Source organism: Algoriphagus winogradskyi, assembly GCF_900182815.1.
Taxonomy (GTDB): Bacteria; Bacteroidota; Bacteroidia; order Cytophagales; family Cyclobacteriaceae; genus Algoriphagus; species Algoriphagus winogradskyi.
This window is the reverse complement of sequence record NZ_FXUA01000010.1, coordinates 115,343-163,602: the sequence shown is the minus strand read 5'-3', so window position 1 is coordinate 163,602 and position 48,260 is coordinate 115,343. Positions and strand designations below refer to the sequence as shown.

The window sequence follows — 48,260 nt, the reverse complement described above, 5'->3', positions numbered from 1 at the left end:
CAACCTTATTGAAACCACTTTCAATAAGGTTGTCACAAAAGACAGTAAATCAATAGTTTACACAGCTTTTACCAACTATTTTTGACCATTAAATCTTGGTTTTAATCCCAACTTCTTACTTCTTACTTTTCACTTCTGATTTTTGCACTATATCCTTCACGATCATCCCAGCATGTACCACGCTGTTTTCGATGAAGAACTCACGTGTATTCAATCCGCCACAAACTACTCCCGCTAAGTAAACTCCAGAGATATTTGATTCATGAGTCAATTCATTGTACTCTGGCTGCCTTTTTTCATCCTCGCTCAATTTGACTCCCAATTGATTTAATAAACTGAAATTAGGCTTGTATCCGGTCATTGCCAGTACGAAATCATTCTCAATAGTCACATCTCCTTCAGGAGTAGCAATTACGACCTCATGTTCGCGGATTTCTTTAAGTCTTGATTTGGTGTATGCCTTAATAGATCCTTCTTTGATCCGGTTGACAATGTCAGGACGAACCCAATATTTCACCGCCTGATCAACTTCATCTTCAAGTAAAACCATACTCACTTCAGCGCCTTTTCTCCAGCATTCCAAAGCAGCGTCGACTGCAGAATTAGCTCCGCCGACTACGATGATTTTCTGGTTGATAAATGGCCAAGGTTCTTTATAGTAATGATGAACTTTAGGAAGATCCTCACCTGGAATATTCATCAGATTTGGCAAGTCATAGAAGCCGGTTGCCATTACGATATTCTTGGCGAGATACTCTCCCTTTGAAGTCTTTACTTGGAATAGCTCCTCTTGTTTCTCCAGCGTATTTACAGCTTCATAGAGCTTGACATTAAGATCGAAGTGGGAGAAAATTCTTCGGTAGTATTCCAGGGCTTCCGTACGATTTGGTTTGTTTCCAATGGACATAAAAGGAATTCCTGCCATCTCCAACCTATCTGAGGTGGAGAAAAAAGTCATGTTAATAGGGTAATTATAAATTGAATTTGTGAGTGCGCCTTTTTCGACGATTACATAATCCAACCCAGCTTTCTTTGCCTCCACACCGCAAGCAAGACCTATTGGTCCGCCTCCGACGATGAGCATGTCATATATTTTATCTGTCATTAGGTCTTAGGTTTGATCAAGTTGAAACTGAAAGCCAGTATCTTGATAAAGATCTGGATTCCATTGGAAACTTCGTTGTTTGAGCTTTACAAGCCCGGACTTATGTTGAACCACTGCTGCTGCCGAAACCGTTCCATAATTCCCCGACATTCTTATTAATTGCGCAGAGAGGGAAGTTTCCATTTCAAGTGGCACACCTGTGTTTGGTAATTTTTCTTGTGGAAATGTCTTTTTAGATTTTAGAATATTGAGTACATCAGTTGTGGAAAAAGCAGATTTTGATAGGCGAATCAATTGCTCTTTTGCCAGTTCTACTTTTGGCCATCGTTCATCGAGTAGCGCATTGCTCAAACCATAGATCCCGGGTTTTACTTCTTGGATCTGGGGAGAATAATTACTGAAATAGAATAGCTTTTTCCCATCGCTCACGAGCAGGTTAAATCCATCATATTGGTCCTGATATTTTTGAATTCCTTCCAAATATTCTTCTGGTGCGATTGTACTTTCCAACCAAGCTTGAACTAGCTTGCCCCGACTGATCTTGGCATTTCGTGGGTTATTAAAATCCCGGTAATTCGTAAGTAATGACCAGCGCCCATTTGGGTGATATCCCATCCAGGTGCCACCACTTCTTAAATCTTTTCCAGCGTAAAAGCCAGCTTCCCAGACATGCAAGGCCTCGGAGGGTCGATCAAAGAACTCATCTCGGTTGGCACTAATGATTAATGGATATTCTGGATGGGTTTTCCAGGAAAAAGCTACTAGACACATAGGCTAAAAATAAAGAAAAGGCCGGAATATCCGGCCTTTAGGGTGATTACACAACTTAGGATTCCTTCATCGTAGGGTAATCGGTATAACCTTTTTCACCAGGTGTATAAAATGTATCCTTGTCTGGCTGAGCTAGATCGGCACCTGCCTCAAAGCGGGCCACTAAATCCGGATTTGAAATGTATAATGTCCCGTAAGCAACTGCATCAGCGTCTCCATCTTCGATTACTTTATTTCCCTTTTCTTGGTCAAAGCCAGCATTTATTACAAGCGTACCTTTATATAACGGTCTAAAATGCTTTGCAATATGGCTCACTAGGTATGGAATTTCTGAAACATCAGTGAATGGCTCAGAAAGGTGCAAATAGGCTAAATCGTAATCATTCAATTTCTTCACGATATACTCAAAAGTTGGAATCGTTTCCTCATCAGCTTGCATTCCAAACACACCATTAAGCGACGGGTTTAGTCTCAAACCGATTTTTTGCTCTGGCATTACTTCTTTCAGTGCTTCGATGATCTCGAATAGTATCTTTGCTCGGTTTTCTATTGACCCTCCATATTCATCTCTCCTGGTATTACTGGTAGCATTGAAGAATTGGTGTAGTAGATAGCCATTGGAACTGTGTATCTCAATGCCATCAAAACCCGCCTCCATTGCGTTTTTACCTGCATTTTTGAAATCTTGAACCGTCTGTTTGATTTCTGACCGTGTCATTTCCTTGGGAGTCACTGTTTCTTTAAAACCTTCCGGAGTAAATGATTTTTCGTGCGGATTGATGGCTGAGGGAGCTACAGGCAATTCTCCGTTGTGAAAATCCGGATGGGAGATTCTACCTACATGCCAAAGTTGAATGAAAATTTTCCCACCTTCCTCGTGTACAGCTTTAGTTACTCCTTTCCAGCCTTCTACTTGTACATCAGAATATATTCCTGGGGTATTTATGTAGCCTACGGCTTGTTTGGAAACTTGTGAACCTTCCGTGATGATCAATCCTGCAGAAGCTCGTTGAGCATAATATTTTTCATGGATCTCAAACGGTTTATTTGAAGGATTGTCAGCACGGCTACGGGTCATTGGAGCCATCCAAACTCGGTTTTTTAATTCCAATCCGCCTGCAAGCGTGATAGGTTTGAGTAAAGGTTGATCGGTGTTCATGGTAATTGTTGGTTTGTTTTCAAAAATTCGGGGTCTATACAACTAATGTAGAGGCAATAAAGTTCAGGCTTTTGGGTAATGGTTTCTGTGGATTCCATTTTGTGCTATAACGGACAATAAAACCTTACCAAACTTCAGAAATGGACAATGGTTTGTGATCCTCTGTAATAGGAAAGGGGATGTTCCGCGCTAAAACCTAAGTATTTTCGTATGCTTATAAATAGTACTAGTATTTGAATAACAGATTGTTAACACTTTTTAATACGATTATTTTCGTAGAATTTTGCTCTTACGATTTTCATCGTATATCTTTGGTACGAAAGTTATCGTATAATCAGCCATGAGCAAGCCAACAGAATCAGAATTAGAAATACTTTCCCTGTTATGGGAAATGAAGCAGGCAAGTGTACGCCAAGTCCACGAGCGTTTAGCTGAGACAAAGGATACTGGATACACGACCACCCTGAAGACTATGCAAAATATGCACGCCAAACAGATGGTCAGTCGGAACGAGTCGCAGCGAACACATATATACAGTCCTGCGACTAATCAAAAAGAAACACAAAAATCTCTGCTGAAAAATTTGGTAACCACAGCTTTTGGTGGTTCAGCTCAGAAATTGGTGCTCCAGGCGTTGGGTGAAGAGAACCCGTCAAAGGAGGAGTTAGATGAAATTAGAGCATTTTTAGACCAACTAGAAAATAAGAAATAATGGATCTTTTGAACGACTGGATTCCCCAAAGTTTGCTGTATGCCATGGGTTGGACTCTTGTGCATTCACTTTGGCAACTTGTCCTAATAGGTGCAGGCCTTTGGTTGCTTTTGAAACTGTTTAGAAAGAAAAGCCCTGCTTTCAAATACACTATGGGTTTGGCAGCCCTGGGGTTGACGGTTGTGGCAGCCCTCGGCACGTTTATTTATGAGATTTCCAGCTTTACACCCACCCCTTTATTTGATCGAATGGCACTTATTGCAGGTGCCCCTCAGGCCATGCAATCTTCTTCTACATTTGGAATTGATGCTGTGATTGCGATGTCTGTCAATTGGATAGAACTTCAACTTCCGCTGTTGGTAAATTTCTGGTTTGTTGGTGCATTGCTCTTTCTTTTCCGGTTATTCAGTAGCTTGTCAGAAGTGCGAACATTAAGGAAATCCTCTTCGAAACCTCAGGATTTCCAGTTGGAAAAAATGCTTTATCGCCTAATGGGAAAAATGGATGTCTCGAAAAACGTAGAGATACGCTTGACTTCTTCTGGGGTATCGCCCATTACTTTTGGCTTTCTCAAACCTATTATACTTATTCCTGCAGGATTAATCTTCCAGCTTACCCCAGTGCAATTGGAAGCCATTATAGCACATGAGTTGGCCCATGTGAAGCGTAATGATTACCTCATTAATCTAATTCAATCGGCTCTCGAGGTGATGTTCTTTTACCATCCATGTTATTGGTGGATGAACCAAACGGTAAAAGAGCTGCGAGAAAATGCTGCAGATGATTTGGCTGTAAAGATTGGTGTCACACCCAAAGAGCTAGCTTATAGCCTGGCAGAAGTATTGAATTTTGCTAAACAAAATCCTCCCGAACTTGCCTTGGCAGCGGGGAAAAGAAGGAACCCTACCCTTCAAAGAATCAAAAGAATTCTGGGTCATCCGGCTCAGACATATCCGCAAAACCCTATTATCTCTATCCCTATGTTACTTACACTCTTATTAAGCGCTGGCCTAATGGCGACCGCACAACAGGACGCTTCGGTCTCTGTTGAGAAAATAAACCCTGTTACAGTTGACGTGAATTCGGAAATGCAAGCAATTGCTGAAGTTGAAAAAAACATCAATCTCAACGCCAATGTCAATTCAAACACCAATGTATCTCTGGATACCATAGTAGATAATAAAGTTGAAAAGGTTGTGATCACTGATGGTAAGCCAGCCTATGTAAACTCGAAAAATCAAATCGTAGAATATCAATACGCAAAGCCTGAGTATGTTCTCGTTAAAGGAGATACTATCATTACAAAAGGAGATACTGTTATCATAAAAAATAGCAAAAAAGCCTCTTACGTTTATAAGCAAAATGGTGATGTATTGATTTTAGAGGATTTGGCAGTATTAGACTTAAGTTCAATGCCTGTCTTTCCTGATCAAGCGATGGCTCCTTTGATGGATTTTGACATGGCGCCTATGCCGCCGATGGAGTTTGAAATGGCTCCAGTTCCAGACTTCGATATGAGCGGAATGCCTTCAATGAACTTCGAAATGGGCGATCACCCAATGATTTTTGAATTTGATGGGAAAAATGGTCCTGGTGTTTTCTTTAATGCAGATACCATCAAAAATATGACTCCAGAGCAAAAAGAAAAATGGACGAAAGATATGGAGCGTCGTTCTGCGGAGTGGGCAAAAGCGGCTGAATTAAAGGCTGTGGAATGGGAGGCTCATCAAGAGGAGTTTGAGGCTAAAATGCAAGAATGGCAGAAGGCGATGGAGCCAAAAATGAAGGAATTTGAGAAGAAAATGGCTGAGTGGCAAAAAGCATATGAGCCGAAGATGAAGGAATTCGAGGCAAAAATGGAAGCTTGGCAAAAAGCTAATGAGCCCAAAATGAAGGAGTATGAGGCGAAAATGAAAGCTTGGGAAAAGGAAATGCAACCAAAATTGGAGGAGTACCAACGCAAAATGGAAGTTTGGCAGAAAGAGAATGCAGCCAAAATTGAGGCTTACCAGAAAAAATTAGAAGAGCAGTTAAAGAAAAAAGACGATAACAAATAGAACTAACATTCTTAAGATTTACCTGAAAAGGTAATTGTGTGTTGATGCTTTGAAAAAGACTTGCCCCATGGACAGGTCTTTTTTCTTGTGCTCCTACTTTGAAATGTTCATTCAGGAATCAATGCCTTAAGGTCATCCAGCGTATTGGCATCCTCAATCTTTTTGTCCTGCCTCCAGCGAAGAATTCTGGGAAAGCGAACAGCAACCCCACTTTTATGACGATTGGAAAAAGCAATTCCTTCAAATGCCAATTCAAAAACTAGGGTAGGAGTAACACTTCGTACCGGTCCAAATCGCTCTAAAGTGGTCTTTTTGATGATGCTGTCTACTTTTGCAAACTCCTTGTCCGTCAGGCCTGAGTAGGCCTTTGCGAAAGTTACCAGCTCCAACTCCCCAGCTTCATTTGGCTGCCAAAGGCCAAAAGTGTAATCAGTAAAAAGATTTGTTCTTCTACCATGACCGCGCATTGCATAGGTTAGCACCGCATCAATCGTAAGCGGATCCGTTTTCCACTTCCACCAATCGCCTTTTTTTCTCCCCACTTGATAAGAGGCTGATTTCTTTTTCAACATCAAACCCTCACTTCGCTTATCTCTGGAAAGCTCTCGTTCTGCAGTTACTTCTTCCCAGGAGGAGAATTGCATTTGTTCTGAAATATGTAAAGCTGGGTGATTTGTTTTCTGAACCAAATCTTCCAAGAGAGCTCTTCGCTCCACGTAGCTAAATGCTCTAATATCTTCTCCATTAGACTCCAAGAGGTCATAAGCTTTGAAAATCACCGGGACTTTTTGAAGGATACCCTTGCTTACATTTTTTCTACCTATACGGGTTTGCAAATCATTAAATAGCCCAATTTGTCCGTCGATGAAGGCTAGGATTTCCCCGTCAATTACAATTCCATCAGGAAGAAAATTTACCAATGCTGCGATTTCGGGATATTTGTCAGTGACAAGTTCTTCACCTCTGGACCACACGAATATTTCTCCTTTTCTTGCTATCACCTGCCCACGAATTCCATCCCATTTGTGCTCAGCAACCCATTCGGTAACATCGCCTAGTTCTTCAAGCTCATTTTCTAAGGCATAAGCGAGATAAAATGGATAGGGTTTGGATACATAGGCCTGTTCATTTCTTCCAAAAACCAATTCGTCAAAAGTAGTTGTCCCTGGTTCCCAATCCCCCATTAACCGGTAGGCCAGTTCATCTTGAGGCACGGAAGTAACCTGCGAAAGAGCCTTGGTCATTAGCTTTTGACTTATTCCAATCCGAAAGGATCCGGTCAGAAATTTTGTAAAGACAAATCGGGAATAATAATCCAACTGCATCCACATATCCTGCACATACTTTTTCTTCTCGAGGTCAGTTTTAGGTTTTAATAAAACGAGCTCGTCTAGAATGGTACTCAGGGATTTATCACTCGAATGAATATCATTTGGCACAACCAATGCTATTGACTCAGCAAGATCGCCCACGATGTGATAGCTTTCTTCAAAAAGCCAAAGTGGGATTTCTGCTAATTCGGCAGCATAGCTGCGAAGTAAGGTAGTGTTTACAGGTCGGGGAGGTCTTCTGTGAGAAAGAATGGCCATAGTCCAGAGTTTATCCTCCTCATTCGCTTCCTCAAAGTAAGAAGCCAAAGCGGCCACTTTCTGATTGGTCTTGTTAGTTGAGTCCAGCTTCTCTATCAATTGGGCAAATTGTTTCATGCCGATTGAATGGTTTCAGTGACAGATGTGTCCTCTTTTTCACCCTCATAATCGGTGTTTTCAATACTTGCATCATACCCGATTTCCCGTAGATACTTGCTGAATATATCGGTATATCCATGTGTACAAATAACCCGAGTCGCTTCACTTTCCTTAATGCTTTGCAAAAGTCCCTGCCAATCACAATGGTCCGATAGGACAAAACCTTTATCGGTTGCCCTCCGCGCTCTTGCTCCGCGAAAAGCCATCCATCCACTGCAGGTTCCAGTTTCGAAAGGGACCATTTTTCTCATCCATGGCGTGCCATGAGCACTCGGTGGTGCGATTACCACATTTCCCAAAATTTCTTTAGGAGAAGTTTCTCTAGTAATTAGATGTGTTTCGGGCATGTTCAATTGGGGACGGAGAATTTCCGTCATATTCTCAACCGCTCCATGGGTGAAGATTTTTCCTATTGATGGATCAAGATGCATAAGGATCCTTTGTGCTTTACCCAGTGTGTATCCGAATAATACAGAAGTTTTACCTTCATCTTTGTTGCTTTGCCACCATTCATTGATCTCTTCGAATACGTCAGCCTGAGGTTTCCATTTGAAAGCAGGTAGTCCAAATGTACACTCAGTAATCATCGTGTTGCATTTGATGGGTTCATAAGGAGTGCAAACTCCATCATCTTCGGTTTTGTAGTCTCCTGTAAAGACCCAAACTTCACCTTTGTGCTCTACTCTTACTTGTGATGATCCTATAATATGTCCGGCAGGGTGAAGGCTAAAGGTGACACCATTTATGTGAAATGGTTCATTCCATTCAATTCCCCGAACATTGATTTCTCCTAGTCTATGGCGAATAATGGGGATGTTACTGTGATGAGTCAAGTAATTCTTATGTCCAAATCGCGCATGATCAGAGTGGCCATGGGTGATAATGGCATTTTTCACTGGTCTCCATGGGTCAATGTAAATCTGTGCTTTTGGACAGTAAATTCCTTTTGAATTAAAAATTAAAAGGTCTGAGTGCTTCATTTGCAAGGGTTAAACTAAGTTAGCATAGAATAATTTCAATCATCATTCCATAGACACCAATACAATGATGGGTTATTAGGGAATTGGCCTCTTAACTTATTTGGAGAGAAAAAGTACACGGAATCTAGGAACTTACTGAATTCAATTGAAAGAAATGATTTTTTAAGCTTCAGCTTCTACTAATTATATCCTCATTTTCTGAATCTGATTCCCCAATTTGAAGAACAAAGTCTTAGCCGGAAAGCTGGTTTTAAACGATAAGGCCGTTTATTGCTGTTTAAAGCTAAACTAGTTAAGTGGCATTAAATATGGTTTATACACAATACAATTAATGAAAACTATAACCACTAAACTCAATAATTATGAGCGCATTTGAAGATAAAGTAAAAGGAAACTGGAACGAGATCAAAGGTAAGTTGAAGCAAGAATACGGTGATTTGACTGACGATGATCTTATGTATGATGAAGGTAAATCTGATGAACTTCTTGGTAAGATTCAGAAGAAAACCGGTAAGTCTAAAGAAGAAGTTAAATCATTTATCGATAGTATTTAATCTCGAAAATGTAAATATTCTTTTAGAAGCGCTCTCAATGCGAGAGCGCTTTTTTTATGTCTGGACGTTTTGAGTTCTTTGAATTCATGCGTTTTAATACCTAGTAGAGATTTTGATTCATGAGTTGCTAGATCCTGAAGTGGGTAGGTGAAGGGTTTAAATAGTAAGGTTGGAATTTCTCATCAGTGGGTTTTTTCCCCACTTTGTTCCTTATTATTGAAAAATCCCGGGAAATTCCCCCACTTTTCTTTTTATATCAGCTGAGCTCCAGCCATCATAGACTTTTTAGCTTAAGAAAAACCTCCAATCCGCTTTGTTTTGCCTCATTTTGGGGAATCTCTAACGGCTTTCTAATCAATACAATACCTCCAAAAAAATCCTTGAATTTTTCAATTAATAATTGGGATGGAATAAAGAAATCCCTACTTTTAAGTCAAAGTGGGAATTTGTGGAGTAAAGTGGTAGAAAGTGGAGAGCATTTTGTTACTTTTGTCTTTACTACATACTCATCATTCTAAAGAGTTCAAAAAATTATGTTCAACAGTCAATACGATTGCAAGCTAGATCCCAAAGGGCGTCTGGTTTTGCCGGCCAAGATCAAGGCGGCAATTCCGGAGGCAAATGGGAGTGCGCTTATGCTTCGAATGGCTGAAGATAGGTGTTTGGCGCTCTACACTATGGTGGAATATAAAAAATTAGAGAATCAAATAAAGTCTCTGAATATCAATAATCCTGAACAGCGCTTGCTGCAGAGGTCTTTTTTCAATTCAGTCACTGACGTAGAATTGGATAGCGCGGGCAGGTTGTTGATTCCAAAGCATTTTCAGCTTTATGCTGGACTGGAAAAAGAAGTAATGGTGGCAGGGAACGGTACTAGAATAGAAATCTGGAATTCTGAAAACTACCTAAATAATATTATCAAAGATCCGGCGGACTTGTCTAGCCTGATGGAAAAGCATCTCTCTTAATCTCATGACGGAGTCTATTTACCATATCCCAGTGATGCTAGCCGAATGCACTGAAGGCTTGTCTATTGATCCCAATGGGATTTATGTAGACGTGACTTTTGGTGGAGGTGGGCATTCACGTGAGATTTTGAAGCATCTGGACAAGGGGCATCTCTATGCCTTCGATCAAGACGTGGATGCTGAGGCAAATATTCCTGCGTCTGACAACTTCACCTTTATCGCTGCGAATTTCCGGGATTTAAAAAAATACCTGAGACTTCATGGCGTGAAGAAGGTCGATGGAGTATTGGCGGACCTTGGCATTTCATCCCATCAGATCGATGAGCCTAGCAGAGGTTTTTCTACCAGATTCAGCGGAACTCTGGATATGCGCATGAATCAGTCGGCTGATGTCTCAGCCAAAGAAGTTTTGAATACCTACGACGAGGGAAAGCTTCATAAGATTCTTGGAATGTATGGAGAGGTGAAAAACGCAAAGACCTTGGCGCAAGCAATTGTCTCCGAAAGAGCTTCTCAGCCATTCGAAACGACAGAGGGGTTTACGGCCTTTTTGAAACGATATGCCCCAAAGGGAAAAGACTTTAAATACTATGCTCAGGTCTTTCAGGCTTTGAGAATAGAAGTTAATGACGAAATGGGTGCTTTGGAAGATATGCTGCTCGAGGCGGTAGAAGTGCTTAAGCCGCAAGGGAGATTGGTAGTGATGAGCTATCACAGTCTGGAAGATCGTCTGGTGAAAAATCTGATGATCAAAGGCAAATTTCAAGGTGAGGTGGAGAAGGATTTCTATGGGAATCTAATTCGGCCTCTGGAGCCAGTGAGCAGAGGGGCTGTAGTGGCGAATGCTGAAGAAATCGCGTCCAACCCAAGAGCAAGAAGTGCAAAACTCAGAATAGCGAAGAAGACGGAGGTATGAGCAATAATACATTCAGAAAGAAATTGAAGTCAGGCAACAAACCAAAAGGTGGTCCTCGCAAATCCATTTTCACATGGATAGAGGAGAAGCTGGATGTCACTGGTGTGTTGGGAGAAGGAGTGCCTGTCCAATTGGTTCCGCCGGTTGGATTTGTGGCTTTATTGGCTTTGATCTACATCTGGAGTAATCACCGCGCTGAGAACATGGTGCGGAAAATAGAAAAAGCGCAGCAGGAAGTAGAAGATCTTCGTGCGGATGTGACTACGCTCGAAGCAGAATACATGCTGAGTAGCATGCAGTCCGAAGTAGCGAAGCGAGTAGCTGAGCAAGGCATATTTGAATTGAATCAACCACCGATAAAAATCGAGGTAGAGAAGTGAATTTCAAAAAATCCATATTGATCCGAGTGCGGGTGGTGTTTATCCTGATAGCGTTATGCTCAGCGGCCATCCCGTACAAAGTCGCCAAACTTCAAATGGCGGAGGGAGACGTATGGCGTGAAAAAGCTGAAACGATCAATTTCCAATACCGGGAAGTGCCCGCAACTCGCGGTAATATCTATGCTGCTGACGGAAGTTTGCTTGCAACTAGCCTTCCTTTTTATAGAGTGGCTCTAGATCCGACTATTGCTAAGTCTGATCGATACAAAGCTGGTATTGATTCCTTGGCTAAAATGCTTTCCGGCTTTTACAAGGATAAATCAGCATCCTCCTACAAAAGAATGATCAATGATGCCAGATTGGACAACAAGCGCTATTTGGTTTTGAACAGAAAGCAGATCGGGTATCAAGGCATGCAGGAAATGTCTAACTGGCCAATTTTCAGAGAAGGAAGACTGGGAGGTGGAGTTATTTTCGAGAAAGTAGAAAAAAGATATCGACCGTTTAATTCCCTTGCCAGCCGAACAGTTGGCTTTTTGAATGAAGACGAATATGGTGCTGGAATCGAATACAGCTTCAATAATTACCTGCAAGGTCAGGATGGAAAAGCGCTTTTCCAGCGCTTAGCCGGAGGAAGTTGGAAGCCGGTTTTTGATGCGGAAGATGTGAAGCCTGAGAATGGCTACGATGTCACTACTACGCTTGATGTGAATATTCAAGATGTAGCAGAAACTGCCTTGAGACGTCAGTTGACAGATCGGGATGCGGAATTTGGGTCTGTGATCGTGATGGAAGTAAAGACTGGAAAGATCAAGGCAATAACCAATTTGCAGCGTAATACAAGCGGAAATGGTTATGGTGAAAACTACAATTACGCCATTGGAGATCAGGGGAATACTGAGCCAGGGTCTACGTTCAAGTTGCTTTCCATGTTGGCGCTTTTGGAAGAAAATAAAATCACACTGGAAGAAACGATAGAAACTGGCAACGGTGCTCATAAATTTTACAATCGTACGATGCGTGATGCCAAGAATGGTGGTTATGGTACGTTGACCATACGTGAGGCTTTTGAGAAATCTTCCAACGTCGCAGTGTCCAAATTGGTTGATGAGCATTTTGGCGCCAGCCCATCCAAGTTTATGGCTTATGTAGATAAAGTTGGACTTCGCGAGCCTTTTGGCTTTCAGTTAATAGGCGAAGGCAAACCTTATTTTAATAAACCTGGCGAGAAAGGCTGGTCAGGTGTATCGCTTCCTTGGATTTCTATCGGATATGAAGTGAAGCTGAATCCTCTACATACGCTTGCATTATATAATGCTGTAGCTAACGGAGGCAAAATGATGAAGCCATATATCGTTCAGTCGGTTTCCAAAGGAAATATCATCGAAGAGCAATATCAACCTGAAGTCATCAGGAAGCAGATCGCTTCTGAGAAAAACATCAAACTTCTTCAAGGACTTTTGGAAGGAGTTGTAGAGAATGGAACAGCGAAAAATATCGCCAACGCCGATTACAAAATCGCAGGTAAAACAGGTACTGCTCAAAAGCTGATCAACGGACAGTATTCCAGAATTTACTATACGAGTTTCGCAGGCTATTTCCCTGCTGACAATCCAAAATATTCAATGATTGTGGTGATCGATAGTCCAAAAGGCTTTGCTGCATACGGGGGAGATGTGTCTGCGCCGGTTTTTAAAGAAATCGCAGACAAAATCTATGCACTTGACATTGAATTAAACCCAGACAATCAGCAAGAAATATTCAGGGCTGAGGCAGATGGAACGCAATTGCCATACGTGAAAGCAGGCAAAGCGGAAGAGCTTCAAGGCATTTTCCAGCAACTTGGATTGAAGGCATCTGCTGCTAACCCTGAGGAATGGGTGAAGACAGTCGCTCAGGATGCAAGTGTTCAGATGAGCGTCAATGATACGGACAAGTCGACTGTACCTGATGTGTCAGGACTTCCGCTTCGAGATGCGCTTTTCATTCTTGAGAATAAAGGATTGAAAGTCAATTACACTGGGAAAGGCAGAGTAAAAGCGCAGTCTATTTCCGCTGGGACCGAATTAAGACCGAACGCAACCATAAATCTGGTATTAGGATAAATGAAAGTACTAAAAGACATATTATATAAAGTATCGCTTACCTCTACTACCGGAGACATGGAGTTGGGAGTGAAGGATATTGTCTTTGATAGCCGTCAGGTCACGGAGGGAAGTGCTTTCGTAGCGATCAAAGGTACACAGGTAGACGGCCATGAGTTTATTGAAAAAGCAATTGGTTTAGGTGCTCAGAGCATCGTTTGTGAGCAATTGCCAGAGAAACTAGTAGAAGGAATAAGCTACGTGGAAGTGGTGAATTCTGCCCGCGCGCTTGGTGTCATGGCAAGTAACTATTTTGACAATCCTTCTGAGAGTATCAAGGTAGTGGCGATCACAGGTACTAATGGAAAGACCACCACAGCCACTCTTTTGCATCAACTTTTCATGCGAATGGGCTACAGCACAGGCTTGCTTTCTACTGTAGAAAATAAAATTAATGAAACTGTTATCCACGCTACTCATACTACGCCAGACGCGGTGAGTGTGCAGGCTTTGCTTCGCAAAATGGTGAAGGAAGGCTGTACGCATTGCTTTATGGAAGCGAGTTCGCATGCCATTGTGCAAGAGCGAATAGCGGGTTTGAAATTAGCCGGAGCAGTTTTCACAAATATCAGCCATGACCATTTGGATTATCATGGCACGTTTGACGAGTACATCAAGGCAAAAAAGAAGTTGTTTGATGAGCTTCCAAAAGAGGCTTTTGCACTGGTAAATGGTGATGATAAACGAGGATCTGTGATGTTGCAGAATTGCAAAGCTTCACATCAGTTTTTTGCACTGAAGTCTCCTGCGGAATTCAAAGCCAAAATCATTTCCAATACACTCGAAGGACTGGAGCTAGACATCAACGGTAAGTTGATCTGGTTCAGGATGATCGGGGCATTCAATGCCTACAATCTTCTGGCGGTTTTGGGAGTCACTGTCCTTCTGGGCGAAGAGGAGGACGAAGTTCTTCGTGAGCTTTCAGGGATCCGCGGAGCTAAAGGGCGTTTCGATAGAATTTCCATTGCTGGAATCACTGCCATCGTAGATTATGCGCATACGCCAGATGCTTTGGATAATGTCCTTAAAACAATCAACGGTGCTAGAACGGGTGGAGAACAACTGATCACAGTAGTGGGCTGTGGAGGAAATCGTGACAAAACCAAGCGTCCCATCATGGCAAAAATTGCTGTTCAGGAAAGTGATAAAGCAATTCTTACTTCTGACAACCCTCGATTTGAAGTGCCGGAAGAAATACTAAAAGATATGCAGGCTGGGGTAGGTCCGTCTGAAATCAGAAAAACATTAAACATTGTGGATCGCAGAGAGGCAATTAAGACGGCTTGTATGCTTTCACAAAAAGGAGATATCATTCTTATCGCCGGCAAAGGCCATGAGGATTATCAGGAAATCAAAGGAGTGAAGCATCACTTTGATGATACCGAAGTAGTAACCGAGTTTTTACAACAATTGACACAGAGCTGAGATGTTATATCCACTTTTTGATTATTTGGACAAAGTGCTTGATATCCCCGGAACAGGGGTGTTTAGATTTATCTCATTCCGAGCTGGAATGGCAGCGCTTTTTTCTTTGATCATCACCATCTCTTTTGGTCACAAAATCATTGCTTGGATCAGAAATAAGCAGATCGGAGAGACAGTAAGAGATTTAGGTTTAGAAGGCGAAAAGCAGAAAAAAGGCACGCCGACGATGGGGGGCTTGATGATCATGGCTGCGATATTGATTCCGACTTTGCTTTTCGCAGATTTGAATAACATCTACATCATTCTTTTGCTGATCACTACGGTTTGGTTGGGAGCAATTGGCTTTGTGGATGATTACATCAAGGTTTTCAAGAAAAACAAAGAAGGTCTCGCCGGTAGATTTAAGATTATTGGTCAGATTGGCATCGGGATTATCGTGGGTTCCACACTTTATTTCAATGAAAGCGTAGTAATCCGTGAGTTTACCAACCCGGTTTCCATAGAAGAAGGTGTAGTAGAAACGCCAACGTACAGAGATGTGAAAGTGGCTAAAACCACCATTCCTTTTACCAAAAACAATGAGCTGAATTACGAGACTTTGCTTGGCTTCATGGGTGAGGCAATGACTCCGATTCTGTACATTTTCGTCGTGACTTTCATCATTACCGCGGTTTCCAACGGTGCTAATATCACAGATGGTATCGATGGATTGGCAGCAGGAACCTCCGCTATTATCGGATTGACGATTGCGATTTTCGCCTACCTAAGTGGTAATGCGATTTTCTCTTCCTACCTCAATATCATGTACATCCCCAATTCAGGTGAGCTGGTGATTTTTGCCTCGGCATTCATCGGAGCTTGTGTGGGTTTCCTATGGTACAATGCTTATCCGGCTCAGGTTTTCATGGGCGACACTGGCAGCTTGATGTTAGGTGGAGTAATTGCTGTTTTGGCGTTGACCCTTCGCAAGGAATTGCTGATTCCAGTGATGTGCGGAGTCTTCGTAATCGAAAATGTAAGTGTGATGCTCCAAGTGGGCTATTTCAAATACACGAAGAAAAAATTTGGGGAAGGGAGAAGAATCTTCTTGATGTCTCCGCTACACCATCATTACCAAAAGAAAAATATCCCGGAGGCCAAAATCGTAACCCGATTCTGGATTGTGGGGATTCTTTTGGCAGTAATCACTTTGGCAACATTGAAACTTAGATAATAGAAATGCAACGATTAGTCATTCTGGGTGCAGGAGAAAGCGGATTGGGAGCAGCAATGTTAGCCAAGCGGGAAGGCTATGTCGTGTTTGTATCTGATGCAGGCAAAATTTCAGAAGCTAGAAAAGCTGAAATGCAGCGTTTAGAAATTCCATTTGAGGAAGGAATGCATACGGAAGAAGAAATTCTATCTGCTGATCTGATTATCAAAAGTCCAGGTATTCCTACAAAAGTTGCAATCGTTCAAAATGCGCTAAAGGCCAAGATTCAGGTAATAGATGAATTGGAGTTTGCCAGCAGATACAGTAAGGGCAAGGTAATCGCGATCACTGGAACGAATGGTAAAACCACTACAACTTTGCTCACCTACCACTTGATGAAAGAAGCAGGTTTGGATGTGGGATTAGCTGGTAATGTAGGGAGAAGCTGGGCATCTCAGTTATTAGAAGGAGACCGTGAATGGTGGGTGATCGAATGCAGTAGCTTCCAGATTGATGGATTTGTAGACTTCAAGCCTTCTGTAGCCATTCTTACCAACATCACTCCAGATCACTTAGATCGATACGAGTATCAGATTGATAAATACATAGATTCCAAATTTGGAATCTTCAAGAATATGAGTGCAAATGATCAGGCAATTCTCTTTGCTGAGGATATCTTGACTATGGAAGGATTGAGAAATAATCCTATTCAGCCGATTCAAAACTGGATTTCACTAGAAAGTGCCCAATCAAGTGGGGGGTATTTCAACGGGTCTTCCCTGGAAATAAATGTAGTTGGACATTCAGCAACAATTCCGCTGAATGTTCTTCCTATACAAGGCAAGCATAACATGCTGAATGCACTTTGTGCTGGTTCGGCAGCCTTGATCGCTGGTCTTGATGAGCAGGCTATTATAGCTGGGATTCAGACTTTCAAAAATGCGCCACACCGAATGGAGCAAATCCGCGAAATAGATGGAGTGAAGTTTATCAACGACAGTAAAGGCACCAACGTGGAAGCTACGGCTTATGCTTTGGCTAGTTACGACAACCCATTGATCTGGATCGCTGGGGGTGTTGACAAAGGGAATAATTACGCAGTCATTTCACCAGTAGTGGCTGAAAAGGTAAAGTCTCTGATTTGCCTTGGAAAGGATAATGAGAAGCTGAAAACAGCTTTTGGCTCGACAGTGCCTGATGTCCGTGAGACCCAGGATATTTCTGAAGCAGTGAAGTGGGGACAGGTGCTTGGTGAGCCGGGAGATATCGTATTGCTTTCACCTGCTTGTGCAAGTTTCGACTTGTTCAAAAATTATGAAGACCGCGGCAATCAATTCCGCGCGGCAGTAGAAAACCTTAAACCAAAAGCCATCGCATGAGTGAGTTTAAAGCATGGATAGATAGAAATTTCAAAGGCGACCCAATTATTTGGGGCATTGTCATTCTATTGTCGCTTTTCAGCATTCTCGTTGTGTATTCTGCTACGGGCTCTTTGGCTTATAAGTATGCTGGTGGAAACACTGAGATCTACTTGATCAGACATTCCATGTTGATTTTTGTGTCACTTGTAGTGATGTGGTTTGCTCATAAAGTTCCTTATAGAAAGTATGCAGTCTATGCTCGATTGGGAGTGATTATCTCCATTCCTCTTTTGTTGGTGACGTACTTGTTTGGATCGAATATCAACGAGGCAAATCGCTGGATAACTATTCCGGTAATCAATCAGGCATTTCAGCCATCGGATTTGGCAAAACTAGCCTTGATAGCTTCCATCGCTGGAATGCTGGCAAGACGTCAAAACAATATCAAAGACTTTAAGAGCACATTTGTTCCTATCATTATTGCGATAGGATTGATCAGTGGATTGATCGCTATGGCAAATTTCTCCACTGCAATTCTACTCTTGATTACCTGTTTGCTAATCATGTTCATTGGAAGAGTTCCTGTGAAATATTTGGCGATGGTTTTAATGGTGGGAGCCTTGGGATTGACAGCTGCTGGCTTCATAGGACAAAGAGGAGCGACGCTTGTTTCCAGAGTTCAGGACTTTATGAACGAGGACGAAATTCCATTCCAGGCTGAGCAATCATATATAGCAATCGCCACTGGAGGGATCGGCGGGAAAGGTCCAGGAAATTCTGAGCAGAGAAACTCACTTCCTCATCCTTATTCGGATTTTATCTACGCCATCATCATTGAGGAGTATGGATTGATCGGAGGATTCTCCGTGCTCTTCCTATACCTCGCGCTGCTTTATAGAGGCATGCGTATCGTGGCAAATTCTAATAAAGCATTTGGTGGATTGCTATCTGCGGGATTGAGTTTCGCATTGGTGATTCAGGCATTGGTAAATATGGCAGTGGCCGTCGGGTTGGGGCCGATTACAGGTTTGCCACTTCCGCTGCTAAGCATGGGAGGAACATCCTTGGTGTTCACTGGTATTTCGCTAGGGATTATCCTTTCGGTAAGCCGTGGTGATCATCAAGACGAATCCCAGACTAGCTCAGCCACTGGAAATAGAACAAGACTTAAAACAGCATAATTATTAACGCACAACGCACATATCGCATTTTGATCAGTGGTGGAGGTACCGGAGGACATATCTATCCGGCGATCGCTATTGCACATGCCTGGATGGAAAAATATCCTGCCAGCGAGATCTTATTTGTGGGTGCATTGGGCAAAATGGAAATGCAGAAAGTCCCTGAGGCTGGATACAAAATCAAAGGACTTCCAGTGGCTGGTTTGCAAAGAAGCTTGTCTCTGGAGAACCTGAAGTTTCCTTTCAAACTATTGAAAAGTCTGACTCAAGCTTCCAAGATCATTGCCGATTTTAATCCTGATGCAGTAGTAGGAGTAGGTGGCTACGCAAGTGGGCCGGTGCTTTATGCTGCGCAAAGAAAGGGTATTCCTACGCTGGTACAGGAGCAAAACTCTTATGCTGGTTTGACTAATAAAATTTTGGCTAAACGAGCCAAAAAGATCTGTGTCGCTTATCCTGAAATGGATCGCTTTTTCCCAGCTGACAGAATTGCCTACACAGGAAACCCTGTTCGCAAGGACATTCTTGATCTATCAGGAAAAAGAGAAAAAGCGCTTGCTCATTTCGGGTTAGACCCTGCCAAGAAAACACTTCTCGTTTTGGGTGGCTCACTTGGAGCTAGAACGCTAAATAATGCAGTGTTAGCAGATATGCAAAAACTGGAAGAAGAAGGCTATCAGGTGCTTTGGCAATGTGGCAAATTCTATTTCCAGGAAATGAAAACGAAGCTGGCCGATTCTGGACTGGCGACTATTCACTTGAATGAATTTATCCGCGAGATGGATTTGGCGTATGCCGCTGCGGATGTGATCGTGTCTAGAGCTGGCGCATTGTCGGTTTCAGAACTTTCCCTAGTAGGCAAACCAGTGATTTTCATCCCGTCTCCAAATGTGGCCGAAGACCATCAGACCAAAAATGCAATGGCTTATGTAAGCCACGATGCAGCCTTGCTTTTGAAGGATTCAGAGGCTGTAGGCGCTTTGGAACAAGAAGTAACCAAACTGATGAAGGACAGCGCGCTGTCTGAAGCATTAGGGAATAATATTAAGAATCTGGCTAAGCCGAATGCGGCAAATGCCATAGTGGAAGAAGTAGAACAATTGATTGCATGAGTTTCGAAGGAATAAATAGCGTCCATTTGATCGGTATAGGTGGCATAGGCATGAGTGCTTTGGCTCGCTGGTTCCGCCATGAAGGATATGCTGTGTCCGGCTATGACCGTACGCCTTCCCCGCTTACGGATGAATTGGTCGTCGAAGGAATGCAAATTTCTTTCGAAGACAAACTAGAGACTATCCCTGGTTCCGTGCTCGGGAATCCTGAGAAATCCCTGATTATTTGGACCCCAGCAATGCCGAAGGAAAGTGTTCAGTTGAATTACTTCAGAGATAATGGCTTCCAATTGAAGAAGAGATCCGAAGTGCTTGGCATGGTGACTAGATCGTATTATGCGATTGCGGTAGCTGGCACACACGGCAAAACAACCACTTCTTCTATGATCGCTCACATGCTGAAATCCGCCAAGAAACCGGTAGTTGCGTTTCTTGGGGGAATCACTCAGAACTATCAAAGCAACCTGATTTTAGGAGGGAAAAAGTCTAAGGAACCAACCTTGGTAGTTGTGGAGGCAGATGAGTTTGATAGATCTTTTCTCAGACTTCATCCGAATGAGATTGTGTTAACGAGTGCTGATTCAGATCATTTGGATATCTATGGAGACGAGCAGCACATCTTGGATGGATTCTTAGAGTTTGTCAATCTGCTAGATAAAAAAGGTAGACTTTACATTCAGCAGCAAGCTGGGCAGAGACTTGGAGAAGGCAAACTTCCTAAAGTTGCTACTCGAGAATATGGGTTGAGATCTTCAGGAATAAGTGCAGAAAATATTCAGGCTAGGCCGGGGTCATTTGTCTTTGACTATGTTGATGGCAAGCAGGAGATAAAAGGCTTGGAGTTATTCATTCCAGGTTTTCACAATGTGGAAAATGCTTTGGCAGCTATTGCAATTGCGCTCGATCATCAAATCTCTGAAGAGCAAATCAGAAAAGGAATCAGCTCCTTCAAAGGAGTAAAACGAAGATTTGAGATTCATGTGAATGAAGGAAATCATGTCTTCATAGATGACTATGCACATCATCCTGAAGAGATCAGGGCATGTCTAAGTTCTGTGAGGGCAATGTTTCCTACTAAGAAGTTGACCGTGGTTTTCCAACCGCATTTGTTCACTAGAACTAGAGATTTTGCTGAAGGCTTTGCAGAAAGTCTATCCTTGGCAGACTCGGTGATTTTGTTGGATATATATCCGGCTAGGGAGCTCCCTATTGAGGGGATTACCTCTGCAATGCTACTGGAAGGCATTAATACAGGTCATAAGGAATTGGTGTCCAAGGAGAATTTAATGAGTCATTTAGATCAAACTTCTCCGGAAGTTTTGGTGACACTTGGGGCTGGCGATATCGATCGTCTAGTGCCAGGAATTGCAGCTTGGATGAAAGAAAGGCTTAATCGATACGCGATATGAAGAGAGCCAACATAAAGAAAATCGTAGCCTTTGTGGTGCTCAGTCTGGTGCTGGTGGGTTTTATAGGGTTTGTGGAAAAGCAGACTCTGTATAAAACTTTCCAAGGTACTGAGATTGATATCAAAGGCGTGAGTGGTGTCTATTTCGTGGAGGATGCTGAAATCACAAAAATCCTTAATGAAGCCTTTCCTCAATTGAAAGCAGGGTTGATGTTGGAAGAAGTACCGATGAAGGCAATTGAAGCGAGGTTGCTAGGGCATCCATTTGTCAAGTCTGCAGAAGCGATGCTGGGTCAGAAGGGAATTTTGAATTTGAAGATCAGCCAGCATCAGCCAATTGCCAGAATTGCGCAGCCAATGGGAGCGGATGGCTACATCACTACTGAGGGCAAAGTGATTCCTACTTCCACTTCATACACCAGTAGAGTGTTGATTTTGGAAGGCGATTATGCAGAAATGCTGATGGATAAGGGAGAAATCACAACGGATATGCCTGAGTTGATGGATTTGATCACATTCATTACGGAAGATGAGTTTTGGAATGCTCAGATCACCGAATTGGAATTGAATTCGAGAGATGATATCCGCCTGTATCAGCAGGTAGGAAGGCAGATCATCGAGTTTGGTGATGCACATGATATAGAGAATAAGTTTGACCGGATATCGGTTTTTTATAAGGAAATATTGCCCCGCAAGGGGTGGAACGCTTACAACCGTGTTAGCGTGAAGTTTAAGGATCAAATAGTCTGTGAATAATAGCTTGGATATGGAAAACAAAGAATTAATAGTAGGACTGGACATTGGGACAACCAAGATCTGTGTCATCGTAGGTCGCAAGAATGAGTATGGCAAACTCGAAGTTTTAGGCATGGGCAAAGCCGTTTCTGACGGAGTTGATCGTGGTGTAGTGACCAATATTGACAAGACTGTCCATGCGATTGAGAAAGCGGTTGAAGAAGCTTCTGAAATGGCGAATGTTGATATCGCGGATGTCATTGTTGGGATTGCAGGTCAACATATTCAAAGCAAGATTCAGAGTGGTAGCATTATGCGTCAGCCGACGGATGATGAGATCACTATAGAGGATGTGCGCAGACTTTCCAGTGAGATGGAAAACATCCTTATTCCTCCTGGAAATACAATTATACACGTGATGCCACAGGATTATACTGTGGATTACGAAGGTGGTATCAAAGATCCTGTAGGAATGTCCGGTACTCGTTTGGAAGCTGATTTCCATATAATCACTGCCCAGACTACCGCGATAAATAACATTAACAGATGTGTACGTAGAGCAGATTTAGTTTCCAAGCAACTAATTCTGGAGCCGTTGGCAAGTTCACTTTCTGTGTTGAGTGATGATGAGAAAGAAGCAGGCGTTTGCCTGGTAGATATAGGAGGCGGAACTACAGACATCGCCATTTTCTACGAAAATATTATCCGTCACACGGCTGTGATTCCTTTGGGTGGAAATATCATTACTAAGGATATCAAAGAAGGCTGCATGGTGATGCAAAATCAGGCTGAGCTGTTGAAAACAAAATTTGGCAAAGCCATCACAGAAGAGGCAAATCCAAACGAAATCGTGTCGATTCCCGGCTTGAGAAATAGAGCTCCAAAAGAGATCTCTATCCGAAATCTAGCTTCCATCATTCAGGCAAGAATGGAGGAAATTATAGAGATCGTGCAGAATGAGATCATGCAAAGTGGGCACTACAAGAAACTGGCTGGAGGAATTGTCCTTACAGGTGGTGGCTCTCAATTACAATTTATCAGTCAGCTATTCGAATACATGACTGGCCTTGATACTAGAATCGGCTATCCAAATGAGCATTTGGGTAAATCAGTAATTGAGGAAGTGAAGAGTCCAATGTATGCTACTTCAGTAGGACTTGTGCTCGCTGGTTTCAAAGCACTGGATGATAGAGATCAAGGCTACACTAACCGCACAGCAAACGGAAAACACATAAAAAGACCAAAAACAATGGACATCAGTCCAAAAGATATTTTCGATAAAATCGCCGGAAGACTGAAAGGAATTCTAAGCGATGATATCGGCGACGATATTAACTACTAGGGCTTATGATTGGGGGAGATTGCTGGTGCTGCCGACAATTTCCCTATTTAAAAAACCACTAATACAACCATAGAAAATTCACCAATAAATATAAATATGTCAGATAACATGAAAGATTACAGATTTGATTTACACAAAAACCCAAAGTCAATTATAAAAGTAATTGGCGTAGGTGGAGGCGGTTCTAATGCCGTAAACCACATGTTTGGCCTAGGGATTAAGGACGTTGAGTTTGTGGTAGTCAATACCGATGCTCAGGCGCTTAAGTCTAGCCCGGTTCCGCTTAGATTGCAATTAGGTGCCAATTTGACCGAAGGTCTAGGTGCGGGTGCAAATCCTGAGCAAGGAAAAAATGCAGCAATAGAATCAGAGGATGAGATCCGTGAGCTATTGGCTGACAATACCAAAATGGTATTTATCACAGCTGGAATGGGTGGAGGCACCGGTACTGGTGCGGCACCTGTAGTAGCTAGAATTGCAAAAGAATTGAATATCCTAACTGTGGGTATTGTTACCGCACCATTCATGTTCGAAGGAAAGAAGAAAATGAATGTAGCTCAGGCAGGTATCGAAGCGCTTCGCGAGAATTGTGATACTGTACTGGTTATTTTGAATGATAAACTGAGAGAGATCTATGGTAATCTTGCCATCAGAACTGCTTTCAGCAAAGCGGATGATATACTTTCTACCGCTGCAAGATCTATCGCTGAGATTATCACTGTTCATCAGGATGTCAACGTGGATTTTGAAGATGTGAAGACAGTAATGAAAGACGCTGGTGCTGCGGTGATGGGATCTTCTACCGAGGAAGGTGAAGGACGTGCAATCCGTGCAGCCGGTGCTGCCATTTCTTCTCCATTGTTGAACAACGTGGACATCAAAGGAGCTGAGAAAATCTTGCTTTCTATCATGTCCGGTGAAGATGAGGAATTGTCAATGGACGAATTGAGCGAAATCACTGAATACATCCAGGAGAAAGCTGGCGACAATGCTGAGGTGATCTTCGGTCAAGGCATTGATCCGGAATTGGGCAAAGCTATCCGTGTGACTGTAATTGCTACAGGTTTCCAAATGGACAGATTGGCTGGTACAAAAAGAGAAGAAACTGCTAAGGCTATTGCTGCACCATCTCCTGCTCCTGCTCCAGTTGCAAAAACTCAGGTAGAAGAAATCGAAGAAGAGAAAACAGTAATCAATTTAGATTCAGGAAAATCTGAGAAAGTTAAGGAAGAGCCAGTTGCTAACGGATCTACTTTTGTGTTCTCTATGCCAAAAACTCCTGCTCCTACACCAACTCCAGCGCCGGAAGTGAAGCCAGTTGCTGAAACTCCAAAGAGAGAAGAGTCAGTTGAAGCGCCTAAGCCAGCTCCAAAGAAAGAAAGCTTATTTTCTTTTATGAAAAAGGAGGAAGTGAAAGCTGAAGCTCCAAAGCCTGCGCAGGAGAAAATCGTCCATGATCTTTTCGAAGAAGAAGAAGACGAGAAAAATACTGTAGAAGAGCCTAAGAAAGAGGAGCCTGCTACTCCAGCTTTTGCAAATGATTACTATGAGCAAATGAAGCAGAAGGCGATTCAGAGAGCTCACGAGCGTTTTGAAAAGCTAAAAGGTAACCGTGCATTCAACCCAACTCCGGAAGAATTGAAGGAGAAAATGGAAGTGCCTGCTTATCAGCGTAAAAATGTAGTATTGAATGAGCCTCAGCATAGCTCAGAGCCAAGCATCAGTAAGTACAACTTGAGCGATGACAATGAGATTCTAGGAAATAATAGATTCCTGCACGATAATGTGGACTAAGTCCTAAAATTCAAGCAGCATGTCTGCCTGGGTTTGCAGCAAGTCCATGTACAACCTGTTGGTGAGCAGGTTATCTGACATATTTTGCTCTATTTTAGCCAGTTTCGGCTTCAGAGCAAGGACATGCATTCCCAGATAATGGAAGATGTCGGTAAGGTGGCTCATTGCGATGCCACCGCCGCCTATTCCAGATGAAATACCCACCAAAGCACACTTTTTATTCCTAAATGTATTAGGATAGGTCATCCCGTCGATAAAGGTTTTTAGGATTCCCGGGAAAGAACCGTTGTATTCAGGAACGATGAACACAAACTTTTTCCCACCCACTAACTGATCGTGGAATTCATTATACAAGTCATGCTTCCCGTTGTTTTCATACAATGCATTCTCAATAAAATCTCCTGGTAAGTTTTCCAGTTCAAGAATTTCCGATTGCTCTCCTCTTTCTTTTAAAATAGCTTGATAAAGCTCAGCGATGGTTTTTGAAACAGAATTCTTGCGGTTGGTTCCTACGATTATCTTGATCATTGCATGTTTTTTATGAAAGCAATACACTCTTGCCCCTGCAAAAGTTCGAAGCTGAGCCGTAATTTCTATATTTAGGGCTGGCAAAATATACCATATGAACTACCTAAATCAAATATCCGAAGCAGCATCTTTTATCCAATCACAGTATTCTCAGGAAGTATCTATTGCGATAATTCTTGGGACAGGACTTGGACATTTGGGTGATCAAATTAACGTGGAAAAAGAAATCGACTATGCAGATATCCCTAATTTCCCGCTGTCTACAGTGGAAAGTCATTCTGGGAAATTGATTTTTGGAGAGCTTTCCGGTAGAAAAGTTATGGCTATGAGAGGGCGATTTCATTATTACGAAGGCTATTCCATGCAGGAGGTTACTTTTCCAGTGAGGGTGATGAAAAAGCTAGGGATAAAAACACTTTTAGTCTCAAATGCCAGTGGAGGCCTTAATCCAGAGCAGGAAGTAGGGGATGTAATGCTGATTCGAGATCACATTGATTTGTTTCCGGAGAGCCCACTTCGTGGAAAGCATTATGATGAATTCGGCCCAAGATTTCCGGATATGAGTGATGCCTATTCACAGAATTTGACTGCTATTGCATTGGGTTTTGCCAAAGCAAATAAATTTCGGGTTCACACGGGTGTGTATGTCGGAGTGCAAGGTCCAAACTTGGAAACTCCTGCAGAATACAAATACCTCAGAGGATTGGGCGCAGATGCGGTGGGAATGAGTACGGTGCCCGAGGTGATCGTAGCTCGACAGGCTGGAATTGAAGTTTTTGGAATTTCTGCGATTACAGATCTAGGAGTAGAGGGAAAAATCAAGAAAATCACACTCGCCGAAGTACTTGCTGCTGCTTCGATTGCAGAGCCCGTGATGGCGGAGATCATCAAGGAAGTGGTGAGGCAGATGGATTGAGGTATCCGTTGTCCTGCTTCTCTAGAAGCTGAACTGTATGGTTGTCAAAGTGCTATTTCGCTCTTTCAGAACTACGGGAAATAGCTGATTTTCAACATGACTCAGCCTTATCAGGATGGGCTAGGTTATTTAGGGCTTTGAGCCCTTTTTTCCTTAGCTAAATAATATGTCCACTGTGCTTTTCTAGGTGGACCAAGGTTAATTTTTCATTTAAAAAAATGTGCCTCTGGGTCTTGTCGGGAGGACTCACAGCAATAAAACCTTCGAGGTTCAAAAAAAAACCTCAAAGGTTTACCACTCTAAGGCCGTGCTGCCTCGAGGGTTAACTACCAGCTAGTCGGCTTATAATCCTTCAAGAACTTCCCGTTCCAATGCTTTCCTGTATTTATTCCATCAAATAATGGGTCCATCACTCGGGCGGCTCCGTCAACTATGTCAAGTGGAGGCTGGAAGTCATGTAAATCTTGCTTTCGCTTCGCCAATTCAGCCGGATCCTCATCTGTCACCCAACCAGTGTCTACGGCGTTGGTGTAGATCCCAAATTTCGGTAGCTCAGCGGCAGAAGTTAGTGTCATCATATTCAAGGCAGCCTTTGCCATATTGGTGTGAGGATGTCGGGCTTCCTTGTGGAATTGGTGGAATTTCCCTTCCATCGCCGATACATTGATGATATGTTTTTTACCCGTATTATCCTTCTTCATGATATTTACCAGGCGATTGCATAGCACAAACGGAGCAACAGAATTTACGAGCTGAACTTCTAGCATTTCGTTCGTGTGGATTTCTCCCAACTTCAATCTCCAGCTGTTTGTCTTTCGCAAGTCTACCTGCTGCAAATCAGCATCGAGTTTTCCAATTGGGAAAATCTCCTCCGAACTCAAGGAATCATCGATGCTATACGGGATTTGCGTGAGCTGGGCAGAGGAAGTTAAGCCAATTCCTAGTTGTTTTCCATGCCAGGAAACTGGAAGGTTTTTGTTTTCTCCATCAGCAAATTCCTGACTGAGCATACGAATCTCCTGCAAGCAGGCATGATGATCGGAAAGTAACTTTTGCGAAGCTGTAGAGAGATCTGTCCAAGCCAAAGACTCGTTCTCCATCAAATGCTGGTAAAAGCCTGATGGTCGGCGCACGGTCTGAGCGGCATTGTTGATCAGCACATCCAAGCGATCATATTTTTGCTCGATGTAATTACAAAAAATCTCCACACTAGGAATATGTCTCAAATCCAAGCCATGAATGTGAAGCCTGTCTCCCCATTCCTTAAAATCAGGTTCTTTGGCAAAACGTAAAGCTGAGTCCACCGGAAATCGAGTTGTGGCAATGACAGTTGCTCCCGCTCTCAGCATCATCAGCGTAATGTGGTAGCCGATTTTCAATCGAGATCCTGTCACTAATGCAACTTGGCCTTTCAGATCTGCCGTTTGAAAACGCTTTGCATAATTGAAATCCCCGCAACTTGGGCACATGGCATCATAGAAATGATGCAATCTGTCAAAGGATTCTTTGCAGACATAGCATTCCCGAGGTGATTCAAGAATAATAGCTTCTTCTGCTTCCTTACCAGTCAAATTCAACATGGTTGGTGCTATAAAAATCGAAGCTTCCCTCGCAGAACGGATACCAGTGGTCTTTCTGGCAGATTTATCTTTGTCCGCAATTTTCTTTCGTTGAATCTTCTTTGCTCCTTTTTTTCGGTCAGCAAGTTCCTCTTTGTTTGGTCTGGAAAATCGTCCTGCAGCCATTAAGAGCGCAAGTCTAGTTTCCGCTGGAATATCAAAAATCTGGTCCGTATCTGCATTCAACCCTTCCAGCACTGCAATGGCTTGTGTGATTTGTTCTGGTGTGATTTTCACTGAGGTTACAGATGCTGGTTCTTTTTCCATGATAGTTAAATACAAGGGCGCAAAAGTAAAGATTTTAAATATGGAAATTGGTGTGGAAAAGGGAGTGGGGTATTTAATGAAATGGAGATGTCCCACTTTCATTTTTGATTTTGTTTTGAAGTCGGACCCTGAATCTAGATGATCGCGCCTCTGTTGCCTCCGCAAGTGAGTTTCATTGAAGGTTGCTAAAAAAGCCCATGTACTTACCAAAGGGTAACATAGGTTAATCCTTTGCCGCTCCGCTGCGAGAGAAAACAGCTATTTCAAGAAAACTCCTGACCTCACTAAGGGTAAATCCCCAAACCCTTGTCATAGAATCAAACTAAACCAATTAGTATGAATTCGTTTACAAAGATTCTTTGGGTATTATTTTTCATGGGAATAAATCCCCTTCAAGCTCAGCAGCTCACTCAAACTATTCGTGGCACGGTGATCGACCAAATCACAAAAGCTCCAATGCCCGGCGCAACGGTGATGATTATGGGTTCGGATCCAGTGATCGGTACTACCACGGATGTGGCTGGTGAATTCAAAATTACTGCTCTACCGCTAGGGAGCTATTCGCTCAAGGTGAGTTTTATGGGGTTTAAAGAAATTATCTTTCCTAATGTCCAACTCAATTCCGGGAAGGAAGTCGTCCTGACAATTCCTTTGGAAGAAGATATCACCCAAATCGATGAATTTGTTATTACCGCAACTGATAAAGACCGAACCATCAATGATATGATTCAGGTAAGTGGACGGACATTTTCTGTGGAAGAGGCCAGGAAGTTTGCTGCTGCGGTAAATGACCCAGGGCGAATGGCTTTATCTTTTTCGGGCGTTACAAGTACGGATGATGGCAATAATAATATTTCTATCCGTGGAAATAGTCCCAACGGATTGCTTTGGAGAATGGAGGGCATAGAAATTCCAAATCCCAATCACTTTGTCAACCCAGGCACTTCGGGTGGAGGGGTATCTATTTTGAGTTCTCAGCTTTTAGCTAATTCAGATTTCCTGACTGGAGCTTTTCCAGCGGAATATGGGAATGCGCTTTCAGGTGTGTTTGATCTGAGCTTGCGCAAAGGGAATAATGAAAATCAGGAATTCACACTACAGGCAGGGTTTCTGGGCTTAGATGTGGCAGCAGAAGGTCCAATAGCCAAAAACTACAAAGGTTCTTATCTGATTAATTATAGATATTCTACGCTTTCTCTGCTTTCAAAGATAGGGCTTCCGCTGGGCGACTTTGTTACCAATTTCCAGGATTTATCTTTCAATGTTTATTTGCCAACTGGACCAAAAAGTACCATCACATTGTTTGGTTTCGGAGGGCTAAGTGATCAGGATGGTGATGCCTTGACTGATTCACTGGAATGGCAATCTGAAGGTGATCGCTATGGTAGTACTTTCTTTTCGAACACAGGAGCAATAGGAATCAAGCATTCCTTTATCTTGAATGAGGCAAATTTCTTACAAACCACGGTTCTCGCTTCAGGAAATGCACTGGGTACAACAGAGCATAGACTGGATGATAATCTGCAGTTTCAGGATCGTTTTTATGAAAACTACAGCAATTCAAAAATCACTTTGAGCTCTGTTTTGAACACCAAATTTTCTGCAAAAGCGAATTTGAGAAGCGGGTTTTATGTGAACCAGCTGTACTACAATCTACGGGAAGATAATTATGAGGAAGAAACACAGAGTTTAGAAACCAATATCAATTCAAAAGGAAATACCCAGAGTGTTCAGGCTTTTTCCCAATTGAATTATCGCGCCAATGAGCGATTGACCATTAATTTAGGTCTTCATTATTTGCAGCTTTTGCTTAATAATTCTAATTCGATTGAGCCAAGACTTAGTGCTTCTTATGCCTTGGACGAAAAGCAGCGATTGAGCTTTGGGTATGGATTGCATTCGCAGGTACAACCACTTGGGACGTACTTTGCAGAGCAAGAGGTAAATGGTCAGATTAACCTTCCAAACAAGGATCTAGGACTGAGCAAATCACATCATTTTGTGCTGGGCTATGATCGCTCCTTGACACCATACTTGCGAATGAAAGTGGAAACTTATTACCAGCATCTTTTCAATATTCCTATCAAAAGCGGAGCTGATGAGACCTATTCCATCATCAATCAGCAATGGACTTTTGCCACAGATCCGCTGGTAAATGAGGGTTTTGGAAGAAACTATGGCCTGGAGCTGACCCTCGAGCAGTTTACCCATAAGGATTTGTATTTTCTTCTTTCTACTTCTGTCTACAGCTCAAAGTATAAAACGAATGAGGATGTCTGGAGAAACACCGCCTACAATGGCAATTTCAATGTGACGTTCACTGCGGGTAAGGAATTTAAACTTAAAAAGGAGCGGGTGCTTGGACTGAATGTCCGCGCGATTTATTCCGGTGGACTGCGCACCACGCCACTCAATTTGGAAGAATCCATTGAAAAAGGCGAGGGGGTTTATGATGATAATTTGGCCTATTCCTCTCAAAACCCATCCTATTTCCGAACAGACTTGAGACTAAGCCTTAAGAAAAACAAAGCTAAGTCCACCCGGACTTGGGCGCTGGATATTCAAAATGCTACTAATCGCCAGAATGTCTATGGTAGCTATTTCGAGCCGATGAGCAACGAGATCGAAATCTCGTATCAAGCTCCGCTGATTCCTATTCTTAGTTATAGAGTAGAATTTTAAATGTTGAAACTGAAGTTTGCAAAAGCTTCGGGTTTTCCGTCAATGCTTACTATTCCTGGGAGCACAGTTAAAAAAAAAATAGCAGTTTTAATTCGCCTAGTTATAAAATTGGTTTAGGATTTGAGAAGGTGTTTTTCCCAACTTAAAAAAAAACACCTATCCTCAATGAAGCTACGTTACTCTTTGTTTATAGCCAGTTTTATACTTCTTAGCCTTACTGCGTGCAGCTCTGATGAAGATCCTCTATTTCAAGATAAGTACACATCTGAAGATTTAATCCAATTGCATGGAGTTGACCAGAAAAATTGGAGAATTGAAGCTTATTATGATAACTACAATCAGAAAGTACTTAGTGCAAAAAACGCATGCTTTGTTGATGATATTTATGTGTTTCAGAAAGGGACGAAAACAGTACAGGTTGTTCCGGGAGAAATCAGCTGTAGTGAAGTGGAGCCTGAGAATGAGATTACTACCGCTTCCTATGAATTTTACGAACAGGAAGGACTCATCTTTATTTCGATCAGCAAAGCTTCTTTAGTTAATGGAGTTATTAAAAACAACTTTTTCAGTTTGCAACTGGTAGAATTGTCAAACTCAAAAATGATTTTTGCTAGCGGTGAAAAAGGAAACTATGAAGTGGCGATAGTTTTTTCAGCCAGCTAATTTATCTGATCATCAAGGTTAGAATAGGGAAATCCAGATTATTCTGTTCTATCTGTATAATTATTTGCATTTTTGACCATAGTAATCATCAACTACTTTTAGGTGAAAAAACAATTACTTTTTATAATACTGCTGTTATGCTGCACCCTAGTGTTGGCACAAAGTTCGCAAAATGGCAAAGTAGAAAAGCAAGACACTACTGTGCAGAAAAAGGTTGATTTCAATGTCATGCCTTACCTCAGTTACAATAGAAACTTGAAGTTTATGATTGGGGCAATTCCCATGGCGATGTATCGATTGAATCAGGCTGATACTATTTCTCCCAAATCACTTTCTGGATTAGCAGCAGTTTATACCACCAATGGATCTTATTTTATCTCGATTTTTAACCGTTGGTATTTGGCTGAGGATACCTGGAGAATAAAAATGTTTGCAGTCACTGGGGATCATAATTCCCAGTTTTACATGGATGATTTGGACGCTCCCGGATTTTATGATTACGGGACCAATACTACGCTTGTGAGCGTTGGAGCTCAGCGAAAGATTGCCCAAAAACTTTTCGTAGGTGTGACATACACCTATGCCAACTACCATACCACGTATGAGGATGGTGTGCAGCCCGAATCGACTACCCAAACGAATGGGCTAGAGCTCAATCTTATGCTTGATACCCGAGATGCTGTCTACTATCCTATGACCGGTGTGAATAGCAAATTGCGGTTTATCGCTTATCCGGAGTGGTTTGGGAATGATGTATCGGCCAATAAAATTCTGACCGAGTACAATCGCTATTTCCCGATGAAAAACGGTAAAGATGTGCTTGCCGCGAGATTTTCAGGCACTTTTGGCTTGGGTGATATTGCCTTCGAGCAGCAGGTAACATTGGGGGGAAAAGATATTAGAGGCTATTCTGAAGGGAAATATAGAGCTGATGGGCAAATGGCGATTCAAGGAGAATACCGCTATAATTTTGGCGAGAAAATGGGCGTAGTTGGGTTCGCTGGACTTGCCACGATTTACGGCTCCGATACGGAGTCTTTCAACTGGAAAATGTACCCAGGACTTGGAGTAGGCTATCGCTATAGAGCTTTCAAAACTGTAAAATTCAACATCGGTCTTGATGCAGCTGTAGGCAAAGATGACTGGGGAATTTATTTCAGAATCGGAGAGGCTTTTTAAGTCAGTTGGCAGGCATTAAGTTTTGGTTATTTACCATCAGCTAGCATCGCTTCTCCTTTGATTAGATTCTTCTTGAAGAGCTCAAAATCACGATGTCTTGGTTCAGCTCCCAGTTCCACAGCTTTTTTAAAGAGAGGTACAGCTTCTTCCACTCTTCCTAAAGCCACAAGGCCTTCCCCCATTGAGTCATAGACATTCGGAGAATCAGGATGGTTTTCAAGATTTTGCTGGAAAAGTGATAAAGCCTGCTTGTATTTGTCGAAGCGCATTAGGCTATATCCTAACATGTTGATATTTTCTTCGGTGAGTAATGAACCAGGCATATAGGAGAAAAGATCGGAAATAAATGTATCAAACTCTTCTGGGCTGAGCTTATGCGCTGCATTCATGATTTTTTTATTTGGATCAGCATAGAGCACTTGGCGGACGGATTGAGCGATTTGTGTAGGTTCTTGAAGAAGAAGTGAATTCATAGATCCTGAAGAGAGAAGCACAGAATATTCAGGGTGGAGAGTTGTGTATTCGTCTAGAAATTTCTTTTTGGACTCAATCAATAAATTGAAAAATTCACCAGAATTCTCTGAAAGCGAACCCATCATTGGGAATGCGTTAAACCTGCTTCCTAGAATCACTAATGAGCTGACCTCTGGAACAGCCTGCGAAGACCAGATTAGCTTATTTTCCTCCAGTATCGTCAAAAACAATTCAGCTTCTTGCGTATTTCCTTTAGAGCGGTTTGTCATGCTCAGGTTTTGAAAATCCATGTATTCTGATACTAACTGCTCACCATCCAAGCCATTCTCGCTTAGGTATGCGCTGAGTTGAGTGGTGTTTTCAATATCTAGGATAGGATCTACATAGATCATTCCTTCTACCTCACTTGGATGGTTTTCGGCAAATTCCCGTATAAGAAGATTTCCCCAGGTGTTCCCTGCCAGAATATAGGGCGGCTGGATTTTCGTTTCTGCCAAAAGTGCTTCGAGAGCTTTGACACGTGTTTCTAGGGTAGGATTTTCTTTAGATGCTGTAGACTTTCCAAGTCCAAGTCGATCGTAAGAAAGAACAGGTGAAAAATCAGCGATTTGATCAAAAACCCTATTCCATATCTCAAGACTTTCGCCACTTCCTGCTTCCAGAATTACGATGGGTTGATGTGCTTTTCGCTGCTCCAAGCCCGAGGTTTTAATCCGTATTTCTTTTCCATCTATGGGGATTATTTCGGTTTTTGATTGGGCAAAAACCTGAGTGGAAAGTAAGAAAACAGGTAGAAACCCGAGTAAATATGCCTTCTTCATTGGATGAGAAATTAGTTAGAACTAAAAGTTAATTAAAAAATACGAATTGGGGGGCTCTGACTGGCAGTTCTTTACAAAAATTAACTGAGGATATTTTTAGAAAGAAATTTTCAATCCCCTCGAGAAGTTTGCACTTCATTATTTTTTATACCCCATCCAATCCACTTCTAGCTCAAAGGGGAATTGAGGCTTCTCTAAAGAATTTGGATGGCCCGCGACAGACCAGTCCTGCGTGTGCCAAAAGTTCATTCTATACTTGGAAGCATGTTGGGGAATTCCAAGTTGCGAACCTTGATAGTCCCAGAGCACAACAGTATCCGCAGTCTCAGGATGGAGCATCCACCAGCGCATTTTATCACTTTCCCAATCAAATCCATAAGTATAGAACTTAGCCGAAGCATCGTAATCTTCAATGGCTTGAATACGTTCGGGACTGTTTTGTAAACCGGTTAGCGGTGTTGGAGTTCCATCATAGTTTACCTTTGAGATCGTCTCGATGATTTTGCCCTCAGCCAGATTGATGATTCTTCCTATGCGCTGAAGCTTACCATGCTCACCGGTCCAAGTCCCAACGTAGATAATTCTCGGATCAGCAATCAGCCATTCAAAGTCAATCTCACTCAGACCTAAATCTTTGTCCTCATGATAGGTGAAATACCCAACTACAGCTCCCACATTAGGTTGCTTATCACGCACATCAGGTACTTTTAAGCGTGCGGAGTATGTTCCAAAATGTGTAAAATTCTTCGATATGATCTCAGGGCCTTTTCCTGGTCCGGCTTTTTCATCTGGGTTTAGTTTTAAAGAAAGAATCGTGGTTTCTGGTTCCGAGGGAGATGAGACTCCCATTTTATATTTGAAATCGGCAGGTGTTCCTGTGGAACCGTAGCGGAAATTTTTTGACTTTGAGGAAGAAAAGTTCTCAACGAAAGATTTTTGCTTTTTATGGGGATCGACTGGAAATAGGCTGAGTGCAACAAGAAACAGGAATATAAGCAGATGCTTCATACGTTGAAGTTAAGGTTGACACAGGTGATTTCCTAAGTCTAGGAATTAGGTGTAGAAGGTGCGAGATTGCTCAAGTAGGTCAGATTTGAGGTTCCCATATCTTACTTCTTAATTCAAATGTCTTGAAACTCTAAAACTCAACATCTACAATCCTTCATCATATTTTTGATTCCTTTACGGGTAGAAATTCGAACTGCTTTAAAAAGTGAAGCGGAATTTAAATCGATTGTTTCTCCATCACCTATAGGAATTGGAAATCCTCCCAGGATGGTTTCAATGGAATTTTCAGAAATAATATTTCCTGTTGCAGTTTCCTTCATTGCAATCCGTAGATTACTTTTTACCTGCGTATCAGTATCCCAATAGCTTGGAGAATTAAAGTCGGAGGGATAGATTTTTTCCCAATTGCCTGTCCAAGCTAATTCGCCCAAACTTATCCCGATGAGATAGGATATTCCCAGCTCTAGATGAAGTTGAGCAAGTTGATCAGGGTCATTAATATCTTTGATGCCTGCATTTAGCAGTTCATATTCCATATTATCATAGATGTCCACCTTGGTAAAACCCTCCTCTTGAAAAATTCTGACAATCATTTCTTCCAGATACCTATGATCGCCAGGAGTAAGCTGACTGAAGCCTTCCTGCCAATTGAGTGGTAAAAGCAAAATTCCATCTTCTTGTGCTAGGCAAATATGACAGCTAATTCGCGGATAAATTTTGGTAGAAGAGCAGGCAGAAAAAACTATAAGGGTAAATAGCAGCAGGCAAATGTTTTTCATCATGCACTTAGTCAATACTTTAAACCTCACTTAGGGTACGATAGGCTGCCCATTTGCTTACCAATCCAATGATTGAAATGAAATGAATAAGCATTGCTGAGCCTAGAATTAAATCAGTATTTGGTTTACCGTTAATTTTAAAATATGCTCCGAAAAGCATCATACTAACACTAATAAGCAACAGCCGAAACATGAGTTTCTGACGTTTGGTGAGGTTGTTTAGGCGAAGGGAAAGTTTGTAGATGAAATTGGTCATGCGGGTAATTTAGTTGAATACTTGAATTAAATGAGGGGCCACCTGAAAAAATGTAGTCTTCATTCCTGCCAAGTTACTTGGTACCTTGAACTTAGTACACAAAACTATTTCCTCGGATGAAAATCTGTCAACACCTGCCTCAGATAATCACGGTCCAAGTGCGTATAAATTTCCGTCGTCGTGATACTTTCATGACCGAGCATCTCCTGTACGGCACGGAGGTCAGCACCGCCTTCTATCAGATGTGTGGCAAAGGAATGTCGGAACGTATGAGGAGAAATATTCTTTTCAATTCCAGCCATTTCAGCTGTCTTTTTGATAATTAGGAAAATCATCACTCGAGAAAGTTTCTTACCCCGCCGGTTAAGGAAGACAAATTCCTCATGTCCTTTGGCGATGATCTGATGCACCCGAACTTCATTTTTATAGATATTCAGATATTTCAAAGCATCTTTTCCGATGGGAACCAAGCGCTCTTTGTTACCTTTTCCCGTCACTCTAAGAAATCCAACATCTTCGAAAACCTGTCCTTTTTTCAGTTCTGTCAATTCAGAAACCCGAAGTCCTGAGCTATAAAGCATCTCAAGCATTGCGCGATTGCGATGGCCCTCCGGTTCACCAAGAGGAATTGCTTCTAAAAGCTGTACAATCTCCTGATAACTCAACGTGTCCGGTAGTTTTCGGCCAAGTTTCGGAGCTTCTAAAAGTTGAGCTGGATCTTTAGTGATTCTATCTTCATACATTAGGTATTTGTAGAAAGCTTTGATCCCCGAAATAATTCTAGCGTGTGTATAATCTGATATTTCCAGTTTGGCTAGGTCATTTACAAACTTCCTTAAGTGCTCCAATTCCAACTCTAATGGGCTTTTTTCAGGGAAAGTCACCTCAGAATATGCCGCCAATTTCTCTACATCTCGGGTATAAGCTTCAATGGAATTTTCGCTTAAAGACCGCTCCAGCTTGAGGTAGTGACGGAATTGCTTGATGTGATTTTGCCAGATTTTTTGCATGCAGGTTGGAAGGTTGTAAGGTGATAAAGTTAGAAGGTTTCGTACTTTCCAACCTTACAACTTTACTACTTTACCACTTTATAACCTGAAAATCCTTTTAACTTTGGCTCATCAACTATCAAACCGAATTTTGTTTTGAAAATAATGATTATTAACGGCCCAAATCTTAACCTCCTGGGTAAAAGAGAGCCGGAAGTCTATGGAAGCACTTCTTTCGAAGAATATTTTGAGGGTTTGAAAAAAGCTTTTCAGGATGTTGAACTGCATTATTATCAAAGTAATGTGGAAGGTGAATTGATCAATAAGATCCACGAAGTTGGGTTTTCCTTTGATGCAATCTTGCTGAATGCAGGAGGCTATACGCATACTTCGGTAGCTATTTCAGATGCCATCGCTGGAGTAACCACGCCAACGCTGGAAATCCACATTTCGAATATTTATAAGCGGGAGGAATTCCGCCACAAAAGCATTATTTCCAAATCCTGTGTCGGTATGATCTCAGGTCTTGGCCTGAAAGGATACGCCCTAGGAATTCTCTATTTTCAATAACCTATTTACCTATGCTTACATTTGCTCCCGGGCCATCTAAAGTTTATGATGCCCTTCCTACTTATCTGCAAGATGCCTACACTGAAGGAATTCTGAGTGCCAATCACCGTAGTAGCGCTTTCATGAACTTGTATCAGGCAACTGAACAATTGATGCGCGAAAAGCTGCACATGCCGGATGATTACAAGTTGCTATTTACCTCCAGCGCTACCGAAAACTGGGAGATAATCACCCAATCCATTGTGCAGCAGGCGAGTTTTCATATTTACTCAGGATCTTTCGGGAAAAAGTGGGTTGGCTTTGCGAAGCATATCAATCCAGCTACAGACGGTTTGAAAATCGAAGCCAATCAAGCTGTGGATGTCGCAAACTTAGAGATCTCGGAGGACTTTGATGTGATCGCGCTTACGCAAAATGAAACTGCCAATGCGACGCAGGTCCCTATGTCAGTAATTGCAGGGATAAAGGAGAAATATCCTGAAAAAATGATCGCTGTGGATACTACTTCTTCCATTGCGGGAATCGAGTTTGATTTCAGTTTGGCGGATATTTGGTATGGTTCAGTGCAAAAGTGTTTTGGACTTCCAGCAGGTTTGGGGATTTTGATCCTTTCTCCAAAAGCCATAGAAAAGTGCGAAAGCAAAGGAGAAAAAGGGCTATACAATTCTTTGAGTTTTATCCTAGAAAATGCAGCTGGCTATCAGACTCACTACACACCAAATGTGTTGGGGATCTACTTGCTCAACCGAGTTTTGAAAGACCTGGAAGAAATCCAGCACATCGATGCAAATCTTCGCGAGCGCATGCAGAAGTTGGAGAATGCCGTGGCTCAATCCAAGTCTCTAAGAATGCTTGTGGACAATGCAGAGACTAGAAGTACTACGGTATTAGCGGTAACTGGTCCTGAGGAATTGATTTCAGCAGTGAAAAAGGATGCAGAAAAAGAAGGAATGCAGCTGGGTTCTGGCTATGGTCCGCATAAGCCAACCAGTTTCCGAATCGCTAATTTCCCTGCGATCACCAATGCTGAGATGGATAAGTTGATTGGGTTTTTGGGGAAATATTAAAGAAATTCAGAAAGCTGAAGTCAGAAATTTGAAAGTAAAATCTATGGTTCAAGTTTAAAAACTTGGACCATTTTTATTTTTACCGCCGAGACGCAAAGTTCGCGAAGAATATCACAAAGAATTTTTCTTCACATTATTTTAACCTAAAAACCTTCGAGGTCTTGTAGACCTCAAAGGTTAAATTCCCTACTTTCGCGGCATGTTTGATTTGAAGGAAATTTTATCGGTGTCTTTGATCCTTTTCTCGGTGATTGATATCCTAGGCTCCATTCCGATTATCGTCAACTTGAGGCAGAAAGTTGGCCATATTCAATCCGAAAAAGCAACGCTTGCTGCAGGGGTTTTGATGATTTTGTTCTTGCTTGCAGGAAAGTCTATTTTGGGACTTTTCGGAATTGGGGTGGAGGATTTTGCGATAGCTGGCGCACTGATCATTTTTGCGATTGGTGCTGAGATGATCTTGGGGATTGAGTTGTTCAAGTCTGATCCTGACGCCAAAGACAGTGCTTCCATCGTACCTATCGCTTTTCCTCTAATTGCTGGAGCAGGTACCTTGACTACTATTTTGACTCTCAAAGCTGAGTTTGCTCAGATAAATATTGGGATAGGAATTCTTCTAAATCTGATCTTGGTTTATATCGTTTTGAAAAGTACAGGCTGGCTGGAGCGGAAAATCGGTAAGACCGGTTTGGATGTCCTGAGAAGGATTTTTGGTATTATTTTGCTTTCTATCGCTGTGAAGATTTTCAAGACGAATGCCTTCCCAATCGGCGTGGATTCTGGGATTTAATCTTTTTCTCTCCTTCATTTTGACTTTCTTTGCGACATGATTACCATTTACACTGATGGCGCTGCCAAAGGCAATCCCGGTCCGGGAGGCTATGGCGCCGTTTTGAAATTCGGAAAACACCGCAAAGAGCTATCTGAAGGCTTTCGATTGACGACCAATAACCGCATGGAGTTGCTGGCTGTTATCCGTGCCTTACAGGCTATCAACACCACTGAATTTCCTGTTCAGATTTATTCAGACAGCAAATATGTAGTGGATGCAATAGAAAAGGGTTGGCTTTGGGGATGGCAGAAAAAAGGCTTCAAGGACAAGAAAAACCCGGATCTTTGGTTACGCTACATTCCGCTTCACCTGAAATACAAACCGAAATTCATCTGGGTAAAAGGTCATGCAGGCAACATCGAGAATGAGCGCTGTGATGTGCTAGCGGTACAGGCCGCAGAAGGATTTGATCTGAAAGCAGATACTGGATACGAAGAAAGCCAGAGGTAAAATCTAAAATCTAAATTCAGAAGTCTGAAAATGTAACACAGACTTCAGATTTCAGATTTTATAATTTCTCCATTGAGATTAAGGGAATATCAGCTCTATTCATTTCTGAAAGAGGTTTGTATGCTGACTCAGGATATTGCCAGCCATTTTCTCCTAATTCATAAAGCAAAGGAGCGAGGTTTTGAACAGCAGCTTTACAGCCTTGGACGATTGCTCCCATATTCCCAGTTTGCTTGGATAGAACGGCTTCATTTTCAATTTCAAAAGGGCCAGAGAACTGACGTTCCTTTAGAATATTTACAAAAGCTCTCCAATCCATAGAATCGCCTAATCCAAAGCCTGGTAGGGTAGCTTCGTAGTGGTGTCTATCCCAAGGATTCGTGCTGGAAGGAATGCCAGCTTTTTCTGCCCATTCTGCTCGAACTTCCTGCATGGGATACATATTCCCCCAGAATGGATCCGGGTTATTTCGGGTGGATTTCACATGAATTCTTTTCAGGCGATTCATGTCAGTGTTTTTGATCACTTCTACAGGATCGGTATGCTGCCAAACGTCGTGAGAAGGATCGTAGATTTCCCCATGATTGGACTCGGGGATTAAATCATACATGATTTTCCTCGCTGCCAAAAGTCCCGTCAGGTTATTGAATGTGCCGAAATGCCCTGAACTTCTCCAGCCTTCCATGGGGCAGTTTTCATAGAGAACTGTTACGCCTAGGCTATTAGCATAGCGGATTATTGGACCAAAAATTCGCTGATATTCCAACAGATTTTTCTCAAACCCACCTTCTTGATTTCCGAGTTCGTGATTGTAACCGACGAATGTTCCCACTTTCACGTCGTTCTCATCCCCGCCAAGCAGGTAAGCCATTCGAATCAATCTCAATAGATGGTTTTGATTCTTAACTCGCTCCGCAGGATCTCCACCGATTAGATTATCAAAAGCGCCAATAGAAAGGCGAAGTTTCGCTCCATTGAATCTTTCAATCAGTTTATTGGCTTCTTCAGGTCCAAAATTCTCATAATCTAAGTGAGTAGCGACGAAATCATCACGTGTTCCATCTTTTCTGAAAACGCATAAGTCAAGGCCTTGTACGCCTATTTCTGTTGCTTTTTCTATCGTCTGATCTAAGTTGAGTTGATCAAAAGCAGAAGTCATTATCCAGATAGGATTTGCCATTTTGGGAGTGTTTTGAGAGGCTTAAAAAAAGGAAATAACCGAAGCTTTGGAAAAGAGCAGGGTTATTTCCTTAAGGTAAGTAATGATTTGATAAGTAGTAGTTTAATGAACAAATGTCACCACCAATTTTTGAGTAATTCCTGAAAGTGAAACATTTTGGGAAACCACAAGCTCATTTGCTGATACGCTTTCTACTATCATATTCCCTTCGGCGCCAGGTACTTCAATGATCTCAGTATCGACAAGTAGAATTTTAGTGGATTCGTTATAATCCCATATAAAATTCACTGTTTGCGGCTCCGTTTGACTGCACTTGGTAGGACCTGCATCTAATACGCCAAGTTTGACGGCGGTTTCATAATTAAAAGTTACCTCGTTGTCTTGCAGGCAGGGGTCTATTTGAGAGATTACATTAAAGCTACCTACTTTGGCAGTGCTCAGTTTCCAGGAAATTCCAGAGCCAATAAGCTCAGCATCGGATTTTGAGGGATTGGGATCATCATCACTGCAAGATATTAGAGTTGCCAAAATGGCTAATGGTAGTAGAAAATTGAATTTGACTAGTGACTTCATAAGGAAAAATTAATAGAAAGAGAAAGTCTAAAAGTAAGAAAAAATACCTTTTATAAGCCTAATCCGTGATTAATAGGCTTATTCGTTCGATGAATATTGTTTTCTTATCACCACTTTTTGCTGTTGTCTCATCCAAAGTGCTTTTGCTAAATCTGTCGCCACTTCATCTGGTTCTGATTCATGAAGAATTCTTTTGAGCTTTTCCTCTCCCAAATCAACTCTGTAACAAATCTGAATTAAACGCTCAAATTCCCGGTCGAGCATGTAGGAAATCACCTTAGATAGTATGCTAATGGCTTTTTCCTCATCTAATGCCTCAGCTTTCTCTGGAAAGTCAAAATCTTTGCGAAGCAATAAAAAGGTTTCTTGGGATAAGGATTCGCTCATGATAGTGCCAAAAAAGCCCCGAGGTGAATCGGGGCTGTAATATTATTCTTTAGATTTTTGGTTAGCCTTAGCCTTAGGTTTTTCCTCTTTAGCTTTTCCCTCCACTTCAGGAGCTTTTTCAACCGTTTCCTCTGCTTTTACCAAAACTTCCGGTGCTTGTGTTCGGAGTAATTTGTACCAAGTGATCAATTTCTTGATATCAGAAGTATATACTCTCGCTTCGTCAACCTCTGGAAGGACATGCTTCATAAATGCTCTTAGCTCAGCATCATCAGGATTTGCATCCAAACCAAGATCGCCTTGGAATTCAGCTTCTATCTTCTGCATCACAGATTCTAGCGGCTCAGCGCCCTCTTCTGTCAAGGTATAAATAGAAATATCGCTTAGAATAGACACACGCTGGGACATGCCGGCAACGAGTTTAGTTTTCTTCGCATCCATGCTTTCCAGGATCACTCCTGTGCGTGAAGGCTTCAAAACTTTGAACAAACCGGGTTTACCGGCTACGGTGGCAAGATCTTTAAAATTCATTTGGTTTATTTTTTCGAGGCTGCAAATATAGGATTATCAATTAAATGATTCACCTAGCTTCATATTCTGTTACTAGTTCTTCCATAAACTTTGTCAGTTCAACTTTGCCGGTGCTAGCTTCTGCACTGGTGACAAAGTAGTCTGGATTCTCACCGAACATCTCTCTGGTTTTCTTCAAAAACTTCTGGATGTTTTGATCAGTTTTTGACTTGGACTGCTTGTCTGCTTTAGTGAAAACCAGGGCAGTTGGCACTTCCTGTGTGCCGCACCAAAGCAAAAACTCCAAATCAATCTGCTGAGGTTCAAGGCGGCTATCTATTAGGACAAAAACGCCACAAAGATTTTCTCTTTTTGTAAGGTAGGTAGTAATCATACTTTCCCATCCCTGCTTCACTTTCAGGTTCACTTTGGCGAAGCCATAGCCTGGAAGATCGACAAGGTACCACTTATCATTGATCATGAAGTGGTTGATGAGCTGGGTTTTACCTGGTTTTTGTGAGGTTTTTGCCAGTCCTTTTTGGTTGACGAGCATATTGATCAGTGAGCTTTTGCCCACATTGGATCTTCCGATAAAAGCAATCTCCGCTCGGTCAGGCTTTGGACAATTACCGGGATTCGAATTACTGATTACAAAGGTGGCTTTCTGGATCATCTGCAAGTATTTGAGTGCAAAAGTACGACAATATCCGAAAAGGGCAGGATGAAAGCGAAGTGGAACAATTTTCCTTTCCTCGTGTTTCTTGCCTATTATTGTCCTTTCAAAGATAGAATTCAGATGGCCGTAGTACCTTATAAAGACAAGCAAGATTCCAAAAAAGATCAGGTAGCTGAGATGTTCAATAACATTTCTGGCAAATATGATTTGCTCAATCACGTGCTCAGCATGGGAATTGATATCACTTGGAGAAAAAAAGCAATTAAATATCTGAAAGATGATCAGCCCAAGTTAATCTTGGATATTGCTACTGGGACTGGAGATTTTGCGATTGAAGCACTCTCTTTGAACCCTGATAAGATCATTGGAGTGGATATTTCCGAAGGTATGCTTGAGGAAGGACGCAAAAAAATGAAGAAAAAAGGGCTAGAGGATAAGATTGAGCTTCAGCTCGGCGATTCCGAAGGGTTACTTTTTGAAGATAATAAGTTTGATGCAGTCATCGTTTCTTTTGGAGTTAGGAACTTTGAGAATCTGGAGAAAGGTCTTGCAGACATGTATCGTGTCCTGAAGCCTGGCGGCAAAGTGGTGATATTGGAATTTAGCAAACCAACAAAAGCGCCAATGAAGCAGGCTTACGCATTTTATTCCAAAGCTATCCTTCCTCAGATTGGCAAGATTGTATCCAAAGACAATTCTGCTTATACTTATCTTCCTGAGTCAGTACAGGCCTTTCCGGACGGGATGGATTTTCTGAGAATTATGAATAATGTCGGATTCACAAGTAACCTATGCAAACCACTCACATTTGGTATAAGCTCAATCTACGTAGGTACAAAATAGTCTTACTGGGTTTAGTGTTTTTCTTGGCGGCGATTCCAACGTTTGGGCAAGGTATGTTTGGCTTGACTTCGGCTTCTGCCTCAGACAACCGGCCACTTTCTTACGGATTCTTTTTGGCAGCTCATAATAGCACGCTTCAAATCAAGTATACAGATGAATTTATGAATGCCTCTTCTACCGATCCTATGTCTGGCGTTAGAAGTATTCAAACTAAATTTTCCCCAGGGTTCTCCCTTGGATTTATAGGGATTTTAAGATTTCATGATCAGGTTTCATTGATGTTTACCCCGAAAGTTGGCTTCTATGAATACAAAACTGCAGTGACCTATTTCAATGACCAGATCGATACTGAATTAATCGGAGGAGATGTGGTAATTAGTGAAGAAAATCTTGGGGAAGTCATAGAATATAGCTCAGAAGCGACAATGGTAGAACTGCCACTTTTGTTTAAATACAGATCGGTTAGATGGAATAATACGAGGATGTATTGGGTAGGTGGAGCGAGCTATCAGTTTCGTACCAAAGGTCAGGATGAAGCCAATGTAGACGATATCGTGATGACTGGCCAGGACTTTTCTATAGAAGCAGGGATGGGGTTTGAGATCTATTTCAAATACTTCAAATTCGCGCCCGAGATTCGCTTTTCACATGGTCTGATGAATGCTTACCAGGCTGAAAATACGCGTCCCGAACTTCGAAACGCAATTGAATCTATCAAAAGAAAGTCAATTACACTTTATTTGAATTTTCAATAAGAGATATTGAAAAATAGGAATATTCAAAAATTGTAAGATTTGGTAATGGCTAGTTTGAGGTGAACCATTTGAAATTGGATATTGATCATTGAGAGTTGTCCATTGATTATTTTTTATCTTGCCTTCATGAAAAACAAAATTGCCTTAGTCACTGGAGCAACTTCTGGAATCGGCAAATCTACTGCCATCACCCTTGCAAAAATTGGTTATGATATCATCGCCACAGGCAGACGTGGAAATCGTCTGGAGGAATTGAAGTCAGATTTGCCAGAAGGAATTGATTTTTTGCCTTTAGTTTTCGATGTACGTGATAGAGAAAAGGTCTTGGAAATACTCACGAATCTGCCCGAAAAATGGAAAGCCATCGATGTCCTGATCAATAACGCAGGGAATGCTCATGGAATCGATCCAGTACAAACTGCCAACCTCGACGATTGGGATGCGATGATGGATATCAATGTGAAAGGACTTTTGTACGTTTCCAGAGCTATTATTCCAGGTATGACATCACGGAAATCAGGAATGATCATCAATATAGGGTCTATCGCTGGAAAGGAAGTTTATCCCAATGGCAGCGTCTATTGCGGCAGCAAACATGCTGTCGATGCGATCACCAAAGGGATGCGAATAGATTTGAATTCCTTCGGGATACGTGTAGTTGCGATTCACCCTGGTTTGGTGGAAACTGAATTCTCCTTGGTGAGATTTAAAGGAAATGAAGACAAGGCAGACGCTGTCTATCAGGGAATAGAGCCACTGGTAGCTCAGGACATTGCAGATATAGTAGAATTTGCGGTAACTAGACCTCCGCATGTTACCATTGCTGATGTAGTAGTGCTCCCAACGGCTCAGGCTTCTGCTACCATTGTCAATAGAAAATAGAAATTTTGAGAAAAATTCACATACCTGTTTTACTGCTAATGCTAAGTTGTGGCACTTCCCAGAAGAGCGATCAGGAGATATTTTCCGAACAGCAACGGGAAGTATTAGATCCCATAAAGGAAGTAGATCTTGTAGAGGAAATGCCAGAGTTAGAAAAAACTCTTCGTGCACAAGGATTGGTTGAGTTGGAGGGATTTATTCCAGAGATTAAAGTAGAACTGAAATATTCCACGACCGACAATTTCTTCAAACAGGATGTCTATGGAGATTTAACCAAGGCCTTTCTTCAACCAGAAGTCGCTGAGCAATTGAAAAAAGCTCAGGAAATGCTCAAAGCTGAATATCCAGACTATACCTTGCTTGTATATGATGGCGTGCGTCCATCTTCGGTGCAGCAGATCCTGTGGGACAATCTGGATAAACCTGACAGCCTGAAGCCTTTGTATGTAGCCGATCCCAAAAAAGGTAGTTTACACAACTTTGGAGTTGCAGTGGATTTGACGATTTTCGACACGAAAGCAGACTCAACCTTGGATATGGGCACTGGCTATGATTACTTTGGCTATCCAGCATATCCTGATCGTGAAGATCAAATGCTAGCGGAAGGAAAAATAACCAAAGAACAAATCGCAAACCGGGAAATTCTCCGTAAAGTGATGACTTCAAACGGTTTTACAGGAGTCGGCTCTGAATGGTGGCATTTCAATGCTTTCTCTAGAAAAGAAGCTGGAGAAAAGTTTGAAATTATCAAGTGACAATGCCCAAATTTCAATGCTTAATTATCAAGTATCAATATTCAACAAAGCTATAACTTAACCCTATGACCTTAAAAAACACACTTTTAACCCTTACGCTGATTTTCAGTATTGCACTAGTATCTCATGCTCAGCAATTCAGAGCCTTAGTTTTTAGTAAGACTGCAGGATTCCGCCACCAGTCTATACCTGAAGCTGTAGCGGCTATTAAACAACTTGGGAAAACTCAAGGTTTCGCTGTTTATACTACAGAAGATGCAGGTGCTTTCAATGATGATAACCTTGCGAAATACGATGTCGTAATTTTTGCATCGACTACTGGTACGATCTTTAATGACGAACAAAAAGCAGCTTTCCAGAAGTTTGTTCAAAGTGGAAAGGGCGTGGTAGGAATTCACTCTGCAACTGATACAGAATATGAGTGGCCTTGGTACAATAAGATGATAGGAGCATATTTCCTTACGCACCCAGCGCAACAGACACTACGATTAGAAGTGGTAGATCAGAACCACCCCGCGACTTGGCATTTACCAAAAAACTGGATGTGGTTTGACGAGCTATATGAATTTAGAGATATCAATCCTGATATCAAGGTCTTGATAAAAGCAGACGAAAGCACCTATAAGGTAGGAAAGGGTAACGGAGATAATCACCCTATGTCTTGGTATCATGAGTTTGATGGTGGGAGAGTGTTCTATACAGCTCTAGGGCATGTGGAATCTGCATGGGTAGAACCTGATTTCTTAAAGCATGTTTCTGGCGGCATATGGTATGCAGCCACTGGTCATCCGTTCAAATAGGTTGCACTAACGCGCCTACCGGTATTCTCTTTGAAGAAATTATGCGGTAAATTCTAAAGCCTGAAAATTTAAAGAGCAGGAAAAACTGTTTTTCTGGAACTTAATGCCAGCAAATCGGTTTGCTAAATAAAAATAAAGATCACCATGCTACAAGCACAAGCAAGACCTGTACACCTCTACATGGAGGCCAATCCAAACCCGAATTCCCTGAAATTTGTAGCCAACTTTATGTTGGTAGACGAGGGAGTAAGTTTTGATTTTCCTGATGCTGAAAGTGCCAAAATCAGTCCTTTAGCCCAAGAGCTTTTTAATTTTGCCGCAGTAGAGCGTGTTTTTATCGCTTCTAATTTTGTGACTGTCACTAAGTCTGAGTCAGTTGAATGGGCAGAGATCCAAGGAATCGTTCGTGATCATATCAAGCAATACCTAGAAGCAGGCAAAGCGCCAGTTCCAGTTGCTTTTGAAAAAGATCCGTTGTTCGATGAAAATGATTCTGAAGTGGTGAAAAAAATCAAAGGAATTCTGGATGAGTACATCCGTCCGGCAGTAGAGCAAGATGGTGGTGCGATTGTTTTCCATTCTTTCCATGAAGGTGTGGTGAAAGTGCAGTTGCAAGGCTCATGCTCAGGATGTCCTTCAAGTACAGTGACCTTGAAAGCAGGAATTCAAAACCTTCTTACCAGAATGCTTCCAGAAGTGAAGGAAGTGGTAGCAGAAGGAGTTTAAGTTGGTTATTTATGGGAAAAAGAGATTGG

At 42.0% G+C, this 48,260-nt stretch carries 48 protein-coding genes (1 of these 48 cut by a window edge); 31 read left to right on the top strand and 17 right to left on the bottom strand.

Annotated elements, in window-relative coordinates:
• Positions 1 to 115: 115 nt before the first annotated feature.
• Genes QOL76_RS20160 through QOL76_RS20150 form a run of 3 tightly spaced genes read right to left on the bottom strand, consistent with a single transcriptional unit; the run spans position 116 to position 3,035 of the window.
• Positions 116 to 1,105 carry a YpdA family putative bacillithiol disulfide reductase gene (locus tag QOL76_RS20160; protein ID WP_283414766.1) on the bottom strand — a complete coding sequence of 330 codons (990 nt, stop codon included), beginning with the start codon at positions 1,103 to 1,105 and terminating at the stop codon, positions 116 to 118.
• Between the two features lie 6 nt (positions 1,106 to 1,111).
• Positions 1,112 to 1,876 carry an NRDE family protein gene (locus QOL76_RS20155; RefSeq protein WP_283414765.1) on the bottom strand — a complete coding sequence of 255 codons (765 nt, stop codon included), beginning with the start codon at positions 1,874 to 1,876 and terminating at the stop codon, positions 1,112 to 1,114.
• Between the two features lie 55 nt (positions 1,877 to 1,931).
• A complete protein-coding gene (locus tag QOL76_RS20150; protein ID WP_283414764.1) occupies positions 1,932 to 3,035 on the bottom strand; it encodes an alkene reductase in 1,104 nt (367 codons plus the stop codon).
• A 340-nt stretch (positions 3,036 to 3,375) separates the two neighbouring features.
• Here QOL76_RS20150 and QOL76_RS20145 point away from each other — a divergent pair, with 340 nt between their 5' ends.
• Positions 3,376 to 3,747, top strand: a complete 372-nt coding sequence (locus QOL76_RS20145) for a BlaI/MecI/CopY family transcriptional regulator (protein WP_283414763.1) — start codon at positions 3,376 to 3,378, stop codon at positions 3,745 to 3,747.
• The gene (locus tag QOL76_RS20140; RefSeq protein ID WP_283414762.1) at positions 3,747 to 5,804 is read left to right on the top strand and encodes a M56 family metallopeptidase; all 2,058 of its coding nucleotides are present in this window, start codon (positions 3,747 to 3,749) and stop codon (positions 5,802 to 5,804) included. The genes QOL76_RS20145 and QOL76_RS20140 overlap by 1 nt, the downstream gene beginning before the upstream one ends.
• 107 nt (positions 5,805 to 5,911) lie before the next feature.
• On the opposite strand, the gene QOL76_RS20135 is transcribed toward QOL76_RS20140, so the two are convergent.
• Together QOL76_RS20135 and QOL76_RS20130 are read right to left on the bottom strand one after the other, a co-directional pair.
• Positions 5,912 to 7,510 (bottom strand): ATP-dependent DNA ligase, encoded by a 1,599-nt coding sequence (locus QOL76_RS20135; RefSeq protein WP_283414761.1) that lies wholly within the window; start codon positions 7,508 to 7,510, stop codon positions 5,912 to 5,914.
• Entirely contained in the window at positions 7,507 to 8,532 is a 1,026-nt protein-coding gene (locus QOL76_RS20130) for a ligase-associated DNA damage response exonuclease (RefSeq protein ID WP_283414760.1), read from the bottom strand. The genes QOL76_RS20135 and QOL76_RS20130 overlap by 4 nt, the downstream gene beginning before the upstream one ends.
• Before the next feature lie 362 nt (positions 8,533 to 8,894).
• Here QOL76_RS20130 and QOL76_RS20125 point away from each other — a divergent pair, with 362 nt between their 5' ends.
• From QOL76_RS20125 to ftsZ, 14 genes are all read left to right on the top strand, one after another.
• Positions 8,895 to 9,086 (top strand): CsbD family protein, encoded by a 192-nt coding sequence (locus QOL76_RS20125; protein WP_283414759.1) that lies wholly within the window; start codon positions 8,895 to 8,897, stop codon positions 9,084 to 9,086.
• A gap of 533 nt (positions 9,087 to 9,619) precedes the next feature.
• Positions 9,620 to 10,054 (top strand): division/cell wall cluster transcriptional repressor MraZ, encoded by a 435-nt coding sequence (gene mraZ / locus QOL76_RS20120; RefSeq protein WP_283414758.1) that lies wholly within the window; start codon positions 9,620 to 9,622, stop codon positions 10,052 to 10,054.
• Between the two features lie 4 nt (positions 10,055 to 10,058).
• Complete coding sequence (gene rsmH / locus QOL76_RS20115) at positions 10,059 to 10,970, top strand: 16S rRNA (cytosine(1402)-N(4))-methyltransferase RsmH (protein WP_283414757.1); 912 nt, start codon at positions 10,059 to 10,061, stop codon at positions 10,968 to 10,970.
• The gene (locus tag QOL76_RS20110) at positions 10,967 to 11,350 is read left to right on the top strand and encodes an FtsL-like putative cell division protein (protein ID WP_283414756.1); all 384 of its coding nucleotides are present in this window, start codon (positions 10,967 to 10,969) and stop codon (positions 11,348 to 11,350) included. The genes rsmH and QOL76_RS20110 overlap by 4 nt, the downstream gene beginning before the upstream one ends.
• The gene (locus tag QOL76_RS20105; protein ID WP_283414755.1) at positions 11,347 to 13,455 is read left to right on the top strand and encodes a penicillin-binding protein; all 2,109 of its coding nucleotides are present in this window, start codon (positions 11,347 to 11,349) and stop codon (positions 13,453 to 13,455) included. Before QOL76_RS20110 ends, QOL76_RS20105 begins: the two co-directional genes overlap by 4 nt.
• Complete coding sequence (locus QOL76_RS20100) at positions 13,456 to 14,919, top strand: UDP-N-acetylmuramoyl-L-alanyl-D-glutamate--2,6-diaminopimelate ligase (RefSeq protein ID WP_283414754.1); 1,464 nt, start codon at positions 13,456 to 13,458, stop codon at positions 14,917 to 14,919.
• 1 nt (position 14,920) lies between these two features.
• A complete protein-coding gene (mraY, locus tag QOL76_RS20095) occupies positions 14,921 to 16,132 on the top strand; it encodes a phospho-N-acetylmuramoyl-pentapeptide-transferase (protein ID WP_283414753.1) in 1,212 nt (403 codons plus the stop codon).
• 5 nt (positions 16,133 to 16,137) lie between these two features.
• On the top strand, positions 16,138 to 17,490 hold the full coding sequence (gene murD / locus QOL76_RS20090; RefSeq protein ID WP_283414752.1) for a UDP-N-acetylmuramoyl-L-alanine--D-glutamate ligase: 1,353 nt from the start codon (positions 16,138 to 16,140) through the stop codon (positions 17,488 to 17,490).
• On the top strand, positions 17,487 to 18,653 hold the full coding sequence (locus QOL76_RS20085; protein WP_283414751.1) for an FtsW/RodA/SpoVE family cell cycle protein: 1,167 nt from the start codon (positions 17,487 to 17,489) through the stop codon (positions 18,651 to 18,653). Before murD ends, QOL76_RS20085 begins: the two co-directional genes overlap by 4 nt.
• Before the next feature lie 29 nt (positions 18,654 to 18,682).
• Complete coding sequence (gene murG, locus QOL76_RS20080; RefSeq protein ID WP_283414750.1) at positions 18,683 to 19,765, top strand: undecaprenyldiphospho-muramoylpentapeptide beta-N-acetylglucosaminyltransferase; 1,083 nt, start codon at positions 18,683 to 18,685, stop codon at positions 19,763 to 19,765.
• Complete coding sequence (gene murC, locus QOL76_RS20075) at positions 19,762 to 21,174, top strand: UDP-N-acetylmuramate--L-alanine ligase (RefSeq protein ID WP_283414749.1); 1,413 nt, start codon at positions 19,762 to 19,764, stop codon at positions 21,172 to 21,174. The genes murG and murC overlap by 4 nt, the downstream gene beginning before the upstream one ends.
• Positions 21,171 to 21,929: a cell division protein FtsQ/DivIB gene (locus QOL76_RS20070; RefSeq protein WP_283414748.1), complete on the top strand. Its 759-nt coding sequence runs from the start codon at positions 21,171 to 21,173 to the stop codon at positions 21,927 to 21,929. Before murC ends, QOL76_RS20070 begins: the two co-directional genes overlap by 4 nt.
• Positions 21,930 to 21,939: 10 nt before the next feature.
• Positions 21,940 to 23,250, top strand: a complete 1,311-nt coding sequence (gene ftsA / locus QOL76_RS20065; protein ID WP_283414747.1) for a cell division protein FtsA — start codon at positions 21,940 to 21,942, stop codon at positions 23,248 to 23,250.
• Positions 23,251 to 23,346: 96 nt separating this feature from the next.
• Positions 23,347 to 25,044 (top strand): cell division protein FtsZ, encoded by a 1,698-nt coding sequence (gene ftsZ, locus QOL76_RS20060; protein ID WP_283414746.1) that lies wholly within the window; start codon positions 23,347 to 23,349, stop codon positions 25,042 to 25,044.
• Positions 25,045 to 25,047: 3 nt separating this feature from the next.
• On the opposite strand, the gene QOL76_RS20055 is transcribed toward ftsZ, so the two are convergent.
• The gene (locus tag QOL76_RS20055) at positions 25,048 to 25,572 is read right to left on the bottom strand and encodes an NADPH-dependent FMN reductase (protein ID WP_283414745.1); all 525 of its coding nucleotides are present in this window, start codon (positions 25,570 to 25,572) and stop codon (positions 25,048 to 25,050) included.
• 94 nt (positions 25,573 to 25,666) lie between these two features.
• Here QOL76_RS20055 and QOL76_RS20050 point away from each other — a divergent pair, with 94 nt between their 5' ends.
• Positions 25,667 to 26,488 (top strand): purine-nucleoside phosphorylase, encoded by an 822-nt coding sequence (locus QOL76_RS20050; RefSeq protein WP_283414744.1) that lies wholly within the window; start codon positions 25,667 to 25,669, stop codon positions 26,486 to 26,488.
• 326 nt (positions 26,489 to 26,814) lie between these two features.
• Here the strand turns inward: QOL76_RS20050 and QOL76_RS20045 are convergent, their stop codons facing one another.
• The gene (locus QOL76_RS20045) at positions 26,815 to 28,374 is read right to left on the bottom strand and encodes an SDR family NAD(P)-dependent oxidoreductase (RefSeq protein WP_283414743.1); all 1,560 of its coding nucleotides are present in this window, start codon (positions 28,372 to 28,374) and stop codon (positions 26,815 to 26,817) included.
• Positions 28,375 to 28,710: 336 nt separating this feature from the next.
• Between QOL76_RS20045 and QOL76_RS20040 the strand changes: the two genes are divergently transcribed.
• The 3 genes from QOL76_RS20040 to QOL76_RS20030 all read left to right on the top strand — a co-directional run bounded on the left by QOL76_RS20040 (position 28,711) and on the right by QOL76_RS20030 (position 32,898).
• A complete protein-coding gene (locus QOL76_RS20040) occupies positions 28,711 to 31,056 on the top strand; it encodes a TonB-dependent receptor (RefSeq protein WP_283414742.1) in 2,346 nt (781 codons plus the stop codon).
• 165 nt (positions 31,057 to 31,221) lie between these two features.
• Positions 31,222 to 31,719, top strand: coding sequence for a hypothetical protein (locus QOL76_RS20035; protein WP_283414741.1), 498 nt, complete (start codon positions 31,222 to 31,224; stop codon positions 31,717 to 31,719).
• Between the two features lie 102 nt (positions 31,720 to 31,821).
• Positions 31,822 to 32,898, top strand: a complete 1,077-nt coding sequence (locus QOL76_RS20030; RefSeq protein ID WP_283414740.1) for a BamA/TamA family outer membrane protein — start codon at positions 31,822 to 31,824, stop codon at positions 32,896 to 32,898.
• A 26-nt stretch (positions 32,899 to 32,924) separates the two neighbouring features.
• On the opposite strand, the gene QOL76_RS20025 is transcribed toward QOL76_RS20030, so the two are convergent.
• The 5 genes from QOL76_RS20025 to xerD all read right to left on the bottom strand — a co-directional run bounded on the left by QOL76_RS20025 (position 32,925) and on the right by xerD (position 37,246).
• Positions 32,925 to 34,193 (bottom strand): alpha/beta fold hydrolase, encoded by a 1,269-nt coding sequence (locus QOL76_RS20025; RefSeq protein WP_283414739.1) that lies wholly within the window; start codon positions 34,191 to 34,193, stop codon positions 32,925 to 32,927.
• A 138-nt stretch (positions 34,194 to 34,331) separates the two neighbouring features.
• Complete coding sequence (locus QOL76_RS20020; RefSeq protein WP_283414738.1) at positions 34,332 to 35,201, bottom strand: glycoside hydrolase family 16 protein; 870 nt, start codon at positions 35,199 to 35,201, stop codon at positions 34,332 to 34,334.
• A gap of 137 nt (positions 35,202 to 35,338) precedes the next feature.
• A complete protein-coding gene (locus QOL76_RS20015) occupies positions 35,339 to 35,983 on the bottom strand; it encodes a hypothetical protein (RefSeq protein WP_283414737.1) in 645 nt (214 codons plus the stop codon).
• A 16-nt stretch (positions 35,984 to 35,999) separates the two neighbouring features.
• Positions 36,000 to 36,236 (bottom strand): hypothetical protein, encoded by a 237-nt coding sequence (locus QOL76_RS20010; protein ID WP_283414736.1) that lies wholly within the window; start codon positions 36,234 to 36,236, stop codon positions 36,000 to 36,002.
• A 104-nt stretch (positions 36,237 to 36,340) separates the two neighbouring features.
• Positions 36,341 to 37,246, bottom strand: a complete 906-nt coding sequence (gene xerD, locus QOL76_RS20005) for a site-specific tyrosine recombinase XerD (RefSeq protein ID WP_283414735.1) — start codon at positions 37,244 to 37,246, stop codon at positions 36,341 to 36,343.
• A 135-nt stretch (positions 37,247 to 37,381) separates the two neighbouring features.
• On the opposite strand from xerD, the gene aroQ reads away from it, so the two are divergent.
• From aroQ to rnhA, 4 genes are all read left to right on the top strand, one after another.
• Positions 37,382 to 37,795: a type II 3-dehydroquinate dehydratase gene (aroQ, locus tag QOL76_RS20000; protein ID WP_283414734.1), complete on the top strand. Its 414-nt coding sequence runs from the start codon at positions 37,382 to 37,384 to the stop codon at positions 37,793 to 37,795.
• 11 nt (positions 37,796 to 37,806) lie between these two features.
• Entirely contained in the window at positions 37,807 to 38,862 is a 1,056-nt protein-coding gene (locus tag QOL76_RS19995; RefSeq protein ID WP_283414733.1) for an aminotransferase class V-fold PLP-dependent enzyme, read from the top strand.
• Positions 38,863 to 39,061: 199 nt separating this feature from the next.
• Entirely contained in the window at positions 39,062 to 39,652 is a 591-nt protein-coding gene (locus QOL76_RS19990; RefSeq protein WP_283414732.1) for a MarC family protein, read from the top strand.
• Positions 39,653 to 39,688: 36 nt separating this feature from the next.
• The gene (gene rnhA, locus QOL76_RS19985) at positions 39,689 to 40,144 is read left to right on the top strand and encodes a ribonuclease HI (protein WP_283414731.1); all 456 of its coding nucleotides are present in this window, start codon (positions 39,689 to 39,691) and stop codon (positions 40,142 to 40,144) included.
• A gap of 58 nt (positions 40,145 to 40,202) precedes the next feature.
• Here rnhA and QOL76_RS19980 read toward each other — a convergent pair whose 3' ends face one another.
• From QOL76_RS19980 to yihA, 5 genes are all read right to left on the bottom strand, one after another.
• Positions 40,203 to 41,324: a sugar phosphate isomerase/epimerase family protein gene (locus QOL76_RS19980; RefSeq protein ID WP_283414730.1), complete on the bottom strand. Its 1,122-nt coding sequence runs from the start codon at positions 41,322 to 41,324 to the stop codon at positions 40,203 to 40,205.
• Positions 41,325 to 41,426: 102 nt separating this feature from the next.
• Complete coding sequence (locus QOL76_RS19975; RefSeq protein WP_283414729.1) at positions 41,427 to 41,897, bottom strand: hypothetical protein; 471 nt, start codon at positions 41,895 to 41,897, stop codon at positions 41,427 to 41,429.
• Between the two features lie 78 nt (positions 41,898 to 41,975).
• Positions 41,976 to 42,284, bottom strand: a complete 309-nt coding sequence (locus tag QOL76_RS19970) for a hypothetical protein (RefSeq protein WP_283414728.1) — start codon at positions 42,282 to 42,284, stop codon at positions 41,976 to 41,978.
• Between the two features lie 42 nt (positions 42,285 to 42,326).
• Positions 42,327 to 42,815: a DUF5606 family protein gene (locus QOL76_RS19965; RefSeq protein ID WP_283414727.1), complete on the bottom strand. Its 489-nt coding sequence runs from the start codon at positions 42,813 to 42,815 to the stop codon at positions 42,327 to 42,329.
• Between the two features lie 49 nt (positions 42,816 to 42,864).
• Positions 42,865 to 43,467 carry a ribosome biogenesis GTP-binding protein YihA/YsxC gene (gene yihA / locus QOL76_RS19960; RefSeq protein WP_283414726.1) on the bottom strand — a complete coding sequence of 201 codons (603 nt, stop codon included), beginning with the start codon at positions 43,465 to 43,467 and terminating at the stop codon, positions 42,865 to 42,867.
• Between the two features lie 123 nt (positions 43,468 to 43,590).
• Here yihA and ubiE point away from each other — a divergent pair, with 123 nt between their 5' ends.
• The 7 genes from ubiE to QOL76_RS19925 form a co-directional block, all read left to right on the top strand.
• A complete protein-coding gene (gene ubiE, locus QOL76_RS19955; protein ID WP_283414771.1) occupies positions 43,591 to 44,313 on the top strand; it encodes a bifunctional demethylmenaquinone methyltransferase/2-methoxy-6-polyprenyl-1,4-benzoquinol methylase UbiE in 723 nt (240 codons plus the stop codon).
• Positions 44,262 to 45,068 (top strand): type IX secretion/gliding motility protein PorT/SprT, encoded by an 807-nt coding sequence (gene porT, locus QOL76_RS19950; RefSeq protein ID WP_283414725.1) that lies wholly within the window; start codon positions 44,262 to 44,264, stop codon positions 45,066 to 45,068. The genes ubiE and porT overlap by 52 nt, the downstream gene beginning before the upstream one ends.
• Positions 45,069 to 45,194: 126 nt before the next feature.
• Positions 45,195 to 45,950 carry an SDR family NAD(P)-dependent oxidoreductase gene (locus QOL76_RS19945; RefSeq protein WP_283414724.1) on the top strand — a complete coding sequence of 252 codons (756 nt, stop codon included), beginning with the start codon at positions 45,195 to 45,197 and terminating at the stop codon, positions 45,948 to 45,950.
• A gap of 5 nt (positions 45,951 to 45,955) precedes the next feature.
• Positions 45,956 to 46,705, top strand: a complete 750-nt coding sequence (locus QOL76_RS19940) for a M15 family metallopeptidase (protein ID WP_377919309.1) — start codon at positions 45,956 to 45,958, stop codon at positions 46,703 to 46,705.
• A gap of 65 nt (positions 46,706 to 46,770) precedes the next feature.
• Positions 46,771 to 47,505, top strand: a complete 735-nt coding sequence (locus QOL76_RS19935; protein WP_283414723.1) for a ThuA domain-containing protein — start codon at positions 46,771 to 46,773, stop codon at positions 47,503 to 47,505.
• A gap of 144 nt (positions 47,506 to 47,649) precedes the next feature.
• Positions 47,650 to 48,231, top strand: coding sequence for a NifU family protein (locus tag QOL76_RS19930; RefSeq protein ID WP_283414722.1), 582 nt, complete (start codon positions 47,650 to 47,652; stop codon positions 48,229 to 48,231).
• Positions 48,232 to 48,242: 11 nt separating this feature from the next.
• A protein-coding gene (locus QOL76_RS19925; protein ID WP_283414721.1) for a DUF3810 domain-containing protein crosses the window boundary here: on the top strand, positions 48,243 to 48,260 show its 5' portion. It continues 1,050 nt past the right edge of the window; 18 of the gene's 1,068 nt are visible here — the first part of the coding sequence; its start codon is at positions 48,243 to 48,245; the stop codon falls past the right edge of the window.

What these genes read in the sequence shown, in the direction of transcription:
- QOL76_RS20160 (WP_283414766.1), bottom strand. Translation starts at nt 1,105, where the DNA reads ATGACAGATAAAATATATGACATGCTCATCGTCGGAGGCGGACCAATA.
- QOL76_RS20155 (WP_283414765.1), bottom strand. Translation starts at nt 1,876, where the DNA reads ATGTGTCTAGTAGCTTTTTCCTGGAAAACCCATCCAGAATATCCATTA.
- QOL76_RS20150 (WP_283414764.1), bottom strand. Translation starts at nt 3,035, where the DNA reads ATGAACACCGATCAACCTTTACTCAAACCTATCACGCTTGCAGGCGGA.
- QOL76_RS20145 (WP_283414763.1), top strand. Translation starts at nt 3,376, where the DNA reads ATGAGCAAGCCAACAGAATCAGAATTAGAAATACTTTCCCTGTTATGG.
- QOL76_RS20140 (WP_283414762.1), top strand. Translation starts at nt 3,747, where the DNA reads ATGGATCTTTTGAACGACTGGATTCCCCAAAGTTTGCTGTATGCCATG.
- QOL76_RS20135 (WP_283414761.1), bottom strand. Translation starts at nt 7,510, where the DNA reads ATGAAACAATTTGCCCAATTGATAGAGAAGCTGGACTCAACTAACAAG.
- QOL76_RS20130 (WP_283414760.1), bottom strand. Translation starts at nt 8,532, where the DNA reads ATGAAGCACTCAGACCTTTTAATTTTTAATTCAAAAGGAATTTACTGT.
- QOL76_RS20125 (WP_283414759.1), top strand. Translation starts at nt 8,895, where the DNA reads ATGAGCGCATTTGAAGATAAAGTAAAAGGAAACTGGAACGAGATCAAA.
- mraZ (WP_283414758.1), top strand. Translation starts at nt 9,620, where the DNA reads ATGTTCAACAGTCAATACGATTGCAAGCTAGATCCCAAAGGGCGTCTG.
- rsmH (WP_283414757.1), top strand. Translation starts at nt 10,059, where the DNA reads ATGACGGAGTCTATTTACCATATCCCAGTGATGCTAGCCGAATGCACT.
- QOL76_RS20110 (WP_283414756.1), top strand. Translation starts at nt 10,967, where the DNA reads ATGAGCAATAATACATTCAGAAAGAAATTGAAGTCAGGCAACAAACCA.
- QOL76_RS20100 (WP_283414754.1), top strand. Translation starts at nt 13,456, where the DNA reads ATGAAAGTACTAAAAGACATATTATATAAAGTATCGCTTACCTCTACT.
- mraY (WP_283414753.1), top strand. Translation starts at nt 14,921, where the DNA reads ATGTTATATCCACTTTTTGATTATTTGGACAAAGTGCTTGATATCCCC.
- murD (WP_283414752.1), top strand. Translation starts at nt 16,138, where the DNA reads ATGCAACGATTAGTCATTCTGGGTGCAGGAGAAAGCGGATTGGGAGCA.
- QOL76_RS20085 (WP_283414751.1), top strand. Translation starts at nt 17,487, where the DNA reads ATGAGTGAGTTTAAAGCATGGATAGATAGAAATTTCAAAGGCGACCCA.
- murC (WP_283414749.1), top strand. Translation starts at nt 19,762, where the DNA reads ATGAGTTTCGAAGGAATAAATAGCGTCCATTTGATCGGTATAGGTGGC.
- QOL76_RS20070 (WP_283414748.1), top strand. Translation starts at nt 21,171, where the DNA reads ATGAAGAGAGCCAACATAAAGAAAATCGTAGCCTTTGTGGTGCTCAGT.
- ftsA (WP_283414747.1), top strand. Translation starts at nt 21,940, where the DNA reads ATGGAAAACAAAGAATTAATAGTAGGACTGGACATTGGGACAACCAAG.
- ftsZ (WP_283414746.1), top strand. Translation starts at nt 23,347, where the DNA reads ATGTCAGATAACATGAAAGATTACAGATTTGATTTACACAAAAACCCA.
- QOL76_RS20055 (WP_283414745.1), bottom strand. Translation starts at nt 25,572, where the DNA reads ATGATCAAGATAATCGTAGGAACCAACCGCAAGAATTCTGTTTCAAAA.
- QOL76_RS20050 (WP_283414744.1), top strand. Translation starts at nt 25,667, where the DNA reads ATGAACTACCTAAATCAAATATCCGAAGCAGCATCTTTTATCCAATCA.
- QOL76_RS20045 (WP_283414743.1), bottom strand. Translation starts at nt 28,374, where the DNA reads ATGGAAAAAGAACCAGCATCTGTAACCTCAGTGAAAATCACACCAGAA.
- QOL76_RS20040 (WP_283414742.1), top strand. Translation starts at nt 28,711, where the DNA reads ATGAATTCGTTTACAAAGATTCTTTGGGTATTATTTTTCATGGGAATA.
- QOL76_RS20035 (WP_283414741.1), top strand. Translation starts at nt 31,222, where the DNA reads ATGAAGCTACGTTACTCTTTGTTTATAGCCAGTTTTATACTTCTTAGC.
- QOL76_RS20025 (WP_283414739.1), bottom strand. Translation starts at nt 34,193, where the DNA reads ATGAAGAAGGCATATTTACTCGGGTTTCTACCTGTTTTCTTACTTTCC.
- QOL76_RS20020 (WP_283414738.1), bottom strand. Translation starts at nt 35,201, where the DNA reads ATGAAGCATCTGCTTATATTCCTGTTTCTTGTTGCACTCAGCCTATTT.
- QOL76_RS20015 (WP_283414737.1), bottom strand. Translation starts at nt 35,983, where the DNA reads ATGATGAAAAACATTTGCCTGCTGCTATTTACCCTTATAGTTTTTTCT.
- QOL76_RS20010 (WP_283414736.1), bottom strand. Translation starts at nt 36,236, where the DNA reads ATGACCAATTTCATCTACAAACTTTCCCTTCGCCTAAACAACCTCACC.
- xerD (WP_283414735.1), bottom strand. Translation starts at nt 37,246, where the DNA reads ATGCAAAAAATCTGGCAAAATCACATCAAGCAATTCCGTCACTACCTC.
- QOL76_RS19995 (WP_283414733.1), top strand. Translation starts at nt 37,807, where the DNA reads ATGCTTACATTTGCTCCCGGGCCATCTAAAGTTTATGATGCCCTTCCT.
- QOL76_RS19990 (WP_283414732.1), top strand. Translation starts at nt 39,062, where the DNA reads ATGTTTGATTTGAAGGAAATTTTATCGGTGTCTTTGATCCTTTTCTCG.
- rnhA (WP_283414731.1), top strand. Translation starts at nt 39,689, where the DNA reads ATGATTACCATTTACACTGATGGCGCTGCCAAAGGCAATCCCGGTCCG.
- QOL76_RS19980 (WP_283414730.1), bottom strand. Translation starts at nt 41,324, where the DNA reads ATGGCAAATCCTATCTGGATAATGACTTCTGCTTTTGATCAACTCAAC.
- QOL76_RS19975 (WP_283414729.1), bottom strand. Translation starts at nt 41,897, where the DNA reads ATGAAGTCACTAGTCAAATTCAATTTTCTACTACCATTAGCCATTTTG.
- QOL76_RS19970 (WP_283414728.1), bottom strand. Translation starts at nt 42,284, where the DNA reads ATGAGCGAATCCTTATCCCAAGAAACCTTTTTATTGCTTCGCAAAGAT.
- QOL76_RS19965 (WP_283414727.1), bottom strand. Translation starts at nt 42,815, where the DNA reads ATGAATTTTAAAGATCTTGCCACCGTAGCCGGTAAACCCGGTTTGTTC.
- yihA (WP_283414726.1), bottom strand. Translation starts at nt 43,467, where the DNA reads ATGATCCAGAAAGCCACCTTTGTAATCAGTAATTCGAATCCCGGTAAT.
- ubiE (WP_283414771.1), top strand. Translation starts at nt 43,591, where the DNA reads ATGGCCGTAGTACCTTATAAAGACAAGCAAGATTCCAAAAAAGATCAG.
- porT (WP_283414725.1), top strand. Translation starts at nt 44,262, where the DNA reads ATGCAAACCACTCACATTTGGTATAAGCTCAATCTACGTAGGTACAAA.
- QOL76_RS19945 (WP_283414724.1), top strand. Translation starts at nt 45,195, where the DNA reads ATGAAAAACAAAATTGCCTTAGTCACTGGAGCAACTTCTGGAATCGGC.
- QOL76_RS19935 (WP_283414723.1), top strand. Translation starts at nt 46,771, where the DNA reads ATGACCTTAAAAAACACACTTTTAACCCTTACGCTGATTTTCAGTATT.
- QOL76_RS19930 (WP_283414722.1), top strand. Translation starts at nt 47,650, where the DNA reads ATGCTACAAGCACAAGCAAGACCTGTACACCTCTACATGGAGGCCAAT.